General features: G+C 67.8%; 69 protein-coding genes, 3 tRNA genes and 1 CRISPR repeat array (1 of these 73 only partly in view). Of the genes, 17 read left to right on the forward strand and 55 right to left on the reverse strand.

Annotation, left to right across the window (positions count from 1 at the left end; translation table 11 throughout):
• The first annotated feature begins 78 nt into the window (after positions 1-78).
• Entirely contained in the window at positions 79-1659 is a 1581-nt protein-coding gene (gene gpmI, locus FY251_RS19575; protein WP_148416677.1) for a 2,3-bisphosphoglycerate-independent phosphoglycerate mutase, read from the forward strand.
• Between the two features lie 39 nt (positions 1660-1698).
• Here gpmI and FY251_RS19580 read toward each other — a convergent pair whose 3' ends face one another.
• A complete protein-coding gene (locus FY251_RS19580) occupies positions 1699-2331 on the reverse strand; it encodes a TVP38/TMEM64 family protein (protein ID WP_148416678.1) in 633 nt (210 codons plus the stop codon).
• 90 nt (positions 2332-2421) lie between these two features.
• Here FY251_RS19580 and FY251_RS19585 point away from each other — a divergent pair, with 90 nt between their 5' ends.
• Complete coding sequence (locus FY251_RS19585; RefSeq protein ID WP_148416679.1) at positions 2422-2793, forward strand: DUF5830 family protein; 372 nt, start codon at positions 2422-2424, stop codon at positions 2791-2793.
• Positions 2794-2833: 40 nt separating this feature from the next.
• Here the strand turns inward: FY251_RS19585 and FY251_RS19590 are convergent, their stop codons facing one another.
• Positions 2834-3973, reverse strand: a complete 1140-nt coding sequence (locus FY251_RS19590; protein WP_148416680.1) for a hypothetical protein — start codon at positions 3971-3973, stop codon at positions 2834-2836.
• A gap of 128 nt (positions 3974-4101) precedes the next feature.
• On the opposite strand from FY251_RS19590, the gene FY251_RS19595 reads away from it, so the two are divergent.
• Positions 4102-4250 (forward strand) — tRNA-Met (locus tag FY251_RS19595).
• 66 nt (positions 4251-4316) lie between these two features.
• Positions 4317-4934: direct repeats of the CRISPR family, unit length 30 nt; unit sequence GCTTCAATCCCACAAGGGTTCGTCTGAAAC.
• Between the two features lie 213 nt (positions 4935-5147).
• On the opposite strand, the gene FY251_RS19600 is transcribed toward FY251_RS19595, so the two are convergent.
• Positions 5148-6209, reverse strand: a complete 1062-nt coding sequence (locus FY251_RS19600; RefSeq protein ID WP_089781369.1) for a CNNM domain-containing protein — start codon at positions 6207-6209, stop codon at positions 5148-5150.
• Between the two features lie 165 nt (positions 6210-6374).
• Between FY251_RS19600 and FY251_RS19605 the strand changes: the two genes are divergently transcribed.
• Positions 6375-6848 carry an Lrp/AsnC family transcriptional regulator gene (locus tag FY251_RS19605; protein WP_089781368.1) on the forward strand — a complete coding sequence of 158 codons (474 nt, stop codon included), beginning with the start codon at positions 6375-6377 and terminating at the stop codon, positions 6846-6848.
• Between the two features lie 501 nt (positions 6849-7349).
• Here the strand turns inward: FY251_RS19605 and FY251_RS19610 are convergent.
• The 3 genes from FY251_RS19610 to FY251_RS19620 form a co-directional block, all read right to left on the reverse strand.
• Positions 7350-8141 carry a spondin domain-containing protein gene (locus FY251_RS19610; RefSeq protein ID WP_148416681.1) on the reverse strand — a complete coding sequence of 264 codons (792 nt, stop codon included), beginning with the start codon at positions 8139-8141 and terminating at the stop codon, positions 7350-7352.
• Positions 8142-8306: 165 nt separating this feature from the next.
• Positions 8307-8603 carry a hypothetical protein gene (locus FY251_RS19615; RefSeq protein WP_148416682.1) on the reverse strand — a complete coding sequence of 99 codons (297 nt, stop codon included), beginning with the start codon at positions 8601-8603 and terminating at the stop codon, positions 8307-8309.
• A gap of 2 nt (positions 8604-8605) precedes the next feature.
• Complete coding sequence (locus FY251_RS19620; protein ID WP_148416683.1) at positions 8606-8881, reverse strand: winged helix-turn-helix domain-containing protein; 276 nt, start codon at positions 8879-8881, stop codon at positions 8606-8608.
• Positions 8882-9120: 239 nt separating this feature from the next.
• Between FY251_RS19620 and FY251_RS22705 the strand changes: the two genes are divergently transcribed.
• The 4 genes from FY251_RS22705 (at position 9121) to FY251_RS19635 (ending at position 12366) form a co-directional block, all read left to right on the forward strand.
• A complete protein-coding gene (locus FY251_RS22705) occupies positions 9121-9273 on the forward strand; it encodes an HVO_2523 family zinc finger protein (RefSeq protein ID WP_004042510.1) in 153 nt (50 codons plus the stop codon).
• Positions 9274-9441: 168 nt separating this feature from the next.
• Positions 9442-10461 (forward strand): phytoene/squalene synthase family protein, encoded by a 1020-nt coding sequence (locus FY251_RS19625; RefSeq protein WP_148416725.1) that lies wholly within the window; start codon positions 9442-9444, stop codon positions 10459-10461.
• 57 nt (positions 10462-10518) lie between these two features.
• A complete protein-coding gene (locus tag FY251_RS19630; protein WP_148416684.1) occupies positions 10519-11253 on the forward strand; it encodes a helix-turn-helix domain-containing protein in 735 nt (244 codons plus the stop codon).
• A gap of 165 nt (positions 11254-11418) precedes the next feature.
• Positions 11419-12366 carry a DMT family transporter gene (locus tag FY251_RS19635; RefSeq protein ID WP_148416685.1) on the forward strand — a complete coding sequence of 316 codons (948 nt, stop codon included), beginning with the start codon at positions 11419-11421 and terminating at the stop codon, positions 12364-12366.
• A 31-nt stretch (positions 12367-12397) separates the two neighbouring features.
• Here FY251_RS19635 and cruF read toward each other — a convergent pair whose 3' ends face one another.
• From cruF to FY251_RS19650, 3 genes are read right to left on the reverse strand one after another with little or no spacing between them, the layout of a single operon-like run.
• Entirely contained in the window at positions 12398-13279 is an 882-nt protein-coding gene (gene cruF / locus FY251_RS19640; RefSeq protein ID WP_148416686.1) for a bisanhydrobacterioruberin hydratase, read from the reverse strand.
• A gap of 24 nt (positions 13280-13303) precedes the next feature.
• Positions 13304-14236 (reverse strand): prenyltransferase, encoded by a 933-nt coding sequence (locus tag FY251_RS19645; RefSeq protein ID WP_394349450.1) that lies wholly within the window; start codon positions 14234-14236, stop codon positions 13304-13306.
• The gene (locus tag FY251_RS19650) at positions 14233-15735 is read right to left on the reverse strand and encodes an NAD(P)/FAD-dependent oxidoreductase (RefSeq protein WP_148416688.1); all 1503 of its coding nucleotides are present in this window, start codon (positions 15733-15735) and stop codon (positions 14233-14235) included. The genes FY251_RS19645 and FY251_RS19650 overlap by 4 nt, the downstream gene beginning before the upstream one ends.
• Before the next feature lie 95 nt (positions 15736-15830).
• Between FY251_RS19650 and FY251_RS19655 the strand changes: the two genes are divergently transcribed.
• Together FY251_RS19655 and FY251_RS19660 are read left to right on the forward strand one after the other, a co-directional pair.
• Positions 15831-16523: an SDR family NAD(P)-dependent oxidoreductase gene (locus tag FY251_RS19655; protein WP_148416689.1), complete on the forward strand. Its 693-nt coding sequence runs from the start codon at positions 15831-15833 to the stop codon at positions 16521-16523.
• Between the two features lie 75 nt (positions 16524-16598).
• Positions 16599-17420: a ZIP family metal transporter gene (locus tag FY251_RS19660; RefSeq protein ID WP_148416690.1), complete on the forward strand. Its 822-nt coding sequence runs from the start codon at positions 16599-16601 to the stop codon at positions 17418-17420.
• Positions 17421-17448: 28 nt separating this feature from the next.
• Here FY251_RS19660 and FY251_RS19665 read toward each other — a convergent pair whose 3' ends face one another.
• The 3 genes from FY251_RS19665 to FY251_RS19675 form a co-directional block, all read right to left on the reverse strand.
• Positions 17449-18759, reverse strand: coding sequence for a phosphoribosylamine--glycine ligase (locus FY251_RS19665; protein WP_148416691.1), 1311 nt, complete (start codon positions 18757-18759; stop codon positions 17449-17451).
• A gap of 61 nt (positions 18760-18820) precedes the next feature.
• Positions 18821-19159: a hypothetical protein gene (locus FY251_RS19670; RefSeq protein ID WP_148416692.1), complete on the reverse strand. Its 339-nt coding sequence runs from the start codon at positions 19157-19159 to the stop codon at positions 18821-18823.
• On the reverse strand, positions 19147-20157 hold the full coding sequence (locus tag FY251_RS19675; protein ID WP_148416693.1) for a PGF-CTERM sorting domain-containing protein: 1011 nt from the start codon (positions 20155-20157) through the stop codon (positions 19147-19149). Before FY251_RS19675 ends, FY251_RS19670 begins: the two co-directional genes overlap by 13 nt.
• A 163-nt stretch (positions 20158-20320) precedes the next feature.
• Between FY251_RS19675 and FY251_RS19680 the strand changes: the two genes are divergently transcribed.
• Together FY251_RS19680 and FY251_RS19685 are read left to right on the forward strand one after the other, a co-directional pair.
• The gene (locus tag FY251_RS19680) at positions 20321-20479 is read left to right on the forward strand and encodes a DUF1059 domain-containing protein (protein ID WP_089781343.1); all 159 of its coding nucleotides are present in this window, start codon (positions 20321-20323) and stop codon (positions 20477-20479) included.
• A 50-nt stretch (positions 20480-20529) separates the two neighbouring features.
• Positions 20530-20931, forward strand: coding sequence for a universal stress protein (locus tag FY251_RS19685; RefSeq protein ID WP_148416694.1), 402 nt, complete (start codon positions 20530-20532; stop codon positions 20929-20931).
• 30 nt (positions 20932-20961) lie between these two features.
• Here FY251_RS19685 and FY251_RS19690 read toward each other — a convergent pair whose 3' ends face one another.
• The 31 genes from FY251_RS19690 to FY251_RS19840 form a co-directional block, all read right to left on the reverse strand.
• The gene (locus FY251_RS19690; RefSeq protein WP_148416726.1) at positions 20962-21654 is read right to left on the reverse strand and encodes a hypothetical protein; all 693 of its coding nucleotides are present in this window, start codon (positions 21652-21654) and stop codon (positions 20962-20964) included.
• 101 nt (positions 21655-21755) lie between these two features.
• Positions 21756-22997, reverse strand: coding sequence for a TIGR00300 family protein (locus tag FY251_RS19695; RefSeq protein WP_148416695.1), 1242 nt, complete (start codon positions 22995-22997; stop codon positions 21756-21758).
• 93 nt (positions 22998-23090) lie between these two features.
• Positions 23091-23582 (reverse strand): hypothetical protein, encoded by a 492-nt coding sequence (locus FY251_RS19700; RefSeq protein ID WP_148416696.1) that lies wholly within the window; start codon positions 23580-23582, stop codon positions 23091-23093.
• A gap of 69 nt (positions 23583-23651) precedes the next feature.
• Positions 23652-24593 carry an alpha/beta hydrolase gene (locus FY251_RS19705; protein WP_148416697.1) on the reverse strand — a complete coding sequence of 314 codons (942 nt, stop codon included), beginning with the start codon at positions 24591-24593 and terminating at the stop codon, positions 23652-23654.
• Complete coding sequence (locus tag FY251_RS19710; protein WP_148416698.1) at positions 24590-24946, reverse strand: hypothetical protein; 357 nt, start codon at positions 24944-24946, stop codon at positions 24590-24592. Before FY251_RS19710 ends, FY251_RS19705 begins: the two co-directional genes overlap by 4 nt.
• Before the next feature lie 100 nt (positions 24947-25046).
• Complete coding sequence (locus tag FY251_RS19715; protein WP_148416699.1) at positions 25047-25781, reverse strand: hypothetical protein; 735 nt, start codon at positions 25779-25781, stop codon at positions 25047-25049.
• Positions 25782-25949: 168 nt separating this feature from the next.
• Positions 25950-27419: a preprotein translocase subunit SecY gene (gene secY, locus FY251_RS19720; RefSeq protein ID WP_148416700.1), complete on the reverse strand. Its 1470-nt coding sequence runs from the start codon at positions 27417-27419 to the stop codon at positions 25950-25952.
• Between the two features lie 3 nt (positions 27420-27422).
• Positions 27423-27920, reverse strand: coding sequence for an uL15m family ribosomal protein (locus FY251_RS19725; protein ID WP_148416701.1), 498 nt, complete (start codon positions 27918-27920; stop codon positions 27423-27425).
• Complete coding sequence (locus FY251_RS19730; protein ID WP_148416702.1) at positions 27917-28381, reverse strand: 50S ribosomal protein L30; 465 nt, start codon at positions 28379-28381, stop codon at positions 27917-27919. The genes FY251_RS19725 and FY251_RS19730 overlap by 4 nt, the downstream gene beginning before the upstream one ends.
• Positions 28381-29025, reverse strand: coding sequence for a 30S ribosomal protein S5 (locus tag FY251_RS19735; protein WP_049920563.1), 645 nt, complete (start codon positions 29023-29025; stop codon positions 28381-28383). Before FY251_RS19735 ends, FY251_RS19730 begins: the two co-directional genes overlap by 1 nt.
• Entirely contained in the window at positions 29022-29576 is a 555-nt protein-coding gene (locus tag FY251_RS19740; RefSeq protein ID WP_004969595.1) for a 50S ribosomal protein L18, read from the reverse strand. The genes FY251_RS19735 and FY251_RS19740 overlap by 4 nt, the downstream gene beginning before the upstream one ends.
• Positions 29576-30031 carry a 50S ribosomal protein L19e gene (locus FY251_RS19745; RefSeq protein WP_008095301.1) on the reverse strand — a complete coding sequence of 152 codons (456 nt, stop codon included), beginning with the start codon at positions 30029-30031 and terminating at the stop codon, positions 29576-29578. The genes FY251_RS19740 and FY251_RS19745 overlap by 1 nt, the downstream gene beginning before the upstream one ends.
• Entirely contained in the window at positions 30031-30738 is a 708-nt protein-coding gene (locus FY251_RS19750; protein WP_148416703.1) for a 50S ribosomal protein L32e, read from the reverse strand. The genes FY251_RS19745 and FY251_RS19750 overlap by 1 nt, the downstream gene beginning before the upstream one ends.
• Positions 30738-31274: a 50S ribosomal protein L6 gene (locus tag FY251_RS19755; protein ID WP_148416704.1), complete on the reverse strand. Its 537-nt coding sequence runs from the start codon at positions 31272-31274 to the stop codon at positions 30738-30740. The genes FY251_RS19750 and FY251_RS19755 overlap by 1 nt, the downstream gene beginning before the upstream one ends.
• Before the next feature lie 4 nt (positions 31275-31278).
• Positions 31279-31671 (reverse strand): 30S ribosomal protein S8, encoded by a 393-nt coding sequence (locus FY251_RS19760; protein ID WP_004042581.1) that lies wholly within the window; start codon positions 31669-31671, stop codon positions 31279-31281.
• Positions 31672-31674: 3 nt separating this feature from the next.
• On the reverse strand, positions 31675-31851 hold the full coding sequence (locus FY251_RS19765) for a 30S ribosomal protein S14 (RefSeq protein ID WP_004042587.1): 177 nt from the start codon (positions 31849-31851) through the stop codon (positions 31675-31677).
• On the reverse strand, positions 31848-32366 hold the full coding sequence (locus FY251_RS19770) for a 50S ribosomal protein L5 (protein ID WP_004969589.1): 519 nt from the start codon (positions 32364-32366) through the stop codon (positions 31848-31850). The genes FY251_RS19765 and FY251_RS19770 overlap by 4 nt, the downstream gene beginning before the upstream one ends.
• Positions 32363-33106, reverse strand: a complete 744-nt coding sequence (locus FY251_RS19775) for a 30S ribosomal protein S4e (protein WP_089781318.1) — start codon at positions 33104-33106, stop codon at positions 32363-32365. Before FY251_RS19775 ends, FY251_RS19770 begins: the two co-directional genes overlap by 4 nt.
• Complete coding sequence (gene rplX, locus FY251_RS19780; RefSeq protein ID WP_042663563.1) at positions 33103-33459, reverse strand: 50S ribosomal protein L24; 357 nt, start codon at positions 33457-33459, stop codon at positions 33103-33105. Before rplX ends, FY251_RS19775 begins: the two co-directional genes overlap by 4 nt.
• Before the next feature lies 1 nt (position 33460).
• A complete protein-coding gene (locus FY251_RS19785) occupies positions 33461-33859 on the reverse strand; it encodes a 50S ribosomal protein L14 (RefSeq protein ID WP_004042597.1) in 399 nt (132 codons plus the stop codon).
• Positions 33859-34203 (reverse strand): 30S ribosomal protein S17, encoded by a 345-nt coding sequence (locus FY251_RS19790; RefSeq protein ID WP_042663561.1) that lies wholly within the window; start codon positions 34201-34203, stop codon positions 33859-33861. The genes FY251_RS19785 and FY251_RS19790 overlap by 1 nt, the downstream gene beginning before the upstream one ends.
• On the reverse strand, positions 34194-34625 hold the full coding sequence (locus FY251_RS19795; RefSeq protein WP_148416705.1) for a ribonuclease P protein component 1: 432 nt from the start codon (positions 34623-34625) through the stop codon (positions 34194-34196). The genes FY251_RS19790 and FY251_RS19795 overlap by 10 nt, the downstream gene beginning before the upstream one ends.
• On the reverse strand, positions 34625-34837 hold the full coding sequence (rpmC, locus tag FY251_RS19800) for a 50S ribosomal protein L29 (protein ID WP_004062417.1): 213 nt from the start codon (positions 34835-34837) through the stop codon (positions 34625-34627). The genes FY251_RS19795 and rpmC overlap by 1 nt, the downstream gene beginning before the upstream one ends.
• Positions 34838-35746, reverse strand: a complete 909-nt coding sequence (locus FY251_RS19805) for a 30S ribosomal protein S3 (protein WP_148416706.1) — start codon at positions 35744-35746, stop codon at positions 34838-34840. It abuts the gene before it with no gap.
• Positions 35746-36207 carry a 50S ribosomal protein L22 gene (locus FY251_RS19810; RefSeq protein ID WP_148416707.1) on the reverse strand — a complete coding sequence of 154 codons (462 nt, stop codon included), beginning with the start codon at positions 36205-36207 and terminating at the stop codon, positions 35746-35748. Before FY251_RS19810 ends, FY251_RS19805 begins: the two co-directional genes overlap by 1 nt.
• 3 nt (positions 36208-36210) lie before the next feature.
• On the reverse strand, positions 36211-36633 hold the full coding sequence (locus FY251_RS19815; protein WP_004042610.1) for a 30S ribosomal protein S19: 423 nt from the start codon (positions 36631-36633) through the stop codon (positions 36211-36213).
• Between the two features lie 2 nt (positions 36634-36635).
• Complete coding sequence (locus tag FY251_RS19820) at positions 36636-37361, reverse strand: 50S ribosomal protein L2 (RefSeq protein ID WP_042663556.1); 726 nt, start codon at positions 37359-37361, stop codon at positions 36636-36638.
• Positions 37362-37363: 2 nt separating this feature from the next.
• Positions 37364-37615, reverse strand: a complete 252-nt coding sequence (locus tag FY251_RS19825; protein WP_004974911.1) for a 50S ribosomal protein L23 — start codon at positions 37613-37615, stop codon at positions 37364-37366.
• Positions 37612-38358 carry a 50S ribosomal protein L4 gene (rpl4p, locus tag FY251_RS19830; protein ID WP_148416708.1) on the reverse strand — a complete coding sequence of 249 codons (747 nt, stop codon included), beginning with the start codon at positions 38356-38358 and terminating at the stop codon, positions 37612-37614. The genes FY251_RS19825 and rpl4p overlap by 4 nt, the downstream gene beginning before the upstream one ends.
• 3 nt (positions 38359-38361) lie before the next feature.
• Positions 38362-39378 carry a 50S ribosomal protein L3 gene (locus FY251_RS19835; protein ID WP_004062414.1) on the reverse strand — a complete coding sequence of 339 codons (1017 nt, stop codon included), beginning with the start codon at positions 39376-39378 and terminating at the stop codon, positions 38362-38364.
• Positions 39379-39382: 4 nt separating this feature from the next.
• Positions 39383-40225, reverse strand: coding sequence for a putative RNA uridine N3 methyltransferase (locus tag FY251_RS19840; RefSeq protein WP_148416709.1), 843 nt, complete (start codon positions 40223-40225; stop codon positions 39383-39385).
• Between the two features lie 289 nt (positions 40226-40514).
• On the opposite strand from FY251_RS19840, the gene FY251_RS19845 reads away from it, so the two are divergent.
• Positions 40515-40585: transfer RNA gene (locus FY251_RS19845), tRNA-Gly, on the forward strand.
• Between the two features lie 12 nt (positions 40586-40597).
• Positions 40598-40668 (forward strand) — tRNA-Gly (locus tag FY251_RS19850).
• 550 nt (positions 40669-41218) lie between these two features.
• Here the strand turns inward: FY251_RS19850 and FY251_RS19855 are convergent.
• The 5 genes from FY251_RS19855 to FY251_RS22710 all read right to left on the reverse strand — a co-directional run bounded on the left by FY251_RS19855 (position 41219) and on the right by FY251_RS22710 (position 43658).
• On the reverse strand, positions 41219-41509 hold the full coding sequence (locus FY251_RS19855) for a hypothetical protein (RefSeq protein WP_148416710.1): 291 nt from the start codon (positions 41507-41509) through the stop codon (positions 41219-41221).
• Positions 41510-41679: 170 nt separating this feature from the next.
• On the reverse strand, positions 41680-41934 hold the full coding sequence (locus FY251_RS19860; protein ID WP_148416711.1) for a hypothetical protein: 255 nt from the start codon (positions 41932-41934) through the stop codon (positions 41680-41682).
• Between the two features lie 71 nt (positions 41935-42005).
• A complete protein-coding gene (locus FY251_RS19865; RefSeq protein ID WP_148416712.1) occupies positions 42006-42290 on the reverse strand; it encodes a hypothetical protein in 285 nt (94 codons plus the stop codon).
• Positions 42291-42328: 38 nt separating this feature from the next.
• Positions 42329-43387: a YhjD/YihY/BrkB family envelope integrity protein gene (locus FY251_RS19870; protein ID WP_148416713.1), complete on the reverse strand. Its 1059-nt coding sequence runs from the start codon at positions 43385-43387 to the stop codon at positions 42329-42331.
• 103 nt (positions 43388-43490) lie between these two features.
• Complete coding sequence (locus tag FY251_RS22710; RefSeq protein WP_157837735.1) at positions 43491-43658, reverse strand: hypothetical protein; 168 nt, start codon at positions 43656-43658, stop codon at positions 43491-43493.
• 111 nt (positions 43659-43769) lie between these two features.
• Between FY251_RS22710 and FY251_RS19875 the strand changes: the two genes are divergently transcribed.
• From FY251_RS19875 to FY251_RS19885, 3 genes are all read left to right on the forward strand, one after another.
• A complete protein-coding gene (locus FY251_RS19875) occupies positions 43770-44084 on the forward strand; it encodes an MTH1187 family thiamine-binding protein (protein ID WP_042663548.1) in 315 nt (104 codons plus the stop codon).
• A gap of 120 nt (positions 44085-44204) precedes the next feature.
• Positions 44205-45137: a methenyltetrahydromethanopterin cyclohydrolase gene (gene mch / locus FY251_RS19880; protein WP_148416714.1), complete on the forward strand. Its 933-nt coding sequence runs from the start codon at positions 44205-44207 to the stop codon at positions 45135-45137.
• Complete coding sequence (locus FY251_RS19885) at positions 45134-45619, forward strand: hypothetical protein (protein ID WP_148416715.1); 486 nt, start codon at positions 45134-45136, stop codon at positions 45617-45619. The genes mch and FY251_RS19885 overlap by 4 nt, the downstream gene beginning before the upstream one ends.
• A 46-nt stretch (positions 45620-45665) precedes the next feature.
• On the opposite strand, the gene FY251_RS19890 is transcribed toward FY251_RS19885, so the two are convergent.
• From FY251_RS19890 to FY251_RS19920, 7 genes are all read right to left on the reverse strand, one after another.
• Positions 45666-47270 (reverse strand): GTPBP1 family GTP-binding protein, encoded by a 1605-nt coding sequence (locus tag FY251_RS19890; protein ID WP_148416716.1) that lies wholly within the window; start codon positions 47268-47270, stop codon positions 45666-45668.
• 142 nt (positions 47271-47412) lie between these two features.
• Positions 47413-47994 carry a DnaJ domain-containing protein gene (locus tag FY251_RS19895; protein WP_148416717.1) on the reverse strand — a complete coding sequence of 194 codons (582 nt, stop codon included), beginning with the start codon at positions 47992-47994 and terminating at the stop codon, positions 47413-47415.
• A gap of 79 nt (positions 47995-48073) precedes the next feature.
• Positions 48074-48871, reverse strand: coding sequence for an orotidine-5'-phosphate decarboxylase (gene pyrF / locus FY251_RS19900; protein ID WP_148416718.1), 798 nt, complete (start codon positions 48869-48871; stop codon positions 48074-48076).
• A gap of 72 nt (positions 48872-48943) precedes the next feature.
• Positions 48944-49876 (reverse strand): hypothetical protein, encoded by a 933-nt coding sequence (locus FY251_RS19905; RefSeq protein ID WP_148416719.1) that lies wholly within the window; start codon positions 49874-49876, stop codon positions 48944-48946.
• Between the two features lie 39 nt (positions 49877-49915).
• A complete protein-coding gene (locus tag FY251_RS19910; protein ID WP_148416720.1) occupies positions 49916-51109 on the reverse strand; it encodes an MFS transporter in 1194 nt (397 codons plus the stop codon).
• Between the two features lie 84 nt (positions 51110-51193).
• Positions 51194-52000 carry a carboxylating nicotinate-nucleotide diphosphorylase gene (gene nadC / locus FY251_RS19915; RefSeq protein ID WP_148416721.1) on the reverse strand — a complete coding sequence of 269 codons (807 nt, stop codon included), beginning with the start codon at positions 51998-52000 and terminating at the stop codon, positions 51194-51196.
• A protein-coding gene (locus FY251_RS19920; RefSeq protein WP_148416722.1) for an L-aspartate oxidase crosses the window boundary here: on the reverse strand, positions 51987-52065 show its end. The gene runs 1538 nt beyond the window's last position; 79 of the gene's 1617 nt are visible here — the last part of the coding sequence; the start codon falls outside the window, past its right edge; the stop codon is at positions 51987-51989. The genes nadC and FY251_RS19920 overlap by 14 nt, the downstream gene beginning before the upstream one ends.

Here is a 52065-nt window from a genome sequence, read left to right on the forward strand (position 1 = left end):
CTCATCTCCGTACGCGAGTGGTTGTCATCCCATGTCGGGAGCAAAGGACAGTTAGCCCGGCGCGCCGAACGGCGACGTATGGACGCAGCACTCATCATCCTCGACGGGTGGGGACTCGGCGACCACGACCGCCGCGACGCAATCAAGGCGGCGGACACGCCGAACTTCGACCGCTACCGCGACGCGGGAGCCTTCGGGACGCTCATCGTCGACGGCCGGCGCGTCGGTCTCCCGGACGGCCAGATGGGCAACAGCGAGGTCGGCCACCTCAACATCGGGGCCGGTCGCGTCGTCAAGCAGGCGTACACCCGCATCGGCGACAGCATCGACGACGGCTCGTTCTTCGAGAACGACGCCATCACGGCCGCCTACGACCACGCCGACGAACACGACGGGCGCGTCCACCTCATGGGCCTCGTCTCCGACGGCGGCGTCCACTCCGACCAACAGCACCTCCACGCGCTCATCGAACTCGCCGCCGACCGCGGCGTCGAGGCCGTCACCCACGCCTTTACCGACGGCCGCGACACCAGTCCCACCGGCGGCGAGGCGTACCTCTCGGACCTCGAAGCCGTCGCCGACGAACAGGGCACCGGGGGCGTCGCCACCGTCTCCGGGCGCTACTACGCGATGGACCGCGACCAGAACTGGGAGCGCACCAAGCGCGCCTACGACGCCATCGTGGAGCGCGAGGCCGAGTGGACCGCCGACACCGCCGTCGACGCCGTCACCGCGTCGTACGACCGCGGCGATACCGACGAGTTCGTCGAGCCGACCGTCGTCGACGACGCGCCCGCGCTCGAAGACGGCGACTCGGTCGTCTTCTTCAACTTCCGCGCCGACCGCGCGCGACAGCTCGTGCGGATGCTCTGCGACATCGAGCCCGTCTGGGAGTTCGAGACGACGCCGCCGGAGGTGCTCATGACGACGATGACGCAGTACGACAAGACGTTCGACGTCTCTGTCGCCTACCCGCCGGAACAGCCCGAAGACACGCTCGGCGAGGTGCTCGCCGAGGAGCACATGACGCAGCTTCGCATGGCCGAATCGGAGAAGTACCCCCACGTCACCTACTTCCTCAACGGCGGCCGCGAGGTCGAGTTCGACGGCGAGATTCGGGAAATCGTCGAGAGCCCCGACGTGCCGACCTACGACCTCCAGCCCGAGATGTCCGCGAGAGAGCTCACCGACACGGCCATCGGTATCATCGAGTCCGACGACCCGAACGTGATGGTGCTCAACTACGCCAACCCCGACATGGTCGGCCACACCGGCGACTACGAGGCCGCCATCGAAGCGGTCGAGGCCGTCGACGAACAGCTCGGGCGGCTCGTCGAGAGCGTCCGCGCCCACGGCGGTCACGTCTGCATCACGGCCGACCACGGCAACGCCGACGACATGGGCACCGAAGACGACCCCCACACGGCCCACACGTTCAACCCCGTCCCGTTCGTCTACCTCGCGGCCGACCGCGACGACGAGGCGGCCGCGGAGAACGACGCCGAGGGCGAGCACACCGACCTCGACTCCGACCACCCGCTTTCGGGCGGCCGGACCGTCCGCGAGGGCGGCTCGCTGTGCGACATCGCGCCGACTATCCTCGAACTCGTCGGCGTCGACCAGCCGACCGCGATGACCGGCGAGTCGCTGTTAGAATAGGTCACCACCCACACGCTCGGTTCGATTTCCTTTGTTTTCCTACGCGCCCGAGCCGCTTCGATAGCGACGGTACGCGGTCGGCACGAGCATCGACACGCCCGCGACGGCGACAAGGACGACGAACTCCGGGCGGACGGCCGCGGCGAGGGACTCGGTCGTGAGCGTCTCGACGGACGCGCCGGCGACGACGCCCGCGACGGCCCACGGAAGTTCGCCGACGGCGGTTCCGAGCGCGAACGCGCCGAGTCGGACGTTGGCGACGCCCGCCGCCACCGACACCACGTCGGAGGGAATCGGAAGCAGGCGGCTCGCGGCGACGCCCCGCACCGAGCCCGTCTGTTCGACCGTTCGCTCGCCGACGTCGGCGAGTCTGGTCGCTCCCCGGTAGCGCCGCGCGAAGAGGAACGGCGGGACGCTCGTGAGGACGATGAGCGCCAGCGCCAACGGCACGCCGACCGGGCCGAGGCCGTAGCCGACGACGAGCGCGAGGAGCGTCGTCGGCCACGCGAGAAGGGGTCTCACGAGCGCGAGCGCGCTCGCGACGACGACGAGTCGCACGGGGTCGGCGGCGACCCACGCCGCGCGCGCGATGACGGCGTCTGGCGACGCAAGCAGGAAACCGGCGACGACGGCCGCGAGCGCGAGGCCGGCGGCGAGACGCGGACGGGGCACGGAAGCTCTGGAGTCGGTCGTCGCGCCGCGACCAAACGCTTTGTGCTTCGGAGGGCTTTAGCCCGACCCCGTTCGATTGGCTCCCGAACCGTGACCGAGCCCACACGCGACGAGCGCGTCGAACTCGCGGTCGACCTCCTCGCGCACCTCGAAGCCGACGAACTCTCCCTCGCCGAGGTCGTCGACCGCATCGAGACGGTCACCACGGACCCGACGCTCACGCGCGACATCCTCGACGCGGCGGAGCTTCGGGGCATCATCGAGCGCGACGGCGGCCGCATCCGCCACAACCGCGGCGGCACGTTCGTCCGGTTCGAGAGTCAGGTCGTCCAGCGCGAGGGCGACTTCGACTGCCGCCGCTGTGGCGCGTCCATCTCGACGGGCCACTTCGTGCGGTTCGAGTCGGGGGAACTCGGGCCGTTCGGCTCGTCGTGCGTCAGAAAAGTGCTCGGTCGGGAGTGACGCTCGCGGGGCCGCGACCGGCCGGTGGCCGGGGGTCGCGTTACCGCCCGCGGCGGAGTTCTTCGATGAGCTGTTCGACCAGCTCCTGCTGGTGGCGAATCTGCTCGCTTTGGGCCTCGACGACCTCGCGGAGCGACTCGATTTCGGCGGCGAGTTCGGCGTAATCGGCGTCCGAACCGGCGCCTCCGGCCGCCTCGGACTCGGCGGCCGACTCGAATCCCGACCCCTCGAACCCGAGGTCGCCGGCGTCGGCGACGTTGTCGGCCGACTGCTCAGTGGCCGGCGATTCGGTGGCCGACCGAGTCGTCGCGGCCTCGGCCGCCTTCGCTTCCGCCACCGCGCCGGTCGCGGACGTGGCTTCGACCGACTGGTTCCGGGCGGCCCGCTGGGCCGGTTCGGCTGGCGCGTCGCCCTCGGAGCGGGTGGCGTTCGCCGGCTCGTCGGAGAGTTCGCCGGGGTTCGCGCTCAGCGGGTCGGGGCCCGCGCCGAAGTCGGTGTTGTCGCGCTCCGTGTCGGCGGACTCGGCGTTCGCCTGCGCTTTTTCCATCTGGACGCGGAACTCTTCGAGGCTGCCGACGCCGTGGTAGTCACACAGCGCCCGCGCGAGTTTCTCGCGGACGAGCCGCGCCTGCTCGTTGGGAATCTTGAACCGCTCTTGGCGGCCGTCGACGGTGAGCACGACCGTCGTGGCGACGCTCCCCGACTCGAATTCGAGGTCGGTCACGTCGGCGAAGCGGTACGACTCGTAGTCCTCGTCCCAGACCGCGCTCCCGATGTGCCGGACGACGCGGGCGTCGGTGATGACGAACGTGAGTTCGCTGAACCGGAACGCCTGCACGAGGCGTTCGCCGTCCTCGTCGGTCACGCCGGCGGCCGCGAGGACGCCCTCGACGATTGGCTGGAGCGCGTCGTCGAGTCGCTTCGAGGACAGCGAGAACGTCTCGCTCCCGTCGAGGCCGTAGTCCAGCGATATCTTCGCTTTTCGTCGCCCCTCCTTGACGGACAGTCGCTCGGCGGCGTGCGAGAATTCGTCGACGGACTCGTCCGAAAGGAGGCCCTCGGCCCGATAGACGAGCGTCCGCGTCGGAGTTACAAACAGTTCGTCCTCGCCCCCGAGGTGGACGCGGGTCACCACGTCTTCCTCTCCGAGGACGGACTGGACGATCTCCGGTTGGCTCATGCGTGTGTGCATCCGGTGTTGGGACATAAATCCGCGGGTGATGACTCGAATCGAGTGGCGTGGTGACTCGCCCCGCGGCCATCGAAGATGAGAAGCTTAAATACAACCAGCACACAACGGGAAGTTGAGCCCGGGTGGCTTAGCTGGACATAGCGCCGCACTCATAGGGTTTCACAATCGGTGCGGAACGCCTTGGAAGCCTCCGCCCCCCGCGAGGTCATGCCGGCCTCGCACCTGGGACATGCGGAGATCGTGGGTTCGGAGCCCACCCCGGGCATTCTTCGATTTCAGTACGTGGCCGACTGATACGGGAGTCACGACGTCGTCTCCTGATTGCACACTCGTTTTAAGCCCACACGGGTTCGTCTGAAACCTCGCCACTGAAGACGCATATCTCGTCATCAAGATGCTTCAATCCCACAAGGGTTCGTCTGAAACTGGCGTTCTGGTACTTCGATAAGCAAGCAGCACGCGCTTCAATCCCACAAGGGTTCGTCTGAAACCCGCCACGCTCACGTTCGGCGCGCTCACGAACGGCGCTTCAATCCCACAAGGGTTCGTCTGAAACGTGCGGGGAGAGCACCGAGACACCGCCGATAACAACAGCTTCAATCCCACAAGGGTTCGTCTGAAACTTGTCGCGGTCGACTCGTGTGAGGTTAACACTGGCTTCAATCCCACAAGGGTTCGTCTGAAACCACTCGGCACCGCCGGCCTCCGCTTTCTCCCGAAGGCTTCAATCCCACAAGGGTTCGTCTGAAACGATTGACGGACAGACCATCGACATCGGCGATAGGACGCTTCAATCCCACAAGGGTTCGTCTGAAACGACGTTGCCATGATAGCGGGCGCGGCGGAGTTGAGGCTTCAATCCCACAAGGGTTCGTCTGAAACGGCAAGACGACGAACGTCCTCACGCCGACCGAGGCGCGCTTCAATCCCACAAGGGTTCGTCTGAAACCAGCCCGAATTCACGGGGGTAGGCGGCTGTACATGGCGAACTCACATCAACGTTTCCGTCGACCCCCAATTCCCCCGAGCCCCCCGGGGGGTCGACGGAACGACGGTTCAGCACCGGCGGTTGAGAGCCACTTCCGGAGAGATGCGTCATGCGTCCGTCTCGTCAGTGAGCCTCGACCGAACGCTGAAAAAACCGAAGGCGGAGTCGATGGCGCTAGTCCAGCGGGTCGTCGAGTTCGCCCATGACCGCTTCGAGGGCGTCGGTTGCGGTGAGGAGGCCGACGACCTCGCCGTCTCGCAGGACGAGCGCGAGTTCCTGGTCTTCGGCTTGGAACTGGTCGAACGCGTCGCTGACGTTCGTGTCGGCGGCGAGCGTCATCGTCGGCGCGGCGATTTCCTCGAACGAGCGCTCGCCGGCGCGGAGCGCCTCGAAGTTGTCGATGATGGAGGGCGCGTAGACGACGCCGCGGAAGTCGGTGAGCGAGTCGCCGACGAGCGGGAAGCGGGTGTGGGGGGTGTTTCGAATCCGGTCGAAGTTCTCGCCGGGCGTCGCCGTCGTCGAGAGCGAGACGATGTCGTTGCTGGGAATCATAATCTCGCTGATGGAGAGCTCGTCCACGTCGAGCGCGTTGAGCACCTCGTCGCGGCGCTCCTCGGGGAGTTCGCCCTCTTCGAGCAGGGAGTGCAGGCGCTCGCGGAGTTGCCCGCGGGACTCGATGACGTCGGTCTCGGTTTCGAGCCACGCGCCCGACATCTCGATGCCGAAGAGCTTGAGCGTCCACTTGGCGACCCAGTCGCCGAACTTGATGATGGGCGAGATGGCGACGTAGAACCAGTGGAGCGGCGTCGCGCCGTAGCGACAGACCATCCGGGAGCGCTCGACGCCGAGGTACGTCGGCGTCTGCTCACCGTGGGTGAGGTGCAGGAGGTTGATAATCAGGTAGGCGATGAGCGCGCCGGCTCCGATGGTCGCGAGCGTCGTCCCGGCGAAAAGCGGTTCGAGTAGCGGTTCGAACAGCGCCGCCAGCGCGGGCTCGGCGACGATACCGACGGCGATGCTCGACGCCGTGATTCCGACCTGACAGGTCGTGAGATACAGTTCGAGTTCTTGGGTCATCTCCCACGCGCGTTCGAGTCGGGAGTCGCCGTCGACGAACTCGGATTCGGTGAACTGCCGCGCACGGGTCAGCGCGAACTCGATAGCGACGAAGAAACCGTTCGTGAGGATGAGTAACGCCCCCGCGACGAGGCGTATACCGATCTCTGTTGGGTTCATCTGTGTCGGTGTCCCGTTCGTTCGGGGCCGACCCGTTAGAAAGCATCGGCCGTCCGGAAATACATAAGTTACTTTATCGGGAGTTGCATTTTATCTGGATTTGATTGCTGTTCTGATGAGAGCGGGCGAGAAAGTTAATGCCGCAGCGGACACAGGAGCAACTGAATGACGAGTCGAGAACTCGACGCGCTGGACAGGCAGATACTGTACACCCTGCAGGCGGAGGCGCGCCGCACGTCGTCGACCGACATCGCCGACGAACTCGACGCCTCGGCGAGCACCGTCCGGAACCGCATCCAGCGGCTCGAAGCCGACGGGGTGCTCCGCGGCTATCACGCCGACGTGGACTACGAGCGGGCGGGCTACCAGCTGTACACGCTCATCGTCTGTACGGCACCGATTCCGGAGCGCGAGGAGCTGGCCGAGGCCGCCGCCGCGGTCCCCGGCGTCGTCGAGGTACAGGAGGTGATGACCGGCGAGCGGAACGTCATGGTCCGGGCCATCGGCGTCGACGGCGACGACCTCAGCCGAATCGGCGAGGAGTTGGACGAACTGGGGCTTCGCGTCTCCGACGAGGACCTGATTCGGAACACCCACCGCCGGCCGTACGCGAAGTTCGGCGACGGGGGCGGCGAGTAACCCGGCCGGGAGCCGACGCGCGAAACGCCGCCACTCGGGCCCGGTACCGGTCCCCCAATCGCTCGGTAGACGAAACGAATCCACGGGCCGTGACACGCCGTCTCAGTGGCGAATGCGCTCTCATCGATACCCGGTAACGCGGTTCCCGAACCACCGGTACAGCTTTGACAGGTGATAACGAACTGGTAATCGCCGTTGTCAGAGACCCTCCCGTTCGCGTCGGTCTCTCGCCGACCGGACGCCCCCCACCCCCCACCACCACCATCACCACCAGAGCGGTTCAACGCGCTCCGACAACGGGTAGTCGCAGCTGAAACAGCATCGCGCGGCCGAGTCTCCCGCACTCGCCGCGTGGTACGCTACGTGGTTTCATCGGACGGCCGCCCCCGGTCGTTCGCTTCCGACGGCGTCCACGACTGGGTTTTCCGTGCTCCGCTGTACTCGTGAGCCGTGAGCGACGCGCCCGCGGCGGCCGACGAGGTTGTGCAGGCCGCGACCGGCTCAGTCGAGTCGCTCGACCTGAATCAGCGCGACGGGGTCGTCCCAGCCGTAGACGGCCGGGTCGAGGTCGCCGTCGCCGACGATGCCGGCGTGCGGCGCGACGACGCCGCCCTCGGCGAGGTCCGGGTCGCTCATCCCGGTTCCCTCGGTCCCGGAGTCGATGCCGTAGAGGGCCTGTGCAGGGGGGACCATGTCGCCGTACGCCTCGGTGTTGACCTCAGTTCCGGCGTCGTAGCTGGCCGCGAAGTACGACCGCGACTCGTTTACCCGCTCCGGCAGCGGCACGGTGTCGAGGCCGGCGAAGCCGTCGTTCGTACCGATGAGCATGCTGACGAAGGAGAGATACGCGCCGCTGGCGTCGGTCTCCAGTTCGAGCGTGACGGCCGCGGGGAACATCTCGCTCGCCGGGAGCTCCTCGGGGACGAGCGGCGCGTCGGCGACCGCGACGCCGCGCACGTCGTCGCTCTCCTCGGCCAGTTCACCGAGCGGGCCGAGGTTTCCGTTCTCGGCGAGTTCCCTGATGGCGTCGCTCGCCGGGTCGCCGACGGCGAACAGTTCCACGCCGGCGCGGTGGGCGACCACCGCCGGCGGGGTGAACGGCTGTCCGGTCGTGAGGTTCGCCACCGTCACGCGGTAGGTCCGCGCGGACTGTCCGTTCCCGTCGGTCCCGTTTCCGGCCGATTGGCCCGGCAGGCTCGCGCTACCCAGACAGCCGGCGAGGGCGGCCAGCACGCCCGCGCCGGTCAGTCCGAGTGCGGTTCGTCGCGTCGTCGGAGTCGTCGTGTCTCTCATTGGTCTCACGTGTGGTCGGTGCCACGACGAGGAAGACGCGAGACCGGCTAAAGGCGGTTTTTCGAGATTCGGGGAGACTCCGTGACGAATCGGGGTCGAGTCAGTACCAAATTCGGACGGGGTGCGAGCGGGACGGGTCTGGCGCGTGCGATACCGCCGGGGCGCTCACCGGACCGTCACGTAGGTCAGGAACGCCAGCGCGACGAGTTGGAGGCCGCGGAGGACCAACACGGCCTGCTGGACGTGGGGGTCCCCGGAGTAGAGGCTCTGCATCGTGAAAAAGAAGTAGAGCGCGACGGCGTTCTCGACGAGCATGACGACGGCGAACGCGAGCAGGCCGAGGACGAGCGAGGTGCGGAACGTCCGGTAGTTGCGAATCCACACGGCGGTCAGCGCCGCGAGGAGGACGATGTTCACGCCCGAGAGGGCGCTCGCCGCCACGATTTGGGTGTCCATTGCCATGATCAATCGAGCTGTGTCGCGATCTCTTCGAAGGTGTCGCGGTACCGTTCGAACTGGTCGGTGAGGAAGTACAGTCGCCCGTACTTGTCGCCGCCGGCCTCGACGACGCCGTGGGATTCGAGAGCGTCGAGGTGGTGTCTGACGGTCTTGTAGCCCACGTCGAGTTCGTCGGCGAGGCGGTTCGCGTTCCGCGGGCGCTCCGAGAGGACGCGGATGATGCGGACGCGGTTCTCGCCGCCGCGGGTCGCCGTGAGCAGATACCAGAGCGCCTTTTCCATCGACTGTTCGTTCGGTTGATTGGTCGAGCGCGGTATTATTCTCGCGGGTGCCGTTCGACGCGACGGGTTCGATTCGGCGACGCCCGACCATGAGCGTTGTTCCAGTTCCGTACCAAATTCGGGTGGAGTCTCCGGGCGCGTCGAGGCCGCCTCGCCACTGGGCCGAGCGAGGCCGGGCCGACTGAGGACCCCGCCGACGGCAGTAAGGGATATGTCGGTCGCGTCCTACGAAAACTCGTATGGACGACGACGCCGGACGGAACGCGTGCGCCATCGAATCCCCGAAGGGCAGACCCTGCCCCTTCTGCGGCACGTCGATGGACCACCGCCACTGCAAGTACGTCTGCCCGGAACACGGGGTCGTCTACGACTGCAGCGACACGTTCTGGTAACGAATCCTGACAGGAGACGCTCGAAACGGGGCCGCCGCGAAGTCGGCGGGTTCGCGGGTTGATTTCACGACGGCACGAAGCGTTATGTCGGCGGCGACCGAACTAATGACTGTCCTCCCCGGTCAGCTCAGTTGGTCCCGAGACGGATGCGGCCACGCACACGAAACGATGCTCAACGAATCACAGGTCGAGGCGGGAAAAGACATCCAACAGCGGACGGGAAAGACGTTCTACTTCGCGACGCGCCTCCTTCCGGAACGCGTCAGACACGCCACGTACGTCCTGTACGCGTTCTTCCGCGTCGCCGACGAGGTCGTCGACGCCGAGCGGACCGCGCCGCCGGCAACACAGCGCGAGCGCCTCGAACGCCTCCGCGCCGAGGCGCTCGGCGAGACGGAGACCGACGACCCCGTCCTGTCGGCGTTCGCCGAGCTCAGGGAGCGCTACGGCATCGACCCCGACGACGTGAACGTCTTCATCGACGCGATGGAGTCGGACATCGAGAAGGACCGCTACGAGACCTACGAGGAGTTAGAGACGTACATGGACGGGTCGGCCTCGGCGGTCGGCCGGATGATGACCGCAGTCATGCGGCCCGACGACCCCGAGGCGGCGCTCCCGCACGCGACGGCGCTCGGGCAGGCGTTTCAGATGTCGAACTTCCTCCGCGACGTGGGCGAAGACGTGGTCGAGCGCGACCGGGTCTACCTCCCGCGGACGACGCTGGACCGCCACGGCGTCGACACCGAACAGATTCTCGCACTCGAATTCGACGAGCGCGTCGCCGACGTGATGCGCGACGAACTCCGCCGAACGGAGTCGCTGTACCGCGACGGCGTCGCCGGCATCGAGTACCTCCCGGCGGACTGCCAGTTCCCGGTGTTGCTCTCGGCGGTGCTGTACGCCGACCACCATCGGTCGATTCGCAAGCTCGGCTACGACACGCTCACGACGACGCCGGAACTCGGCTTCGGGCGAAAGCTCGCGCTCCTCGCGAAGACCGCGGCGTACTGGGCCGTCTGGCGCGACCCCGTGGCCGTGTTCAAGGCCGTCAGCGTCGTCCCCTACCCCGACGACGAGGAACTCGACGCGGAGTTCGGCCCCGGTTCGACGCCGGCCGGTCGCTCGCGGCGCAGCGGGCGCGTCTCCGGGTGGCTCCGGTCGCTGAGCCGCTGGGGATCGGACTGAGGGCGCAGTTTCTCCGCGAGTGAAACGGTTTACTGGGTGGCCGACGGAGTCCCCGCCATGTACCGCGTCACCCTCGATACCCGGTTAGACTGTCCGCTGGGACGGGTGACCGCCGCGCACGACGTGACGCTTACCACGCCGTACTGGAATCTCTCGCCCGAGACGGGGCGGTGTGACCTCTGGGTCGAGGCCTCGTCGCCGGGGCGGTCGCAGTTGGAATCGAGCATCCGCGCGCTCAGAGACGCCGACGGCGTCAGCTATTTCGAACTCAAGCGAAAGCGCGGCTCGCACGCGACCGCCCACGTCGTGCTCGAAGAGACCGTCGCCATCGAAACGGTCCTCGCCAACGGCGGCGCGGTCATCGCCCCCCTCCGCGACAGAGACGGCTGGGAGCGGTGGCATCTCGGCTTCGCCGACCCCGACGCCGCGGCCGCCACCCTCGACTCGCTCGACCGCCGGTACGAACTCGCCGTCGTCGAGCAGACGCCGCTCGGAGACTCGCTTTCGGCCGACGTCTTCCGGAACTTCGACGAGGCCGCGACGCTCCTCGACGGCTGTACCCGACTCACCGACGCCGAGTCGGACGTGCTCCGAACGGCGGTCGAACACGGCTACTACGAGACGCCGAGAGGGGAGTCGCTCGCCTCCCTCGGCGAGCGGTGCGGCGTCTCCGACGTGGCCATCTCGAAGACGCTCCGCCGCGCGGAGCGGAAACTCCTCGGGGCGGCCGTCTCCGCGCTCGCGGGGCTCGGAGACGACCCGACGACCGCGAGAGCCGGCGACGGACGTTAGCATACTAACCGTCGAGTTCTCCGGAGTCGCGGGCGTCGGTTTCGGTGATGAGCGCGCACGCCGACACACCGCCGTCGCCCGTCCGCCGGACGGTTCCGGCTCCCGACGAACCGCCGAGAACCATCGACCCGGGTTCGACCCCGTCTCGGGCATTGACTCGACGCGATGGTCGGTGAGCGGCTCCCCGTCGGCCGGTATCGAAACGCCGCCCTGTACGTCCTGTTGGCGGCGCTCTGGGGCGGGGCGTACCCCGCGGTGACGCTCGGCCTGGGGTCGTTCCCGCCGATTCTGTACGCCGCGCTCCGGCTCGACATCGGCGCGGCGCTCCTGGTGCCGTACGTGGCGTGGCGCGCCGACTACTGGCGGCCGCGGACGAGTCGCGACTGGACGGCCGTCGCGGCGGCGGGCCTCCTCGCGCTCGCGGGCTACGGCGTCCTCCAGAACGTCGGCCAACAGACCGTCCCGAGCGCGGTGGCGTCCATACTCGCGGGGCTGATTCCGATACTGACCGTCGGCTTCGCGAAGCTGTGGCTCCCCGACGAGCGGTTCGGCCCGGTCGAACTCCTCGGCGTCGCCGTCGGCTTCCTCGGGTTGGTCGTCATCACCGACCCGGACCCGTCGAACCTCCTCGGCGGGAACGCCGCGGGGCAGGCGGTGCTGGTGCTCGCCTCGGCCGCCTTCGCGCTCGGCGGCGTGCTCACCCAGCGAATCGAATCCGAGATGCCGTTCGCCGCCCGCACCGCGTGGGCGATGGTCGTCGCGGCCGTCGCGACCCACCTCGCCAGCGCCGCGAGTCCGACCGAGTCGCTGGCGCAGGTCGACGTGTCGCTCGCGGGCGTCGCCGGTCTCGTCTACCTCGGCGTCTTCGCGACCGCGGTCAGCTACCTGCTGTACTTCTCGCTTCTGCCGCGTCTCGGCTCGGTCGAACTCAACCTCGTCACCTACGCCACCGCCGGCTTCGGGACGGTGTACAGCTGGTTCCTGTTTACCGACCCCGTGACCGCGGCCACGCTCGTCGGCTTCGGACTGGTCCTCCTCGGCTTCGGCCTGCTCAAGTGGGAGCGACTCGGCGCGGCCTACCGAGGCCGGCGTCGCGGCGTCGAGTCGGACTGAAAACAGCCGCCGGAGACACCGACGCTCAGGATCAGGACCGCCACGGCAACCGCCGCGGAAGCCGCAGGAGCCGCGAGTCGAACCGGTCCGTCTTGAGCAGTCCGACGCCGAACAGCGCCGCGACCGCGACGGGAACCCAGTTGCCGAACCACGCGTTGATACCGCCCCAGAGGATGACGAAGCTCACGAGGTCGTCGAGCATGAACTCCGTGCGGTCGAGGCGGGCGAGGAGCGCCTCGCGGTCGAACGACCAGTCGAGCGCGGCGACGGCGACGGTCGCGCTGACGACCCAGCCGGCGTAGTTCGAAAGCGGGACGCCGTAGAACAGGTGCGCGTCGTCGGCGAGGCGGTCGTACTCCCAGAAGCCGAGCGCGACCGCGCCGGGGTCGAGCACCACGTCCATGGCGAGCACGGCCGCGATGACGACGCCGAGGCGGACGGCCCCGTTGCGGGCGCGGTCGCCCAGCAGGAGCAGACACAGCAGGTAGGCGTTCATCACGAGCGGGATGAAAAACACCGGCAGGCCGACCGGAACCCCGGCGACCGTCGGCCCGAGGTCGACGCCGTAGTGGAACCAGCCGTACGGCCAGCCCGTGGTGACGCCGGTGTACTCGATGGCGTAGGCGTAGGCGGTGAGCGCGCCGACGCCGAGTGCGGCCCTGCGCGTCACGAGCGGCAGGACTCCCACGACGAGCGGCGAGCGCATCACGAGCGTCCCGAGGAGGATGAGAAACGCGTTGAACGCCAGCGGGTCGGGGAGCCAGCCCATCGCGCTGGCGACGAGGAGCACCGCGCCGTTCAGCGGGAAGAACACCGAGATGGTAAAGCGGTTGTCGCGCACGAGTCGGTCGAGCGCGTCCTCGGCGTCGCGGCGGCTAGAGGGGAGCCGGGCTCGCAGGTCGCTCGCGCTCACGGACGCACCTCCGGGGACTCGCGTTCACCCATTGACGAGCCTCCAGAGCGCCCCGAGGGTGATGAGCATACCGACGACGGTGTTGATGGCGGGGTACCACCAGTACGCCCGGTCCACGTCGACGCCGGCGGCGACGATGCCGAGGACGACGACGGGATAGGCCGCCAACAGCGCGCCGAGGCGGGGGTCGACCGCGGCGAAGGCGACGGCGGCGAGCGCCCACGTCGCGGCGCAGTACCAGTAGGTCCGGCGCTCGCCGAGGGCCGTCGCAGTCGTCCGAATCCCGGCCTCGCGGTCGGGTTCGATGTCGGGAATCGCGGAGAACGTGTGCATCCCCATCGTCCAGAGCCACGCGCCCGCGACGGCGAGCATCGGCGGGTTCGACCCCGAGACGGCCGCGTAGGCGGCGACGCCCGGCAAGATGTACAGCCCGTTCGACACAGAGTCGAGAAGCGGCGTCGTCTTGAACCGCAGCGGCGGCGCGCTGTACTCGACCGCGAGGAAGAAGTGCGCGGCGAGCCACGGCCACGCGACCCGCGGAACGAGCACGAACAGGCCGACGCCGAGCAGGCCGCTCGCGGCGACGACGGCGGTGTTCACCGGGTCGCCGCGCCAGCGGGCCTCGCGCTCGTCTTTCTTCGGGTTCGCCTCGTCCACGTCGGCGTCGAACACGTCGTTGACGCCGTAGAGAAAGACGTTCGCGGGGACGAGGAAGTACGCGAACAGCGCGACCGATTCGAGGGCGAACAGGTCGGCGGGGGCGCTCGCGGCGGCCGCGACGCCGACGACGACGGGGCCGGCGAGATAGAGCCAAAACCGGGGCCGCGAGAGGACCGCGAGGTAGACGAGGCGGTCCCGCAGACTCCCGTCTTCCCGCCCGTCGTCGCCGGACTCTCCGGACTCTCCGGACTCACCGCCCCCGCCGGCTTCGGTCTGTGCGGCCATGCCGGCGCTCACCTCGCGTCGGCGGCCATCTCCTCGGCGGTGAGTTGGCCGCTGATGAGACACATCGGGACGCCGATGCCCGGCGTGGTGAACGAGCCGGTGAAGTAGAGGCCGTCGACCGCGTCGGAGCCGTGCGGCGGGCGGAGCAGCGCCGTCTGGAACAGCGTGTGCGCGAGCCCGAGCGCGGTGCCCTGCGTGCTGTTGTAGCGTTCTTTGAAGTCGTTCACGCAGAACGACTCCTCGACGACAATTCTGTCGCGCAGGTCGACGCCGGTGTTGTCGGCGATGTCGTCGAGGACGAGGTCACGGTACGACTCGCGCTGCTCGGGCGTGTCCTCCAGTCCGGCCGCGATGGGGACGAGCGCGAACAGGTTGCTGTGGCCCTCGGGTACGACCGAGTCGTCGGTCTCCGAGGGGACACAGAGGTAGTACGCGGGGTCGTCGGGCCACGCCGGGTCGTCGAATATCGTCTCGAAGTGGTCGTCCCAGTCGGTGGGGAGGACGAGCGTGTGGTGGGCGAGTTCGTCCACGTCGCCCTCGACGCCGAGGTACAGGAGGAACGCCGAGGGAGCGTACGTCCGGGAGTCCCAGTAGTCGGCGTCGTACTGGCGCTTTTTCTCCGGGAGGAGTTCCTGTTCGGTGTGGGCGTAGTCGGCGTCGGAGACGACCTGGTCGCAGAGGAACTCGCGGCCGTCCTCGGTGCGGACGGCGAACCCGCCGCGGCGACCGGCGATTTCGGCCACGGGGGAGTCGGTGTGGAACTCGACGCCCAGCTCTTCGGCGAGGTCGACGATGGCGTCGACGACGCCCGCGAGGCCGCCGTCGGGGTAGTAGACGCCCATGTTGAAATCGACGTGGCTCATGAGGTTGTAGAGCGCCGGCGTGTTGTTCGGCGCGCCGCCGAGGAACACCAGCGTGTACTGCATTATCTGCTGGAGCTTCGGGTGGTCGAAGTAGTTCTCGACGTGGTCCTGCATCGAGCCGACGAGCGACAGCCCCCACGAGTAGCGGAACACGTCGAGGTCGATGTAGTCGGTGAGGTCCGGGCGGTCGGTGTAGACGAAGTGTTCCATCCCGATTCGGTAGTTCCGCTCGGCCTTCCGGAGGTAGTCGTCGAGCCTGTCGCCCGCGCCGGGTTCGTAGGACTCGAAGGTGGCCTTGTTGGCCGCGACGTCGGGGAGCATGTCCACCCGGTCGCCGTCCTTGAAGAAGATGCGGTAGTGCGGGTCGAGTCGGGTCAGCCCGTAGTAGTCCTCGGGTCGCTTGCCGAAGTAGGCGAAGAACCGCTCGAACACGTCGGGCATGAGATACCACGACGGCCCCATGTCGAACCGGAAGCCGTCGCGTTCGAGTATGCTGGCTCGGCCGCCGAGCTGTTCGTTCTTCTCCAACAGCGTCACGTCGGCACCGGCGTCGGCGAGATAGCACGCCGTCGAGAGGCCGCCGAAGCCGCCGCCGACGACGACGACGGACTCCCCGGCGAGAGAGTCGAGAGCCGAGACAGAACTCATGTCCGTTCGTACGGACGTAGAGGACATAAATCGACTGACCGAACCGACCGCCGTCGGGGGGTAGCTTTAGGCTCGGTCCCTCCTTACGGCCCCGCATGAACGACACCACCGCGGTGGTCACGGGCGCGAGTTCCGGCATCGGCGCGGCGGTCGCGCGCGCCTTCGGCCGCGCCGGTGCGACGGTCGTCGCCTGCGCCCGCGACGGCGATGCCCTCCAGTCCGTCGTCGACGACATCGAGGCCGCCGGCGGGACCGCCAGCGCCGTCCGCGCCGACGTGCGCGACGAACTCGACATGGAGCGCCTGATGGAGACGGCGGCCCGCGCCGGCGGGGAAATCGACGTGCTCGTCGCCAACGCCGCCGTCGCCCACGGGACGCCCGGCGAGATGCCCGCGCCCGAGGAGTCCTACGCGGCGTTCGACGACACCCTCCGGACCAACGTCCGCGGCGTCTTCGCGGCGGTCAAAGAGGCGCTCCCGCACATGGCCGACGACGGGCGAATCCTCGTCCCCTCCGGGTCCATCGCCCGCGAGGTCAAGCCGGGGATGGGCGCGTACGCCGTCTCCAAGGCGGCCGCCGAGGCGCTCGTCCGGCAGTTCGCCGCCGACTGCGACCGGACCGTGACGGTCGTCGACCCCGGCCTCGTCGCTACCGACCTCACCGGCGGGCAGGGCCGCGACCCCGACGACGTGGCCGACCTGTTCGTCTGGGCGGCGTCCGACGCCGACTCCGCCGAGTTCGACGGCGATGTCGCGGACCTCAAGGCGTGGAAGCGGGCGACGCGCTGAGGTCTCTCACCGTTTCGACCCCCGCGTTCCGCCGGAACCGCGCTCCTTATTAATCCGAACCATTTCGTTCATAATATGAACCGTTCGACGGCCATCGGCGCGGGGAGCGTCGTGGCGCTCGTCGCGCTCTCCGGGTACGCCGCGAGCGCCGAGGCGTGGAATCTCCTTGCCGTCTCGTGGGCCGCTTTCGGCGCGATGGCGCTCGCCGCGCCCCTCGGCGCGCGGAGTCGGACCGAACACGCCGAGGGACTCGTCTGGGGCTACGGCCTCGCCAGCGGCGCGATGGTGACGAGCGCCGCGGTGTTCCTGGTCCCGCAGGCGCTCGGCCACCACACTCAGTTCGGTGGCTTCGGCATCGCCTTCGGCATCCTCGCGGGCTTCGCCGCCCACACCGTCGGCCACCGTTTCGCCCACATGGAGTTCCCCGTGGACCGCACCGTGACCGAACTCTCGGCGCACGCCGTCTCCGCGGGCGCGATTATCGGCATCGTCTACGGCAACATCGACGTGGGCGTCGGTCTCGGCCTCGCCATCGTCTCGCACAAGGGCCCGGCCGGTTACGCCGCCGCCCGCCGGCTCTCGGGACAGGATAAGTCGGTCGCGCCGTTGCTCCTCCCCGCGGCGGGCCTCGGCATCGCCGCCATCGTCTCCAGCGCCGTGTCGCTCCCCGCGACCGACGCCTTCCGCGGCCTCGTCTTCGGCTTCGCCTCCGGCGTCTTCCTCCACGTCGCCATGGACTTCCTCCCGCGCTGTGAAATCGGAAGCGAGATTCACGAACTGCTGTCGGTCGAAGACGGCCACGCCCACGCGATTCTCGACCGCCTTCGGGTCCACGCCGCGCTGAGCACCGCCGTCGGCGGCCTCGCCGTCTTCGTCGCGTGGCTGGCGCTCAACTAATCGGCGAATCGACGAACCGGCGAATCGACTACTCGCCGGCCGGGCCGAGGTAGCCCCACGCGAGCAGTCGGTCGCCGTCGCCGCTTATCCACCGCTCCCCGATGTCGTCTCGGAAGTACAGGTTCGGGATGACGATGTCGTCGACGCGGTCGTACGCCTGTCTTCTCGCCTCCTGCATCGTCTCGCCCTTGCCGGTGACGACGAGCGGGATGCCGCTCTCGCCGGCGGCGCGCCACTGCCCGTCGACGAGTTTGGCGTCCTCGATGTGGACGCCCTCGCGGCTGTCGGTCTCGAAGACGACCGCCGCGTTCCGCGAGTTCTCGTCGTAGGTCTGCTCGTCGGTGAAGGGGAACGGCGGCAGGACGATGCGGACCGCGATTTGGAAGCCGTTGTGGACCGAGAGGTCGGGGTCGTTGCCGTGGGCGAGGTCGTAGAAGAACTGCGCGGTCGACGACTCGAAGGATTCCTCTTGGAGCGTGATCGTCGGGTAGCCGAACCGCGGCGTGAACTCCAGCGGGGAGATGCCGTGTTCGTTGACGATGCAGTTGATGTCGATGCTCCCGACGTAGCCCTCCGCGGCGAGCCACGGTTCGAGCCGGCCCAGCGTCTCCTCGAACAGCCGGTTCCGCCCGGCCCAGAACATCGAGGTTCCCATCTCGCCGGTCGAAGGGCCGATGTTGCCCGGAAACAGCTTCTTGTGCTCGAAGTTGAAGTTCACCGGGTCGACGAACGTCTCCCCGTTGAAGAAGCCGCAGACCGCGATCTCGACGCCTTCGACCTTCCGCTGGAGCTGAAAGCCCTTCATCCGGTGGCCCCACGCCTGCTTGTACGCGCGGAGCACGTCGACCACGTCGCTGCCGTCGTCCTCGCTGCCGACGTAGAGGAGGCGCTTGACGTTCTGCACCTCGCCGAGCGGCTTGATGACGTAGGGGGCGCGGTTCCGCCGGACGTACTCGATGCCCTCGTCGAAGTCGCGGAAGACGCGCTGTTCGACCGTGTTGACGCCGTGTTCTTCGAGCACCTCCATCGCGTAGCCGCGGTCCTCTTCGAGGCGGTCGGTGTTCGGCGTCCCGCCGACGACGGCGTGTCCCTCCTCGCGGAGTTCCCGCGCCAGCGCGCCGGTGCCGATATCGGAGCCGACCCAGATGTCGTCGAAGACGACGACGTCGGCCCAGTCGACCTCCGCGCGCCAGTCGTCGGTCTTCGGGACGAAGCCGTCGCCGATTTCCCTGTCCCGCTCGGCCTCGATGTAGTACCGCACGTCGTGGCCCTCCCTGTGGACCTGCCACGCGAGGTCGGTGATGAGCGCGGCGTCCGCCGACACGAAGAGGAAGTTCATAGCCGACGACTCGGGCGGCGGCCTGAAAACTGTGTGGTGGTGAGTTACCCCTCGGCGCGGCTCAGTCGCTCGTCAGCCGTCGAAGCTGGATGGAGACGCCGAGCGCCGCCCCGAGGAGCAACACGAGGTTGAACGCCGCTTGGAACGGCGCGCGGTACTCGGGGTTCACCCACGTCGTGATGGTCTGACTCGCGTTGAGGTAGAACTGCAGCGCCGCGATGAGCGCGAGCAACAGCAGTCCCGCGAGGACGGCGTAGTCGAGGTAGCGGCGCATCCGCTCCGCGAACTCGCGGTTCTCGCTTTCCTCGCCGTCGGGCGAGTCCGTGGGCTCTCGGAGCCTGTCCACGCCGGTCGCGTCGTCGTCATCGGTCGTCCGCGTCTCGTCGCTCATTGCGACCACCTCCGGGCGACGAAGACGGCCGCGAGCAGTCCCACGACCGCCAGTATCGGGCCGAAGCCGGGTGCCTCCGAGGAGGTCTCGACGGGTTCGTAGTCGGTCTCTCGCGGCGCGTCGCCGCCGTCGCCGTTCTCGAAGTCTTCGACGCGGAGTTCCACGTCCTCTCTGGTCTGGTTCACGCTAATCGTCCTCGTTGGGTTCAGGTTCGCCGCGCCGCGGGCGGTGTCGATGACGACTCCGTCGCGGAGCAACACGGCGTCGATGTAGTAGTTGTAGTCGTTCGGCACGCTCGCCGACGCGTCCACCGTCTCGGTCCGACCGGCTTCGATGGTCCCCGCGTCGACCGTCGTCCGAGAGGCGACGATGTTGGACTCGGCCTGCCGGAGGACGAACAGCACCGAGAGCTCCTCGGCCGGGTCGTCGCCGGCGTTCGTCAGCGTCGCCGTCAGGTCGAGCGTCGTCCGGTCCTCGCCGGTCTCCGCGATGGCGAACGACACCGGCGGGAGCGCCTCGCTGTCGGTGAACGAGGTGGTCGACCGGAGGTACGGCGGCTTGATGGCCGAGACGCCGCGGACGCTCTTTCGCGCCTCGTCGACCCGCTCGTCGTCGCTGTAGAGGACGACCTCGACGTCGTAGCCGCCCTCGCGGGGCACCGTGAGGTTGGTCGTCGTCGCCGTCTCACCGTCCTTCGAGAGCGTCCCCACGTCGATTTCCTGCGTCGTCGTCAACAGCCCCGACTCGGCGTCGACGGCGCGGACGAGGACGCTCACGTTCTCCGTCGGGTTGCCTCGGTGGTCGATTCGCGTCTCGATTTCGAGGGTGACCGTCTCCCCCGTCGCCTGCCCGGCGGCGATGGAGACGCCGGCGACGTCCACCGGGCCGGGACGGACGGGCCCGTCGTCGGTCGGGTCCGCGACGACCCCCGGAACGACGGCGGCGGCGACGAGCGCCACGACGACGACGCCGACCGCCCCGGCGGTGAGGAGGGCGTTTCTTTCCATACCCGAGTGACATTTACGATCCGGTATATGTTTTGTCCCCGACGGGTCCGGAGCGCGGCCGACGTGCCGGCGACGACACGGCTTCAGGAATCCGCCCGCCGGCGGGAGTGTCTCGGCGGGGGTGAACACACGCTTTGGCTCCGGAGCGCGTATCCGTACTGCTATGTCGAAGGCGATGCAGCAGGCGACGTGTTCGTGCGGGTTCAGCGTGACCTCGGAGAACAGAAACGAGGTGGTGAAAGTGATTCAGGGACACGCCCACGACGAACACGGGAAAGCGATGACGAGAGACGACGTGCTGGCGATGATGCGGCCGGCCTGACGAGCGCGGTCGGGCGTGGATTTTTATAGGACGGCGTAGCGATATGGGGCATGGCAACATACGTTATCGGGACGAACTCGGTCCACACGAGCGCCGAAGTCTGCGACTATCTCTCGCGGCGAATCGACGCCGGCGACGTGCTCCACGTCGTCAACTCCCACCGCGGCGGCGACGAGACCGACAGCGAGGACGTCCGCGACGGCGAGGACGCCCTGAACGTCGTGACGTCTCGGCTCGGCGACCTCGTGGACGTGGAGACCCACCAGTACATCCGCGGCAACGACGCCGCCGACGACATCCTCCAGTGCGCCGACGAACAGGACGCCGACGAAATCGTCATCGGCATCCGAAAGCGCAATCCGACCTCGAAAATCGTCTTCGGGAGCACGGCACAGGACGTGCTTTTGAACTCGAACATCCCGATGGCGGTCGTCCCGCTGGAAACGGTCTAATCGTCGCGTCCGAAGTCGCCCGCGGCCGCGCTAGTCTCCGGCTCGGTACTCGACGAGTTCCATCTCGAACGCCGGAGTTTCGTCGCCCTCCTCCTCGTAGAACGCCACGTAGCCCGGCAGCGGACTCTCCGGCGTGACGCAGCTCTCCCAGAAGACGCTGCCGTTCGTCCGGACGACGAAGTTCGCACATTCGAGGCCGGCGTAGGTCGATAGCGCTTCGACCTCGAAGCTCACGGTCCCGTTCGCGCCCGAGGACTCCCAGCTGTCGCCGACGCTGAGAGTCTCGCCGTCGACGCCGCTGTAGTACGGCGAGTCGAACCCGAGGGTGGCGACCGACCCCGACGGGCTCCCGGCGAGTTCGCCGTACACCTCGTCCGGCGGCGCGGTCACGGTCTGTTCGCTCGTCCCGTTTGGCGTGACCAGTTTCGTCCGAACCGTCACCTCGTCGTCGGTCGCGGAGACGACCTCCCACTCGTAGGTCGCGGTGCCGTCGATGTTCGGGCTCTCGATGTCGTAGCGGTAGTACTGCCCGGTCCGGTACTGCTGGTCCCACGTTCCGTTGAACGTGACTGCGGAGCGTTCTGCGGCGGCGTCGCCGTTCTGGTCGGTCGACTCGGCGGCGGCCGTCGTCGCGTCCGTCGCCGGTGCGGTCGCGGTCGTGGCGTCGCCGCCGACGCCGCCCCCGCACCCGGCGAGGAGAATCATGACTGCGGCGAGGAGCACTCGCGCTGCGTTGGGTTGCATACAGGACACGAGAGACCACCCGGGGTCATAATAGACACGTCAGACGGCGCACCGCGGCGGAACGGGCGGGGGCGACCCGGTCAGTTGCCGTCGTCGGCTTCGAGCACCTTCTCGGCGAGCGTCGGCACGAACGTTCCGATGTCCGTGACCATGCCGATGGCCTGCGAGGAGCCGCGGTCGAGCAGTTGCGTGACGGTCGCGGGGTTGATGTCCACGCAGACGGTCTTGGCCGTCGAGGGCAGGCAGTTGCCGACGGCGACCGAGTGCAGGAGCGTCGAGAGCATGAGCACCATGTCGGCGCGGTGGGCCTGCTCGCGGATGGCGTTCTGCGCCTCGATGGTGTCGGTGATGGTGTCCGGCAGCGGGCCGTCGTCCCGAATCGACCCCGCGAGGACGTACGGCACGTCGTGTTTCACGCACTCGTACATCACGCCCGATTCGATGAGACCCTCCTCGACGGCCTCGGCGATGCCGCCGGCGCGGATGACCTCGCTTATCGTGTAGATGTGGTGTTTGTGGCCCTTCCGGGGGTGTTCCATCGTCTCCATGTCCATCCCGAGGGAGGTGCCGTACAGCCCGCGTTCGATGTCGTGGGTGGCGAAGCCGTTGCCGGCCGAAATCATGTCCACGTAGCCCTCGCGGACGAGGTCGGCGAGGGCGTCGCCGCCGCCCGAGTGGATGAGCGCCGGCCCGGCGACGACGAGGACGTTCCCGCCGTCGGCCTTGGTCTCGCGGAGCGCGTCGGCGACCTCGCCGATGAGCGACTCCGAGGGGCGCTCCGAGGAGACGCCGCCCTGCATGAACCCGAAGGGGCCGGAGGAATCGCGGGGGCGTTCCGGCGGCTTGACGCGAATCCCTGCCTCGTCGGTGACGACGAGGTCGCCCTCCTCGATGCCGTTGAGGACCTTCGTGTAGGCGCGCGGGCCGTCGTCGGTCTCCTCGACGACTATCGCGCAGTCCATCTCGATGTCCTCGACCGGGAGCCACTCGCCGCGATACCGAACGTCGGTCGGGTGGTTCGTCGTCGAGTAAAAGCCCACGGGGACGACCCGGTCGGCCGGCGAGGCCTCGACGCGGGCGTCGACGGGGTCCGTGAGGTTCGCGCCGATCTGGTGGAGTTCGTGCAGTATCTCCTGGAGCGTCTCGCGGTCGTCCGCGGTCACCGACATCCGGCAGTAGGATGGCTCGTCTTTCTGCCGCCCGACGTCGAACTGCTCGACGTCGAAGTCGCCGCCGAGGTCCATCACGATACCCATGGCCTGTTGCATCATCCCCGAGTCGATGATGTGGCCGTCGAGTTCGACCGTGCGCGTGAACGTCATCGACGGAGAGACGAGAACGGTGGCAAAGTGGGTTACGGACGCACGGACGCGACGACGCGGAGAAAAAGACGGGTTCGGTCGTTCGGGTCGGGCTCAGAGGAAGAAGCTCTTGAACGTGTTGGCGACGGTCCAGACGACCTGGTCGACGGGGTGTCCGCGCTCGCCGTTGACGCGGATGCGGTCGTCGGAGAGGGCGCTTCGCACCTCGGCCATCGGCTCCGGCGACTCGGCGATGGTTTCGAGCGTCCCTCGGTCCGTCGTGATTCGGGTCGACGCCTCGCTGTCGGGGCCGGTCGACAGGTCCTCGATTCGCATGTCGTCTCGCACCGACGCCGAGAACACCCGGGTCTCGCCCCCGTCTTCGACGTAGACGTTCACCGTTCGCCCCGCGACGAGACTCCGGGCGAACGAGACGTCTAACTCTTCGACGTTGTCGTTGTACAGCGCGACCCCCTCTTCGAGAAGCCGTTGTGTGTCAGCGTCGCTCGGCGTCTCCGACTCCTGTGCGAACGCCGGCGCGGACGCGGCCCCCGCGACGAGCGCGACGACGAGTAACAACGAGACGAGACGGGTGGATGTGGACATTTCTGTGTAGTATAGGCCGGGTGAGGACATAATGGTTCGCGCGAGGATTCAACGGGTTGACGACTTCCGTCAGCGAACCGTTCGGAGGAACGACAGGAGGTGGCCGAACGTCTGTTCGAACGCCCGGTCGTAGTGGTCGAAGTGGCCCGCGGGGAGTTCGACCAGCGTCGCGTCCGAAAGCTCGTCCGCGAGGTCGGCGACCGCGTCGGCGGGTGCGAGGTCGTCGCGCGTCCCGGCGACGAGGAGGGCCGGGCAGGTGAGCGCCTCGGGGTCCGGAAGCGCCCGGTACCGGAGCAACGAGAGGAACAGCCGCGCGGGCGTCTCGTCGCGCCACGCGCTCCCCGGCGGCACGAGGTCGCGGTAGGCGGCGCGCACGCCGGGGTCTTCGAAGACGGCCATCGACGACCCGTCGCCGACGACGGGGACGCGATGCGGGCTGACGAACCGCGACTGGAGTCTGTCGCGGACGCCGGCCGCGAGTGCGGCGAGCGTGCCCTTGACGCCGCGACCGCGCGTGACCGCCTTCCCGTCGAGCATCGGGTTCTGGGCGACGACGGCGGCGACGCGACCGTCCTCGGCCGCCGCGCGGAGCGCGTAGCCGCCGGAGAGTCCCGCGCCCCAGAGCACGAGCGAGCGCGAGTCCACCTCGTCGCGCTCGCGGAGCCCCGAGAGCGCGGCGTGCCAGTCGGCGACCTGCGAGTCGGGGTCGACCAGATTCCGGGGCTCACCGTCGGAGTCGCCGGCGTTCCGATAGTCGAAGAGGAACGCCGCGTAGCCCGCCTCGGCCAGCCGCTCCGCGTAGGGACGGAGGCCGAAGCGACGCTCCGCGGCGAGTTCGCCGGCCATGACGACCACCGGCGGCGACTCGACGCCGTCGGGGCGGTAGAGCCAGCCCGCGCAGTTCGCCCCCCCGCTGTCGAACGTCAGCGAAACCCGGGAGTACTCGAAGTGCGAGGGCCGCCGCGGGCCGCGCGCGGCCGGCGGCTCACCGCGGTGTCGCCACGCGTTCACGCGTCGCCCCCCTCGTAGAGGCTGTCGAGGACGCGCTCGGACAGCTCCTCGTCGTCCAGCGCGTAGTCGTTGTACGCGCGAATCCAGTCGGCTTCGAGCGTCCACGTCGCCTGCACGTCGCCCTCGCTTCGAAGGACCGTCGCCTCCACGGTCCTCGGTGCGAACTCGTCGTCTTGGGCGAGGTCGAGGAAGGCCGTGACCGCGCGGCCGACTTCGCCGTGGTCGGGTTCGACGTCGGGGAACGCCGTGAGATAGGTCAGCGAGACGGAGTCGTCGAGCGAGACTGACTCGACGCTGATGCCGTTACCGCGGAGCGCCTCCTCGACGGCGGCCGCCGGTTCGAGGTCGTTCATACCACGGGCTACGACTGCCGGCGGCTAAACGTTTGCCGCGAGACAGGACGCTCGCCGGGTGATCGACGACGCCGGCCCGAGTCTGCGAGGGGGAGACGACTCAGTCCGCGCTCGCGTCGGTCCGGCGGAGCGCGTCGTGGAGCGAAAACAGCGGCTCGATGTCGCCGGCGGCGTAGTCGACGAGGAGCCGAGTGAGTTCGGCGTGCGTCCGCGTGTGGTCGAGCCCCGCGACGACGCCCTCGACGTAGGCCTCCCCCAGCGCCTCGCCGACGTGCGCCCCCTTGACGTGGCCGTCCTCGACGCCGAGGCGGTCGAGGTAGCCCGCCGGGAGGTCGTAGTCGTCGTACCAGACGGTCGGCTGGTCGACGCCGGCCTCCTCGCACGCCTTCCACAGCGCCGGGATGTCGCGGTTCGCCCGGACCGCACCCGGGTACGCCTCGGCGGCGAGCGTCCCGAGGTCGAGGTGGTCGGCGAACAGCGCGTCGATTCGCCGCGGCGCGTCCGCCCAGACGCCGGCGTCGGCGACGCGGTCGGCCCACGCGCGGAGGTGGTGTTCGTCGAAGTACTCGCCGTTGTAGGTGACGACGCCCCCGCCGCGGGCCTCGCACCACTCGACGACCCGCCGGAGGAGGTCGGCCGTGTGGGCGAGCGACCAGTCGCCGTCGCGGAGGAGCACTTCGACTTCGACCTCGGGGTCGGCGTCACTGACGTCGCCGCCGACGCGGTGGCCCAGCCCGACCGCGACCAACTCGAAGTCGTCGGTGTCTCGGAAGTCGCTCGGCGGACCGTTCGGGCTGGCCGTCTCGATATCGACCGCGAGTCGCCCCTCGTGCATACCCCGACTGTCCCCCGCCGGGAGTCAAAAGTGGCCGGATTGCCGACGGCGCGGGCGGCGTCCGTCGAGGCGGGCGCGCCGCTATCCGGTCGAGCGCGGCAGAAATGAAGTGTTGTAGAAGTGACGTTCGCCGCGGCGCGCGGCGGCCGTCGAGCGCGTCGGCGCTCGCTATTCGGAGCCGAACATGTTGCGCATCATCGGGTGCATCTCCATGAGCTGTTCCTCCGCGATCTCCTCGTACAGCTTGTACGTGATGGAGACCGTGAGGAGCAGCCCCGTCCCGGAGACTGCACCGATGGTGCCGAGCATGTTCGCCATGACGGCGAGCAGGCCGACGAGCGCGCCACCGATGACGGTCACCTGCGGGATGTACCGCTCCATGACCTTCTCGATGACCTGCGGGTTGCGTCGGAACCCGGGAATCTGCATCCCGGAGTTCTGAATCTGTTGCGCGGTCGATTCCGGACCCATGCCCGTCGTCTCGACCCAGAAGATCGCGAACACCGCGCCACCGACGATCATGAAGACCAAGTCGATGAGCACGCGGATGGCGATGTCGAGCGGGTCGGCCGACGTGAGGCCGAGGAACCACATCCAGTCGGAGCGCGACTGGATGGGCGCGAGGTAGTAGAACAGGCCACCGGTGACCTGTCCGCTCGTGTACTGACCGAGCCAGGCGGGCATACCGGCCCACCCGCTGTTGAGAAACCGGCCGAGGAACTGGATGTTCGCCTGCAGGGCGCGAACGAGGATCATCGGCAGGACGCTCGCGTAGATGAGCTTCACGGGGAAGCGACCGCGGGCACCCTTCACGCGGGCGTGCGAGAGGGGAATCTCGACGCGGACGCTCTCGGCGTAGACGACGATACCGAAGATGAGAAGCGTCGTGATGAGCGCGAGCAGTTGTCCCTGACCGAGGAAGACCGTCGACAGCAGGTCGGTCGGCGAGGCCGGCAGTTCGACGGCACCGGTGACGATACCGATCCACGTCGGGAACAGCCCCGACGTGCCGCCGAGACCCTGCCAGCTGAACAGCCCACCGACGAGCTGCTGGCTGACGCCGGCGATAATGAACAGGCCGACGCCGGAGCCGACGCCCCACTTACTGACGATTTCGTCCATGAACAGGATGAGGACGCCGCCGACGGCGATCTGCGCGAAGATGAGACTCCGAACGCCGAACGTCCCGATGCCGAGCGATGTCGCGACGGCCTGGTCGGCCGGCAGGAAGTTCCCTGCGAACACCATCGGCAGCCCCGTCAGGCAGATCATGACTCCGACGAGGAGCTTCTGGAGGCCCTGATAGAGGACCTGATCGCGCGGGTTGTTGTCCGTGTCGAGCCCGAGCAGGTCGGCACCGCCGAGCAGTTGCAGGACGATGCTCGCCGTGACGATGGGGCCGATGCCCAGTTGGAGCACCGAGCCCTGCTGGCCGGCCAGGATGGACCGGAACTGACCGAACAGGTCGTTCGCGGTCGCGGCGTCGAGGCCGAACAGCGTCACGTTCGTCAGGAAGAAGTACAAGACGAGGATGCCGCCGGTCCACCCGAGCTTCCGGCGGAACGGGACGTGTCCCTCCGGTCGGGCGACTGCGGGCATCCGCGAAAGCACTGGTTCGGCGGCGTCCTTCCATCCCATGATTTATTCCTCGTCGTCTTCGTCGGCGTCGGCCGATTCCTCGGCCTCGGCCGCTTCTTCGGCGCGTTCGGAGAGTTCGGCGTCGCCGCCTGCCTCTTCGATGAGTTCGACGGCACCGGCCGTGAAGGCGTCGGCGACGACGTGCAGTTCGTTGCGGACCTGCCCGCCGCCGAGCACCTTCACGACGTCCGCTTCCCAGCCGTCCTCGGCCGCGTCGCGGGCGTCGATGACGTAGGCGTCGCCGTCCTTCTCGGCGACTCCGTCGGCCGCGAGGAGCGCCGCGTCCTCGTCGAGCTTCTGGATCTTGACTTCGGCGACGTCGTCCTGCAGGACGTCGGGTCGCTTGAAGCCGTGCTTGCCGAGCGGCTCGTAGTTGTGGAACTCGTGTTTGTCGCGTCCGGCGCGGCCGCGACCGCCGCGGTGACCGGCGCCACGCCGGTTCTTGTGGGTACCGCCGCTGTGCGTGCGCGAGCCGCGCTGTCGTCGCTTCTTGGACGTCATCGCATGTCCTCCAGGAGCTCGTCGATCTGTTCGGTGCTGTGCTTTCCGAGCTGACCGCCTTCCTTGGTGACGTGCTTCTGTCCGCGGTGGCCGCCGCGCGGCGGGTGCAGACGGAGCACGGGGGAGACGCCCTGCGCTCGCAGCGTCGTCTCCTCGTCGACGATGGCCTGCGCGAGCGCGGCCACGTCGTCGTAGTCGGTGTTCTCGGAGACCCACTCGTCGGTGATGTCGGCGTCGCCCGCTTCGGGCTCGGCGCGCGTGCTGATGAGGGTCTCGACGACGTCGACGCTCGGTTCCCCGTGCGCGACGAAGTCGTTGACCTTCGAGATCATCCCGCGGTAGGCGTCCGTTTCCGGCACGAACGTCGCGTGGTTCACGCGGTGGATGTTGAGCATCGAGAGCGTGTCGCGGACGTCCTGTGCGATGTTGACCTCACCGCGAAGCTGAACGATAGCCTGCATTATTCGCGCACCTCCTGGCGGACTTCGCGAGCGCGCCGCGGCGTGCGGGACTGCGACGCGTTCTTGAGCGCGTTGTAGGTCGCCTTCGCGAGGTTGACCGTGGTCCGGGTGTTCCCGTCGCTCTTGGTCCAGGCGTCCTGGATGCCGGCGAGTTCGAGGATGTTCCGGACGGTCTCTGCGGCCGCGAGGCCGAGACCCTGCGGGGCGGGGATGATGCGGACCGTCACGGAGCCGGCCTTCCCCTCCGCCTTGCGCGAGAGGGAGTTGAGGCCGCCTGCGCGGTCTTCCCACGACCCCGAGCCGCGGTCCACCTTGATGATGTTCAGTTTCGCCACCTCGATGGCTTTCTGGATGGCACCGCCGACCTGGTCGTCGCGGGCCTCAGCGTAGCCGAGGTAGCCGTCACGGTTCCCGACTGCGACGACACACCGGAACTTCACCCGGCGGCCGGAGTCGGTCATGCGCTGGACCATGTTGATGTCGAGCACCTCGTCGTCCAGTCCGGGAAGGAGCTGGTCGACGAGCTGGGGTTCCTTGAGCGGAAGTCCCGTCTCGAGCGCCTGGTCCATCGACGTGACGTCGCCGTTCTGCACCATGCGGCCGAGCCGCGTTCGCGGCTCCCAGCCGTTGTTATTTCTGCTCATTCGTCCTCCTGAAGGTTCCCGAGCACTTCGTCGAAGTGGTCGGGGAGGTTCGTGGCATCGAAGTCTCCACTGTAGAGCGGCTCGTCGAGCTGCTCCGCGTACTCGGCGATGTGGACACCGCGGTTGCGGTCCCAATCGGCGAGTACTGCGTCGTTGTGGGGGATTTCGAGGCCAGCGTCGATAGCACCCTCCTGCACCGCGAAGACCTTGTTTCCGGGCGTGGCCGTGTTGAGGCCGATGTCGAGGACCGCTTCCTCGACGCCGGCGGCCAGCGCCCGCTTACCTGCCAGATACCCCGTGAGGTACGCGCTCGGGAGGTTGCCCGTGGGGGCTTCCCAGCCGTACTCGTCGAGGTCGGCAGAGGTCGCTGCAGCGTGGGTCTCGTCGCCCTGCGGGCCCGGAGTGACCAGCTGCGCCCTGACGTGCTTGTTGCTCACGCGAGCAACGAGGCGGGGCTTGCCCGATTTCAGCAGGCGCAACCTTTGATGGTAATCGGTCCGGACTTCGCGGCGACGCCGCATCGGAACCTTGTATCGTGGTCCGGTCGCCATTATTGAATCTCCACCTGGTAGTTGTTCTGAATGTACGCTTCGAGCCGGTCCACGCTATCGAATTCGCCACCGGACGCCTTGTTGTAGAGCGAGCGGTACTGGGAACGGTCGAGCGTTCCGTCCTCGCGAAGCTCCTTCAGGCGACGGCGCTGGGCGCGGATTCGGCTGACCCATGCGTCTTTCTTGTTCTGTCGAGCGCCGGAACGGCCCTTGCGGGAGCCGGCACCCTTGCGGTGACCGTAGGAACGCTTGGCGGCGCGCTCGCGTGCGCGACCCTTCGAGTTGCCCTTGGCGTCCTTGGCGCGAATCGTTCCCTCGTCGACGAGTTCACGGATGTCTTCGCGCGTGATGGCCTCCGCGATTTCGGCCTGTTCCTCGGGGTCGAACCAAACTCGACCCTTGCCGACGTCGAGGACGTCGGCCGCCATTCGCTTCTGCGCTTTGAGGTCCGTCATCAGTTGTCCACCTCGACTTCGACGTAGGTGGGGTTGAGGACGCGAATCTCGCGGTCCTCACACGCTTCCTCGATGCGCTCGCGCTTGCGCGCGCCGACCGAGGAGGCGATGCGAACTGCCTGCGTATCGCCGTCGATGCCTTCGAGGTCGTCCGTGTTGAACACGCGGACCTCCTCGAAGCCCGACGGGTGAAGGCCGCGGGCGGCCTTCGGCGTGCGGTAGCCCGCCTCGACCTTGGGGCCCTTGCCCTTGATGCCGATACGCTGCTTGGAGAGACCACCGCGGGGGCGACGCCACGACGTGGGCGTGCGCTTCTTCTTGTGGTAGTCCTGCCGGTTGAACTGCGGCTTGCCCTCGCGGCGCTTCTGCGCCAGGGCCTCCGCGGTTTCGTCGTCGAGCTGGGGCTTCTTGTCCGCGTGACCGCGGGGCTGAAGCTCGGTCTCGACTGCTTCGGCTTCCTCTTCCTCAGGCTCGGCTTCGGAGTCGTCTTCGACTTCGGCCTCGGCCTCGTCGGAGACTTCGAGGCCACCGACGTCGGCTTTGATACGCGCGGCGAGCGCGTTCCCGATGCCGTCGACCCCGGCCAGTTCGGACTGGCTCGCGGCCTGTACGTCGTCGACGCTCTCGAAGCCGGCTTCGCGGAGCGCGTCGGCCTTCGACGGGCCGACGCCGCTGATGTCTTCGAGTTCGGTGATTTCTTCCGACATTAGGCATCACCAGTCTGCGGTTTCTGGGTGATGTACACGCCGTCGGTGAACACGCGAGTGTCCTTGTCCTTGACGCGGGTGAGTTGTTCGATGTCGGCGGCGGTCTGCCCGACGTCCTCCTTGTTGGAGCCCGTCAGGGTGAGTTCTTCGCCGTCGACCTGTACGTCCGTGTCGCCGCGAATCTGCGCTCGTCGCGGGGACTTCTCGCCGAGGAAGTTCTTGATGACCACGTCGCTCCCTTCGACGCTAACCTGCATCGGGAAGTGAGCGTAGTGGACTTCCATCTTGTACTCCCACCCCTCGGTCGCGCCGTGAAGCATGTTGTTCACGTGGCTCTCGAAGGTACCGATGGTCGCGTTGGTCTTCGCGTTCTCGACGTCGCTCTCGATGACGATCGCTTCGTCTTCGGCGGAGACCGAGACGTTCGGGTACCAGAGGCGCTTGGTGACGCTTCCGTTGGGGCCCTCGATGGTGAGCTCGAGGTTTTTGACCTCGGCGGATACCTCGTCCGGGATTTCGATTTCTATTCGGCTCATTGTGCTAGTAGACGTAGGCGATGATCTGGCCACCGATGCCCTTCTCGCGGGCCTCGTAGTGGCTCATGACGCCGTGGCTCGTCGTGACGATGAGCGCGCCGTAGTCACGGGCGGGGAGGAATCGCTTCTCCCATTTCTCGAAGTCGTCGGCTCCGGCGGAATACCGGGGCTTGACGACGCCACAATCGTTGATTGCGCCTTTCAGTTCAACCTCGAACAGACCGGCCTTGCCGTCGTCGACGAACTCGAAGCCGTCGATGTACCCGCGGTCGTAGAAGACCTCGAGGACGGAGCCGATGATGTTGGAGGCGGGCTGGATCTCGTGGGACAGGTGTCCGACGCTCTCGGCGTTGTCCACACCGGAGAGCGCGCTACTGAGTGGGTCGTTGTCAGCCATTGCTTATCGGTACTTCTTGAATCCCATCTCGCGGGCGATCTCTCGGAAGCACTGGCGGCACAGGTTGATGTCGTACTTGCTGACAAGTCCCTGTTTTCGACCGCAGCGCCGGCACTCGTTCTCCTGGCCGGTGCGGCGGGACGCGTGCTCGCCCGTCTGTTCTGTTTCGCTATCGCTCATTCTTCAACCTCCACGTCGAACGTGGACTCGATGAACGCGACGGCGTCCTCGACGGTCATCCGGTGGGACGACGGAATCTGGCGGGAACGCTTGTCGCGCTTTTTCACTCGGTAGCCGGGGCGGACGAGGTTGACCGTCACGTCCAGCCCGTAGATACCGATCTGCGGGTCGTACTCCTGGCTCGGGAACTCCGTGTGCTCTTCGACGCCGAAGCCGAAGTTGCCAGTCTCGTCGAACGACGAGACCGAGAGGTCCGCGATGGGGAGTGCGGTTTCGAGGAATTCGACGGCGGTGTCACCGCGGAGGGTGACCTTCGCGCCGACGGGTTCGCCGCGGCGAACGCCGAAGTCCTGCGAGGCGCGGCCGGAGATCGTGCGAACGCTCTCCTGACCGGTGATCTCTTCGAGGATGTCCTCGGCCTTGGCGAGTTCGCGACCACCTTCGCCGACGCCCATGTGGACGACGACCTTCTCGATGCGCGGGTCGCGCATCGCGTGGAAGTCAGCCTCGCTCATTCGTCATCACCGCCGTCAGTAGCCTGACGTGCTTCGGACTCGTCGTCCGAACCCGTGAAGTTCTCGTCGATGACGACGACGTACTGTTCGACCGTCTCGAACTCGCCGTCTTCGGTCTCGACGACAACGGAGTTGTTCCCGCTGCCGGGCGTGACGATTATCTCTGTGACCTCGCCGATTTCGCCGGCGTGCTGCCCGTTGACAGCCGTGACGAGCGCGCCTTCCTCGTAGGGGAAGTGCGCGACGACGTCCTTCGTCTCGTTGTCGACGACGATGGAGTCCTTGCCGCTGTACTCCGAGGCGTCCTCGACGACGAGGGTCGCCCCGTCGTGGAGCGTCAGCTGGAAGTCGCCACCGGTGACCTGCGTCTTGCCCACGATCTTGCCGAGCCGGCTGGATGCCGAATCGGCGTCGATGGGCGTCAGCGCCAGGCGGCCTCCCTCGTCGGGGAAGACGCGGTAGTACTCCTCTCGCTGGACGAACGCCAGGATGTCGAACATCCCGATGGGACGGCGGACGTCGGAGGCCACGTCGCCGTTGACCAGAATGCTCTGGTGGTTGAGGGCGTACTGGGCCTCCTTCTTCGAGTCAACGTAGCCGAGCACGTCGCGCAGGACGATGATGAGGGGAACCCCCGCCTCGCCGTGCGGACCCGCTCCGGCCTTGACCGTGAACGTGCCTGTCTTGCGCTCGACCGGCCAGGACTTCGGTACGGACAGTCGCTTCTGGTGTCGAGTCATTCGTTATCCTCCTTGAGTCGGGCCTCGCGCACGTCGTCTTCGAGGTCCAGTTCCGTCACGCGGACGTTACTGGCCTGAAGGGGGCGTGGGGCCTCCTCGCCGTCGGCTTTCTCAACGGTGACGCCGTCGACGTAGATGACGGCGTCCCTGAGGTCGACCTCGGTGACTTCGCTTTCTTCGCCGGCGAAGTCGCCGCGGAGCACCTCGACCGTGTCGCCCGCGTTGACGCGGACGTTACGGCTGCCGTACTCCTCGCGGAGTTCGGCCGACAGCGGTGCGCGGACCTGCTTTTGCCGCTCGTGGAGCGGCGCGTCGCGAATCTGGGTTCGCTGTTTGCGCGGTTGTCGAGTCATACTATACGATCATCGTAGCCGTCGATGCGATACTCCCGAAGCGCTCGGCGACTTCGCGTGCGACGGGACCCTTGATTTCGGTCCCGCGAGGCTCTTCCATCTCGTCGATGATGACGGCGGCGTTGTCCTCGAACTTCACACGCGTGCCATCGGGCCGGCGGATGGATTTCCGCTGGCGGACGATGACCGCTTCGAGCACCTGGCGGCGCATCTCGGGGGTACCCTTGGTGACCGAGACGGTCACCTTGTCCCCGATGCCTGCCTTGGGGTGGCGGTTCTTCGTGCCGGAGTAACCCGCGACGCTGATAATCTTCAGTTCACGAGCGCCGGTGTTGTCGGCGCACGTGACCAGCGAGCCACGGGCGACACCCTTGGTGATGTCCGCTTTGAGCGCTTCCATCACTCGTCACCTCCGATAATCTCGACGACGACGTGGGATTTCGTCTTCGAGAGAGGTCGGGTCTCCGCGATCGTTACTTCGTCACCGACAGCGACGTCGTCGAGCACGCCCGGCACGTGTGCCGGGATGCGGGAACGTCGCTTCATGTAGCGGTCGTACTTCGGAACGAATACGTCGTACTCCCGCTCGACGATGACGGTCTTTGCCATGTCCGTCGAGACGACTGTCCCCTCCAGGGTCTGACCCCGGACGGAGAGCGAGCCGTAGAACGGACATTTTTCGTAGTCGTAAGCCTCGGAATCGTCAGGTTCCGGAGGCATTGGAACGTCAAGTCCTATCGCCATTTCGAGTCACCTGTAGTTTCGGTGCGCAGGGCGGGTCGTGAGAGCAGTTGTGCGCCATCCACCGTAACGTAGGCCACGCCCTCGCAATTCCCCGAAGGGGAAGCCGCCGATGATGAGTCGGCGAGCCGATCAGACTGACTGGCATCAAATCCGCCAGTAGTATCCGACCGAAGTTTGGACGCGGTCCCCGACGCCTTCGCAGCGCCGGCGGCTTCATCTGTACGCGGAATCTCGAATTCGAAGGTCGCCCCTCGCTTTGGCACCTGCCGCACCCGAGAGCCGTCGTCGACCATGAACGTGTGCATCGTCTCGACGACGATGCGACCGGCTATCCCGACGAGGTCGGGGTTCGCCGCGTCGACGACCTCCACGTGGAGGCCGTTGAGTTCGTGTCGCGTGAGGGTCTCGGGTGTCAGTGGCATTATTCTTCGTCGAGGTCGCCTTCTTCGCCCTGAATCGTCTTGATTCGGGCGATGGTCTTCTTCAGTTCAGAGACGCGGCCGGGGTTCTCCGGCGCGCCACCCGCGGCCTGCACAGCCTTCGCGTTGAGCAGCTCCGTCTCAAGCTCTTCGAGCTCGGCGGTGCGCTCTGCGGGCGTCATGTCGCGAATCTCTTCGGTGTAGAGGATCGCCATTTATTCTTCCTCCGTTTCGTCGTCGTCTTCGTCTTCCATCTCCGCGACGAGGTCGGCCGCCTCTTCGGCGACGTCTTCGTCGAGTTCCTCGTCGTCGTCGACGACTTCCTCGACTGCTTCGTCGTCCTCGTCGTCGACGACTTCCTCTTCGACCGCTTCGACGGCCGCTTCCTCGACGACGTCTTCGTCGACTGCGTCCGTCTCGGCGTCGGCGTCGGCCTCTTCGGAGACGTCCGGAACCTCTTCCGGCTCCTCTTCGAGGAGGTCCTCGACGCTCTCGGTCTCTTCGATCTGTTCGACCGCGTCGGGGTTGGCGTCTTCCTCGACTTCGAAGTCGTCGGGGAGGCGCGCACCCGGCGGGATGATCTTGACCGTCACACCGATGGTGCCGAGCTTCATGACTGCGACGCCCTGGCCCTCGTCGACGATCTCCTGTGCGGGCTCGCCGTTGTGCTTGATGTAGCCGCGGTTGAACTTCTCCACGCGGGAGCGAGCGCCCGTGACCTTCCCGGAGAGGACGATTTCGGCGCCGAGTGCGCCGGCGTCCATGATTCGGTCGATGGTCGTGTGGCCCGCCTTACGGAAGTACCAGCCGCGTTCGAGCGCGTTGGCGAGGCGGTCGGCGACGATCCGGGCGTTGAGGTCCGGCTCGTCGACTTCCTGCACGTCGATCTGGGGGTCGTCGAGGTTGAACCGCTCTTCGAGTTCGCGGGTGACCTTGCGGATGTTCTTCCCGCCTTTCCCGATGACCATCCCGGGCTTTTCGGCCTTGAGCACGATCTGGGTGCCCATCGGCGTCTTGGCGACGTCCATGCCGCCGTAGCCCGCTCGACCGAGCTCTTCTGCGAAGAACTCGTCGATCTGGGACCGCTGCAGTCCGTTCTCGATGAATTGGTGTTCGTCAGCCATTATTCCTCGACCTCTTCGATGATGAGTTCGACGTCACAGATTGGGGTGTTCCACGGGTCCGCCCGACCGAAGGCACGGGGCTTGCGACCCTGACGCTCGCCGACCTTGTGGGCGGCGACGTGCTTGATCTCCATGGCCGGTCCGTCGAAGCCCTGTTCGGTCGCGTTGTTGCGAACGTTTTCGAGGAGTTCGAGGAACGCCTTGGACGCCTTCTCGGGGTACCGACCCGCGTCCCAGCCGTCGATGTCGCTTCGGTGACCGACGCCGGAGTTGTGCTGCTTGAACGGAACCGACCGCTCGCCGTCGATGACGGCTTCGAGGTACTCCTCTGCGTCGGCGACGGGTATCCCCTTGATGGCGCGGGAGATGGCCTTGCTGTGCTTGATGCTGATGGGCCGGTCCCGGAGCATACCCTTGGCCGTGGTGTCCGGGTCGGCCTCGACGCTGTAGTTGATTCCCATGGTTTACTTGAGGGGCACGAACTTCGAAGACCGGGTCGCGCCGATACCGGCCTGACCGTGCTCGACTGAGCTACGGGTCAGCTGGAACTCGCCCAGGTAGTGACCGATCATCTCGGGCTGAATCTGGGTGCGCTCGAACTCCTGACCGGTGTAGACGGCGAAGGTGAGACCGACGAATTCGGGGAGAATCGGCATGTCGCGCAGGTGCGTTCGAATGGGCGCGTTTGCCGTCTCCTCTTCCGTCTTGTCCTGAGCCTTCGCGAGCAGCTTCTCGTGCTCGGCCGACAGGCCTCGGGTGATGGTTCGCCGCTGACGAGCGGGGAGCAGTTCCGCGACCTCGTCGAGCTCCATCTCCTGCAGCTCGTCGAGCGTGTAGCCGCGGTAGGTGAACTCACCTTCGCGGCCGGTGCGGTATTGCGTACTCATGGTTACTTACCTCCCTTGCCACCGCGACCGGTGCGTTTGGAGGCGATGTCACCGACCTTCCGGCCCGGCGGAGCGTTCCGCGAGACGGACTTCGGCTGACCGGGGTGCTGCCGGCCGCCGCCACCGAACGGGTGGTCGACGGCGTTCATAGCAACACCACGCACGCGCGGCCACTTGATACCGCGCGCTTTCATCTTGTGGTACTTCTTGCCTGCCTTGACGAACGGCTTCTCCGTGCGGCCGCCACCGGCGACGACGCCGATGGTGGCCCGGCAGTTGGGGTTGAGGCGCTTGACCTCGCCCGACGGGAGCTTCACGATAGCGACCTTGCGGTCGTGCGAGAGCAGCTGCGCGCTCACGCCGGAGGCGCGGGCGAACTTCCCGCCGTCGCCGGGCTGGTGCTCGACGTTACAGACGGGGACACCCTCGGGAATCTCGGCGAGCGGCAGCGTGTTGCCGGGCTTGATCTCGGCGGAGACGCCGATCTGAAGCTCTTCGCCGACAGAGATGCCCTCGGGCGCGAGAATCATGCGCTGTTCGTCCTCGAACTCGACGAGGGCGATGGGCGCGCTGCGTGCGGGGTCGTGCTCGATGCCGACGACCGTGCCCGTGATGGTGTCTTTGTCCTCGGACTTCTTGTGCGACAGTTCGGCCTTGTAGCGGTGCGACGGCGCCCGGAAGGTGGACGTACCGCGCCCGCGACGCTGGCCCTGAATTCGGCGTCCCATGGTTAGAACACCCCGATACGCGACGCGACTTCCTGCGCGTCGTCGTCTTCAGAGAGACGAACTGTTGCTTTCTTCTTTCCTTTCATCGTGACCTGCGTGTTGACCTTCTCGACGGTCACGTCGTAGCGCGACTGGACTTCGTCCTTCACGTCGGACTTCGTCGAGTCGATGTGGACGATGAACTGGAGCTTGTTGTCGAAGTCCATCTGGTTCATCGCCTTCTCCGTGACCAGCGGGTGTTCGATGATGCTCATCGGTCTGCGACCTCCTCAAGTGCGCTCTCGGTGAAGAGGGTGAGGCGACCGGCGTGGGTGCCGGGCGCGAGGTCCTCGGCGGAGACGTTCGCCGCGGTGGCGACGTCGACGCCGGCGAGGTTGCGAGCCGCCTTCGAGGGCTCGTCGGCCGTCACGAAGAGGATGGACTTCGGACGGGTGTACTTGCGACCGCGGAGCTTGCCCTGGCCGCTTTTGACCTTCTTGTTCTCCTCGGAGCGCTCGATGTCGTCGTAGACGCCGAGGGACTGCAGGAGGTCGACGACCTCCTGCGTCTTGACGAGGTCCTCGAAGTCGTCGGAGACGACGAGGGGGAGCTCGACGTCGTCGTCGAAGCGGTGACCGCGCTCGGCGACGAGCTCGGTGTCCGTCGTGGCGGCGAGCGCCGAGCGGACGGCGAGCTTACGCTCCTTCGTGTTGATCTCCTTCCCCTGGTCCTTCTCGGCCTTCGGCGGGTGAGCGCGACGGCCGGAGACGGCGTGCGGGACGCGTCGGGCGACGCCGTTCTGGCGTGGGTCGTGGGACATCCCACGGCCGCTGCCCATGGACTCTGCCGGGGTTCGAAGCCCGGCGTAGGGGTCGGCACCGTACGGCTGTTTTCGGTTTGCCTGCGCGGCGATGACGGCACGCTTGATGAGGTCCGGACGGTAAGCCGTCTCGAAGACCTCGGGCAGGTCGATGCTGCCCGCGTCGTCGCCGTTCAGGTCTCGGATAGTTGCCTGCATGGTTTAACCCTGGTTCGATGCGGTAGAGACGTAGCGCACCTCGGGGTCGAGGCGCGGCTGGTCGTTCGGCCGGATGGCCGGGCGGAACCGCAGGAGGCGCTTGTTGGGGCCCGGGAGCGAGCCCTTGATGAGCGCGTAGGAGCCGTCGACCTCGCCGTAGTTGACGAAGCCACCTTCGACGGAGGCGTCGTCGCCCTCACCGAGGTCGATGAGGCGCTTGTTGAGCTCGGTGCGCTGGTGGTAACCAGTCTGACCGAGCTGCGGAACCGTAGAGCGGACACGGGACGGGTTCCAGGGGCCGAGGTTGCCAATACGGCGTCTCCAGCCCTGGCGGGCGTGCTTGCCCTTACGCTTCTGGACGCCCCATCGCTTGACGGGACCCTGCGTACCCTTACCCTTCGTGACACCCGCGGCGTCGAGGTACTCGCCGGCGCGGAACACGTCGGACATCTCGTGTTCGCCGCCCTCGGCAACGAGGTCGAGGGCGAAGTCGGCGCGCTCCACCATGGAGCCGCCGCCGACGCGAGTCTCCATCACGTCGGGCTTCTTCTTGGGCACGTTCGCGAGCTCGGAGGGCACCGTGTGCGTGATGACGCGGAGGTCATCGACTTCGCCGGCCTCGACGGCCTCGCGAAGCGCGTCGGCGTCCGAGTCGAACGTGTCTTCTGCCGGCAGGTCGAGGACGCGGTCGAGTTCGTCGTGGAACTCGCCCGCCCAGACCTCGGTCTGCGGCTTCATACCGTACGGCGTCTGCTCGTAGGCGCGAAGGGCGACGGCGCGCATCGGCGGCGTCTCGACGACGGTCACCGGGACGGACTCCTCCATTCCTTCGCGGGGGGAGTCTGCCTCGTCGTTGACCATCATCACGTGGGTCATACCGGCCTTGTAACCGGCGAAGCCCTGCAGCGCTGGGGAGCCGTCGTCGGACGGCCACGACTTGATGCGTGGAACCTCCTTGACTGCTCGCTTGCGCGGGCTGAAGCCCATCGAGCCTTTTCGTGGTCTGCTTGGTTGTGGCATGGATTCACTCCGTGAGTGTCAGGGAGGCGAGGGAGGCGAACATCGCTTCTTCTGTTCGCACGACCTCGCTGCCCTGTCGCGGAATCGTATTGAGCCAGAGGTCGAACCCCGGACCAACGGAAGGTTCGACGTCTGCAACATCCTCGGGAGGCATCCCGAGCATGTCCGGAAGCCCACGGCCCGGCGACCCGAAGACGACGGTCATGCCGCCGGCATCGGTGATGCGGGCCGTCAGGTCGCCCAATCTGGGGACCGACAGCGGTTCGCCATAGCGAGACGTGGCGATTCGCACGCCCGCATCCGGCCTGCCGAGTGCTTCCGTGAGGTCCATGCGGGATACGTCGAAGCCCGGAAGGGGCTCGTCGACGATCCGTGCACGGACCGGTTCTCGCGAAGAGATCCTGACAGCGACGCGCTCTCCCTCTGTGAGGTCCATCCCGGGAGGGACGAACAGGGAGATCGGGTGTTGCATTCCGCAATTGACCCGAACGCGGTCGTCAGGTCCGACCTCGGTCACGATTCCTTCTCGCAACGCGGGCGACTCGTCGGAGTCGTCCGCGGTCGTAGACGCGACGAGAACGGGGGGCAGGATACCAGCGTAGCGGAGTTCGTCGCGCTTGCCCCAGACCTCCTTGCGGAGGTAGGGGGGCGTCGCGGCGTACCGAAGTACGGTTTCGACGAACTCGCCGCCCCACTTGTTCTCGCCGTCTTCGTCGGGGAAGACGACGAGTTCGTTCGCCCGGAAGACCGCCGCCGCGCGGGCGACGTAGCCGAGTTTGCGAGTTGCCTCGCGTTTGTCTTCGGCTTCCCGGACGAGTGAGGACGGCACGAGTACGCTGAGTTTCATGCCGGGTTCATCCTCGTCTCGTCTAGACTGTGGCGTTTGTACCGGGGGCCCACCTAAAAGAGTAGCGAATCCATTCTGGGGTGATAGAGCGTCCCACGACCCAGTTTGCGGGGGATTGGCGAACGTCGCGTGGTACATAATTACACGGTCACCGACAGGTCGCCGAAGGCGAATCTCACGTGGTAGCAGGTGGCGCGCCGTCGCCCGATTTCTCCCCCGTTTCGCAAGTCTTATTTATCAACCCGACACTATCGAGTAACGCAGCAGCACGCCACGATACACGCGGAATGCGCTGGTAGTGTAGTGGTATCACGTGACCTTGCCATGGTCACAACCTGGGTTCAAATCCCAGCCAGCGCACATCCACCACATGCGTCGGTAGTGTAGTGGTATCACGTGACCTTGCCATGGTCACAACCTGGGTTCAAATCCCAGCCGACGCACTTCTACAACGAATCTACCTTCCGAGCGACCGCTGTGCGTGTCGCTCGGACTGTGAGTTGTGAATGCGGGACGCTGGGATTTGAACTAGCGAGCGAACGCGAGTGAGCGAGTGGAGTTCAAATCCCAGCCGAGGCAGTTCTGCCGACCACAGACCTCCGAGAGACCTCCGTGTCTCTCGGTCTTGTGAGGCTGTGTGCGTGACGGTGGGATTTCGAACCCTACCAGTCGCGCACAGCGAACGAAGTGAGCGAGCACGTCTGGTTCTGGTTCAAATCCCAGCCGAGGCAGTTCTGCCGACCACAGACCTCCGAGAGACCTCCGTGTCTCTCGGTCTTGCGCGGCTGTGTGCGGCCAACTGGGATTCTGAACCCGACGAGACGCAGTTCCGAGCATCGCGAGGAAATCGTCTCGGCTCGGTTCAAATCCCGTCTCACCGACTCGGTCACCGACCTCGCCGGTGCTCCTGCGTTCACCTCGCGGTGCTCGGTGAACTCCCGGCCGACGCATTCTCTGACCTCAACTCAGTCAGCGACGCGCCCCCGGAAACTCTCACGATTCGTCCCGCGCCCGCCACCACCAGCCCATCGCTCCCACGCCGACGACGAGGACGACCACGGCGAGCGCGTCGAGGGCGTAGTTGAGCGGCGTGCCCGTCGGCACGGTCCCGGACTGGGTCACCTGCAAGAGGGCGTACGAGAGCCACGCGAGACACATCCCGACGAGGAGAACCGCCCGCGTGCCGGGGAGCTTCCCGCGCCGATACTGCACGGCCGTGCCCGCGAGGAGCAACAGGTACGCGACGAGCAGGGGAACGCCCCCGAGGTCGGCGAGGGCGCTCATGATTCGGTCGGGAACGTCACGAGGGCGATGGGGTCGGCGGCGACGACACCGGTCACACGCGCAATTCGGGAGGGCAGACGAACCATACGCCACGTCCGCAGGGAGTCTACTAAGTAGTTGACACTAATGCCCGAGCGGACCGTCCCGGCCTCGCACGCGTGGGCGGAGAATCAATGTCCGAGCGTGTCGACCGTCTCGATTCGCTCGATATCGTCGAGTTCGCACAGGTCGGAGACGGCCGACTCGGCGAGCGAGACGACGACGCCGCCGAACCGGAGTTCGCGTTCGAGACTGCCGCCGAGCGACTCGACGCGGGTTTCGAGCGTCTCGCGGGCGTCGTCGTCCGCGGGTTCGACGCGGAGTGCCGCGACTTCGTCGTCGAGGGGGTCGTCGCGCATACGACGGACGGGGTGAGAGAGATACATATCCGGGGGTTGTCGGGCGGCGGGAAAACGGTCGCGGTCGGTCTGTGGCGGACCGCGCTCGGCCGAGGCGGTCAGTCCTCAGTGAAGTAGAACAGCGCCTCGCGGCCCGCGCCGCAGTCGGGACACGCCGACGGGAACGCGGTCAGCGCGCCGAGTTCGCCGCAGTCGTCGCAGCGCCAGACGAGTTGCGCCTCGCCGAAGTTCTTCCCGGGCAGTCGCCGGTGTTCGACGACGGTCGGCGGTCGAACCGCCCGAGAGGCCGTCTCGGCGGTCGTCTCGGCGGCTTCCCACCGCGCTCGTTCGTCGTCGAGCGGTCGCGCCGGCTCCGTCGGTCGGGCAGGGGTCTTTATTGCCATAGTGTCGCATACGTACGCCAGCCCCATAACGCCCGTCGTCACTCCTCGTGACTGTCAGGCCACGAGGACCATCGAAGCTCCAGTCTGACGGGGCCCTCCGGTAGGAACCGACTGGTCTCGGTGTCGGTGACGACCCGTTCGGGGCGGGGGAGCGTGACGGATTCGTCGCCGACGCGGAGCGTCAGGTCCTCGTCGGGAGCGGCCGCTAGGAGGCGGTCGAGTCGCTCGATGGCCGCGGTCACCTCGTCGCGCGTCACAGCGTCGGTCTGCGAGTCGAGGGGGACGCCGCCGAACAGCGGGCGGACGTTCACGTCGCGCGAGCGGTTCGAGAGCACCGCGTTGACGGCCGCGCCGAGGAGGATGACGAGCCCGCTGAAGTAGAGCCACGTCAGGAGGACGAGAATCCCGGCGACGACGCTCGATTCGGGTTCGCGGCTGCTGAACTCGACGTAGAGCCGGAACAGCGACTCGAAGGTCGTCAGTCCGACGGCGGCGACGAGCGTGCCGGGGACGACCTCCAGATAGGTCACGTCCTCGTCGGGGAAGATGTAGTACATCGGGTAGAACGTCAGAAAGAGGACGGCGACGAGGAGGCCGCGGTAGACCACCCAGCCGAGCGTCCCGTCGAGCGCGGGGAGGGCCGACTCGATGAGCGCGCCGGCGATGACGGCGAGGGCGACCGTGACGAGCACGATGATGCCGTCGGAGAGCTGGTCGGCGAACGTGTTCGCGGCCTCGGACTCGTAGATGTCCGAGAAGGCGGTGTCGAGGCCGCGGAAGATTCGGAGCGTCCCCCACACCAACACGAGCACGCCGATAACCGAGAAACTGGCGAGCTGACTCGACGCTTCGAGTTCGGCGATGATGACGTCCCCCGCGCCGGGGGTCAGGACCGTCTGGATGACGCCGATGACGCTCTGGCGTAGGTCGCTGTCGCCGGTGGCGGAGACGGCCGCGAGGACGAGCAGAAACAGCGGGAGCAACGAGACGAACGCCCCGTAAGCGATGCTTCCGGCCATGAACGTGAGTCGCTCGGTGCGGACCTCGTAGAGGATGGCCCGACCGAGCGTGAGCGCTCGCGCGACGCGTTGATTCATGGGCGCTGATACGTCGGCCGACGAGAAAAGCGCGATGCGCGGTCGGTCGGCGGTGACGACTGCGGTGGTCGGCGGTGACGACTGCGGTGGTCGGCGGTGACGACTACCGACGGGCGGCGAAGACGGCGACCGCGAGGCCGAGGACCGCACCCGTGACGGTCCACTCCGCCGCGTAGCCGACCGCCTCGCCGACGGCCGACCCGAGGGTGACCCCGCCGACGACGTTCGCCCCCAACACGAGCGCCAGCCGAGTTAGTTCACTCTGAAACATACATGAAACTGTGGCTGTTCGCGGAGATAGCCTCGTCGGTTCCGACGCCTCGAACGGTGCGGCGAATTCGCACACCCCGATTTTACTACCACGTGGTCCGTGGTGTCGGCTATGACAGTCATCGCCATGCTGAGCGTCGCGCCGGTCGTCGAAGGGAGCATGTCGGGCGAGGTCGCCAAGGCCGTCGCGGCCCTCGACGACTTCGCGGTGTCCTACGAGACGAACCCGATGGGGACGGTCATCGAGGCCGACGACATCGACGAACTGCTCGCGGCGGTCGGCGCGGCCCACAAGGCGGTCGACGGCGACCGCGTGAGCACGTTCCTGAAGATAGACGACAAGCGAACGAAAGACCAGACGGCCGCCGACAAGGTCGACGCCGTCGAAGCCCACCTCGGGCGGGAAGCGAGGAGCGACCGCGAGTAGCGTCGCGGGCCGCGGCGACCCGCCGCGCGGGTCCGCCGTGCGAGACGCGAGACACGTCCACGCGACCCGGAGGGTGTGCGACTGACAAACCCTTTAGCCGAAGGCGCGCAATCGCCCCGCATGGACAGCATCAATCGGATGGCCATCGAACTGGTCGACGAGGCGCTCGACTTCGCCGGGGAACTCGGCATCGAGGGCTACGAACTCGACTCGGGCGCGACGGTCATCGACTTCGGCGTCGACGCCGACGGCGGTGTCGAAGCGGGGATGCTCCTCGCGGAGATTCAGACCGCGGGGCTCGCCACGGTACAGACGCGGATGGGGGATGTCGCCGGCACGCCCCGCCCCCACGTCGAACTCTCCACCGACCGCCCGGCGCTCGCGCTCCTCTGCTCGCAGAAGGCCGGTTGGGAGCTCACCTTCGACGACTTCGACGGCCTCGGCTCCGGCCCGGCCCGCGCGCTGGTCGGCGAGGAAGAGGAGTTCCACCACCTCGGCTACTACGACGAGTTCGACCTGACGGTCCTCGCCGTCGAGAGCATCGACCTCCCGACCGACGAGGTCGCGGAACACGTCGCGGAGACGACCGGCCTCGAACCGAGCGCCGTCTTCCTGCCGACCTACGCGACCGGCTCGCTCGTCGGGAGCGTCACGGGCGCGGCCCGCGCCGCCGAACTCGCCGTCTTCAATCTCTTCGAGGCGGGCTACGACCCGACGAACGTCCTCTCTATCAACGGTTCCGCCCCGCTCGCGCCCGTCAGCTACGACGAGAGCGTCGCCATGGGCCGGACGAACGACGCCGTCGCCTACGGCGGGCGCGTCCACGTCACCGTCAGCGAGGACTTCGACGACTTCGACCGCGCGATTTCCACGGCCGGGTCGGAGTACGGCGTCCCGTTCGAACAGCTGTTCGAGGACGCCGACTGGGACTTCGGCGCGGTCGACCCCGACGTGTTCGGCCCCGCGCAGGTCACCGTCGACGTGGTCGACGGGCCGACGTACACGCTCGGCGAGACCGACGAGGACGTGCTCGCCGACTCGTTCGGACTGTGAGGCGCAAGCCGGTCCCGCCCGCGCCGGACTCCCTCGACCGACTGTGGGACACTCACCGCGCGGTCCCGCTGATTCCCGGCTCCGAAGACGACTGCTGCGGCCGGGTTGCGAACCGACTGGACGTGACGCCCGACGAGGGCCGCGACTGGCTCGTGTTCTGCCAGTCGCTCGGGCTCGCCCGCGAGGTGAGCCGCGGCTTCGAGCGCGTCCGCGACGACCCCGACGCGGGCGACCTGCGGAGCGCGTTCGAGGGGAACGTCTTCGGCGCGCGCGAGGTGCTCGACGCGCTCGGCGACGAACCGAAGTCGGCGGACGCGGTGTTCGAGGCGTTCGAGCCGACCGTGCCGAACTGGGAGCGCCACCGCGACCCCGAGGGATGGGAGTCGCGCTGGCGTGACAGGGTCGCGCGGCTGCTCGATTGGGCGGTGCTGTTCGGCGCGGCGGCGAGAGAATCGGACGGCTACGTCGCGGCCGCAGAATAGGCCTACCCGTCGGCGGGCGCGAGTCGGAGCCGGCGCGTGTGCGCTTCTACTCGACCTTCGTCACGGTCCCGACGCCCTTGGACCGGCCCTCGCGGAAGACGAACCGCTGGCCCTCCTCGACGAAGTACGAGCGGAACTTGAACTCGATGCGGGTCGTGCCGGTATCTCCGGGGAGGAGTCGCCCGCCGTCGGGATGGAAGACGGCCGCCTCGGAGACGGTTTCGAGGTGGACGACCGGCTCGTAGCCCTCCTGAATCCGCGTCGGGTGGTTGAGCACCATCACGTCGGCTTCGAACTCGCGGACGGCGGTGGGCTCCGCGTCGCCCGGCAGGAGCACCATCCCGCGTTCGATTTCGGACTCGCGGACGCCCTTGAGGGCGATGCCGACGATGCGGCCGGCGTTGGCCCGGTCGACCCGGTGGTAGTGCATCTCGATGGAGCGGACCTCGACCTCGCGGAACTCGCCGTCGGACATCGGCCCCAAGAGCAGTGTATCGCCGGCCTCGACCGCCCCGGAGTTGACCGTGCCGGAGGCGACCGCGCCGACGCCCGTGACCGAGTAGGTCCGGTCGATGTACATCTTGAAGTCGCCCTCGGCGGCGCTGCGCTTCGGCAGCGACTCGAACAGCCGGTCGAGGTCGTCGAGGCCGTCCATCGTGACCGCGCTCGTCGGGAACAGCGGGACGACCGACTCGCTTATCTCCTCGACCGCGGCCTCGACGCCGTGGCGCTCGACGCTCAGGGGCGTCCGGCCCACGTCGCGGAGGAGCCGCTCGACCTCGCGTTCCACCTCGGCGGCGCGCTCCTCGGAGACGGCGTCGATTTTCGTGATAGCGACGACCGTCGGCAGTTCCATGGCGAGCAGGATGCCGAGGTGTTCGCGGGTCGTTCTCGTCGGGCCGTCGTCGGCGGCGACGACGAGCAGGCCGTAGTCGAGGCGCTGGCCGACGAGGCCGCGAATCGTCGTCCGGAGCCACGGCTCGTGACCGACGGTGTCGACGAACGAGACCAGTCGGTCGGCCTCCTGGACGATTTGCGCCCGGTCGGACTTCCGGTGGGGGTTTCGCATGTGAACGGGTCCGTCGTCGGAAAAGCCGTAGACGGCGTACGAGAGGTCGGCCGACAGGCCGCGTTCGACCTCGTGGGGCTGCACGTCGAGGAACGACCGCGTGCTTCCGTTGCCGTTGTCGGCCTGTCCGGTCACGAGCGACCCGACGAGCGTCGATTTGCCGTGGTCGACGTGACCCGCGGTGCCGACGACGATGTGGTCGTCATCCACGTCGAGCATCGCGCCCTCGCGGATGGTCGCGACGCCGACGAGGCCGCGTTCGGCCCCGTCGCCGACGCCCCACGTCTCCACGTCTTCGATGTGCGCGCCGGCCTCCTCGGCCAGAAGCGACAGCACGTCCATCGTCTCGGAGAAGTCGTCCGGCGGGATGCCGGCGATGCCGCCGTCGTCGGTGACGCCGACCACGTAGGTCGCCACGCCGTCGCCGGAGAGCACTCGGTGTCTGAGTTGGGCAGCGAGCGACTCCATCCGGCCGTCGGACAGGTGAACGGCGCGGGTGAGGCGTTCTTTGAACTCGACGTTTCCGCCTTCTTCCTCACCGCGCTCAAGGGCCTCGTCCAAGAGAGCCCGATCCGCGCTCATGGACTCGGGTAGGAAACCGACCGTGAAAACGCTTTCCGCGGTAGCGATTGCCATGAGAACGTACCGCAATCGAGACGGCGTCGGGCGCGGACGCGACCGTCGAGGCCCGTGGAGGTCGAATGCGAACGAACCCGAGACGCGCTCAGTCGCTCAGTCGCTCGTAGGCCCGGTTGACGCGCTTGAACGCCTCCTCGTCGCCGGTCTTCGAGTCCGGGTGGGTCTCCTTGACTCGCTTCCGGTAGGCCGCTTTCACCTCGTCCGCGGAGGCGTCGTCGTCGAGGTCGAGCGTGTCGAGGGCCGTCTGCCGACTCATGCCGCGCCGCGGCGGGCGGACGCTCGGCCCGTCACCGCCGCGAGTTCGCTGTCGCCGGCGGCCGTCGCCGCCGAGTCCGCCGTCTGGACCGACCCCCCCGGCGCGCGGTCCCTCTCGGGGGTCGCCGCGGGGCCCCGCGCCGAACCCGCCGGTCTCCCGGCGGTCGTTTCGCCGTCGCTCCGACCGGAAGCCGAACCCGCCGCGCCCGGCGTCGGCGCGGACGCGCGTCCGGCGGAACCGCTCTTCGAGGCGGCCGCTGACGTGGGCGTACATGAAGTACGTCGTCGCGCCGAAGGGGAGGGCGACGAACAGCAACAGGAGCTGTCGGTAGGCGAACGCCAACACGACGAGGAGCATGGTGATGCCCGCGAACACCGCCGCGAGCCCCATGACGAGTCGGTCTCGGTCCACGGGCGCAGTTGGGGTCGCACGGTGGTAAACGTCTCGCCGGGCGGCGACCGGCCGACGACGACCCGCCCGCCGCGTCGGCTCAGCGGTACTGGTTCAGCCGCTTTTTGAGGCGCTTCGCGGCCTGTCCGGCGGCCTTGTCGAACTCCTCGCCGCGGTCCTCGCCGGCGAAGATGATGCCGCGCGAGGAGTTCACGAGGCCGACGCCGTCCGCGAGGCCGAACTCGACGGCGGCCTCGGCGTCGCCGCCCTGCGCCCCCACGCCGGGGACGAGAAACGGCAGGTCGGGCACCTGCTCCCGGAGGTGCTCCAGTTCCTCGGGACCGGTCGCGCCGACGACGAGGCCGACGTTCCCGTGTTCGTTCCAGAGGTCGCAGAGCGCCGCGACGCGCTCGTAGAGGGGCTCGCCCGAGTCGAGTTCGAGCGACTGGAGGTCCGAGCCGCCGGGGTTCGAGGTGCGGCAGAGGACGAACACGCCCTTGTCCTCGCGGGCGAGGAACGGCTGGATGGAGTCGCGGCCCATGTAGGGGTTGACCGTGATGGCGTCGGCGTCGTCGAGCAGGTCGGCGTACTTGCGGGTCGTGTTGCCGATGTCGGCGCGCTTGGCGTCCAAGAGGACCGGCACGCCCTTGCCGTGGGCGTAGGCGACGGTCTCGCGCAGGGAGCGCCAGCCGTCTTCGTCCTCGTAGAACGCCGCGTTCGGCTTGAACGCCGCGGCGTGCTCGTGGGTCGCGTCGATGATGCGGCGGTTGAACGCCCAGCGCGGGAGGTCCTCGTCGAGCAGGTGGTCGGGGATGCGGTCGATATCGGCGTCGAGGCCGACGGAGACGACGCTGTCTGTCGCCTCGATGCGGTCGCGGAGGTCGTCGAAGAAGCCCATTGCCCGCGAGTGCGACGACCGAAAGTAAGGGGTTTTCCCTTCGCCCCGCGCCGCGTCGCCCCCGGACCCGACTCAGAGGCCGGCCTCGAAGAGGAAGACCACCGCGTCGCCGCTCACGAGCAGCGAGAGGTACGCGAGCGCCGGGACGACGAGCGAGTCGGTTCGGTCGTAGGCGACGGCCGCGAGCGCGAAGACGGCGACGTGCGAGAGGACGAAGACGCCCCCGGCGAGCGAGTCGACCGCGAGGAGTTCCTCGCCGACGGCGACCGTCGAGACGACGGCGAGCGGCGCGTACCCGAGCGCCCGCCGCCCCGCGGTCGTCGCTCGCGTCGCCGCCGCGAAGGCGACGCCGAGGCACGCGAGGAACGCCGCGGCGCGAACGAGGTGTTCGAGCGCCGGGAACACCACGACCCCGCGGTTCGCGCTCAGGAACGCGAGCGAGGCGGTCGCGGTCGTCACCGCGAGCGCGCGCCGGCCGTCGAGGGCGCGCGCGAAACTCCGCTGGACGAGCACCTGCGAGACGACGACGAGGACGGGAACGCCGACGAGCGCGGCGAGCGCGGAGACCGGCGCGACGGCCGCGAGGGTCGCGTCCGCGCCGTAGCCGGTCTTCGTCAGCGACCCGTACGTGACGCCCGTGAGGAGGCCGACGACCTTGGTCGCGGCCACCAAAAGCGCCGGGGCCGCGGCGGCGACGGCGACGACGCCGATTCCGCGGTCGGCGACCGCCGGGAGCCTGACGCCGAGTGCGATATCGCGGAGCCTCGCGTACGCGCCCGCGTAGAGCGCGAGGGCGCAGACGAGCGCCCCGCCGGTGACGACCCCGGCGACGACGAACCCCCGCGACCGGAGGAGGTCGGGCGCGACGCCCGCCAGCGACTCGCGGACGGCGAACTGCAGGAGCGCGACGCCGAGCAGGAGGGCGGCGACGACGGCGGACTCGACCGCGCCGGAGCGACCGCTCGCGGCGGCGCGGGCTGTCCTGGAGGGCGACGGTACGCGCATGGCCACCCATCGCCGGCGAGCGACCGTAATACTACTGCGTCACACGGGTCGCTCGGCCGTCCACAGGAGGCCCGCGCCGACGACGAGCACCCCGCCGAAGAGCGCGAGCGCGCCGGCCGGCGAGAGGGCGTCGGCGACGACCCCGCCGGCCAGTTCGAACGGGACGACCGCGAGCGAGTAGAGCATCCCGGCGGCCGAGAGGACGGTCGCGCGCCCGACCGAGTCCACCCGGTCGTTGACGTACTGGTTCCCGAGGACGGACGAGACGTTCGTGACCCCGCGGACGACCGCGAACGCGGGGAAGGCGAGCGGTCCGAAAAGGGGGACCGACGCGTAGGCGACCGCGAGCGCGACCGGCGAGGCGAGGAACCACCGGCGGACGCCGACGCGGGATTCGACCCAGCCGGCGCGGAACGTCGCGGCGGCCGCGACCAACGAGAACAGCGCGTAGGCGGCGCTGACGGCGGTGTTCGTCGCCGTTTCGGGGACACCGAGGTCGAGCGCCACGTCGCGGAGAATCGGCTGGTCGAAGATGTACACCATGTTGGCGACGCCGAACAGGAGCGCGAAGTAGGCGACGAAGCCGCGGAGCGGCGGGCGCGAGAGTTTCTCGCGGATGACCCGGAGCGCCGCCCGCGGCGTGAAGTCGCCGCCGTTGGCTCCGGTCTCGGGGACCGACAAGAGAATCGGGACGCCCAGCGCCGTCACCGCGGCGGTTGCGAAGAAGGGGACCGCGTAGTTCGTCGCGTCGGCGAGGAGTCCCCCGGCGAGGGTCGTCACCGCGCCGATTGCGAGGCCGACGCCGGTGGCGCGCCCGCGGACGGCGGCGAACTCGTGGGTCTCGTCGGTCTCGGCCAAGAGGTCGTAGAGCCACGCGTCGTCGCTCCCGGACCGGAACGTCTGGCCGACGGCCCACGCGCCGTAGACGACCGCGAGTTGGAGGAACGTCTCTGACAGGCCCATCGCCGCCGTCGAGACGGCGATGACGGCCGTCCCGAGAGCCATCGCGCTCCGGCGACCCAGCCGGTCGCCGAGGTAGCCGGTCGGTATCTCGGCCGCGACGAGCGCGAGCCACCAGACGCTGTTGAGCGCGCCCACCTCGGCGAACGAGAGGTCCCGCGAGCGGACGAACAGAATCCAGATGGCCGTCGTAAAGGAGACGAACTCGGTCGTCTTGTAGGCGTAGTACTTCGCGACCGGGGAGCGCAGGCGGGCGGCGCGCCACGAAGTCATCGTTCCACCGTCTCGACACGGGCCAAAGAACGTGTGGATTCGACCGCCCGCGACGGCGTTCGAGTCGGAAAGAACGCCCGTCGCTCACCCGGTCCGGAAGGAGAAGTCGGCACTCGGGGCGCTGTGGGTGAGCCAGCCCATCGACACCACGTCGACGCCGGTGTCGGCGTAGGCGGGGAGCGTTTCCGGGGTGATACCCCCGCTGGCCTCCGAGATGACGTCCTCGGGGAGCCGCGAGACGCCCTCGCGGACCGCCTCGGGCGGGAGGTTGTCGAACAGGACGATGTCGGCCCCGGCGGCCGCGGCGCGCTCGCCCATCTCGGGCGTCTCGACTTCGACTTCGAGCTTCGTCGCGAACGACTTGCGCTCGGCGAAGCGGCGGACCGCCTCCTCCAACCCGAGTTCGGCGACGTGGTTGTCCTTGACCATCACCATCCCCGAGAGCGTGAGGCGGTGGGTGTCGCCGCCGCCGGCGACGACGGCGCGCTTTTCGACGCCGCGGAGGCCGGGCGTGGTCTTGCGAGTCGCGGCGACCCGAACCGAGTCGGAGACCTCGCGGGCGGCGTCGACGGCCTCGCGGGTCGTGGTCGCGACCCCGGAGGCGTGGCCGACGACGTTGGCGGCGACGCGCTCGCCGCGGAGGACGTTCCGGGCGTCGCCCTCGACGCGGAGGACTTCGTCGCCCGCTTCGACCGCGTCGCCGACGTCGACCGCGTTCTCGGCCTCGACGCCGAGGTAGTCGAAGACGGCGACGGCGGCGTCGAGACCGGCGGCGACCGCCGGTTCCTTGGCGACGAGTCGCCCGGTGGTGTCGCCGGGCACGTCGTTCGTCACGTCGCGGTGGCCCACGTCCTCGGCCAGCCAGCGCTCGACGGTCTCAGTCGTCAGCACTCGGGGTCACTCCCTGTCCGGCGTCGTCGCTTTCTTCGCCTCCCTCGATTTCCTCGTCACCCTTG

The organism is Haloferax sp. KTX1 (assembly GCF_902410085.1).
In the GTDB taxonomy this organism is placed as follows: Archaea; Halobacteriota; Halobacteria; order Halobacteriales; family Haloferacaceae; genus Haloferax; species Haloferax massiliensis.

What these genes read in the sequence shown, in the direction of transcription:
- FY251_RS19835 (WP_004062414.1), bottom strand. Translation starts at nt 39,378, where the DNA reads ATGCCACAACCAAGCAGACCACGAAAAGGCTCGATGGGCTTCAGCCCG.
- FY251_RS19860 (WP_148416711.1), bottom strand. Translation starts at nt 41,934, where the DNA reads ATGTATCTCTCTCACCCCGTCCGTCGTATGCGCGACGACCCCCTCGAC.
- FY251_RS19600 (WP_089781369.1), bottom strand. Translation starts at nt 6,209, where the DNA reads ATGAACCCAACAGAGATCGGTATACGCCTCGTCGCGGGGGCGTTACTC.
- FY251_RS19695 (WP_148416695.1), bottom strand. Translation starts at nt 22,997, where the DNA reads ATGACGTTCACGCGCACGGTCGAACTCGACGGCCACATCATCGACTCG.
- FY251_RS19785 (WP_004042597.1), bottom strand. Translation starts at nt 33,859, where the DNA reads ATGGAAGCGCTCAAAGCGGACATCACCAAGGGTGTCGCCCGTGGCTCG.
- FY251_RS19620 (WP_148416683.1), bottom strand. Translation starts at nt 8,881, where the DNA reads ATGGAAAAGGCGCTCTGGTATCTGCTCACGGCGACCCGCGGCGGCGAG.
- FY251_RS19680 (WP_089781343.1), top strand. Translation starts at nt 20,321, where the DNA reads ATGTCGAAGGCGATGCAGCAGGCGACGTGTTCGTGCGGGTTCAGCGTG.
- FY251_RS19790 (WP_042663561.1), bottom strand. Translation starts at nt 34,203, where the DNA reads ATGGCGATAGGACTTGACGTTCCAATGCCTCCGGAACCTGACGATTCC.
- rpmC (WP_004062417.1), bottom strand. Translation starts at nt 34,837, where the DNA reads ATGGCGATCCTCTACACCGAAGAGATTCGCGACATGACGCCCGCAGAG.
- FY251_RS22705 (WP_004042510.1), top strand. Translation starts at nt 9,121, where the DNA reads ATGGACGACGACGCCGGACGGAACGCGTGCGCCATCGAATCCCCGAAG.
- FY251_RS19605 (WP_089781368.1), top strand. Translation starts at nt 6,375, where the DNA reads ATGACGAGTCGAGAACTCGACGCGCTGGACAGGCAGATACTGTACACC.
- FY251_RS19795 (WP_148416705.1), bottom strand. Translation starts at nt 34,625, where the DNA reads ATGCCACTGACACCCGAGACCCTCACGCGACACGAACTCAACGGCCTC.
- rpl4p (WP_148416708.1), bottom strand. Translation starts at nt 38,358, where the DNA reads ATGCAGGCAACTATCCGAGACCTGAACGGCGACGACGCGGGCAGCATC.
- FY251_RS19890 (WP_148416716.1), bottom strand. Translation starts at nt 47,270, where the DNA reads ATGAGCGCGGATCGGGCTCTCTTGGACGAGGCCCTTGAGCGCGGTGAG.
- FY251_RS19660 (WP_148416690.1), top strand. Translation starts at nt 16,599, where the DNA reads ATGAACCGTTCGACGGCCATCGGCGCGGGGAGCGTCGTGGCGCTCGTC.
- FY251_RS19710 (WP_148416698.1), bottom strand. Translation starts at nt 24,946, where the DNA reads ATGAACGACCTCGAACCGGCGGCCGCCGTCGAGGAGGCGCTCCGCGGT.
- FY251_RS19770 (WP_004969589.1), bottom strand. Translation starts at nt 32,366, where the DNA reads ATGAGCGAGGCTGACTTCCACGCGATGCGCGACCCGCGCATCGAGAAG.
- FY251_RS19775 (WP_089781318.1), bottom strand. Translation starts at nt 33,106, where the DNA reads ATGACTCGACACCAGAAGCGACTGTCCGTACCGAAGTCCTGGCCGGTC.
- FY251_RS19650 (WP_148416688.1), bottom strand. Translation starts at nt 15,735, where the DNA reads ATGAGTTCTGTCTCGGCTCTCGACTCTCTCGCCGGGGAGTCCGTCGTC.
- rplX (WP_042663563.1), bottom strand. Translation starts at nt 33,459, where the DNA reads ATGACTCGACAACCGCGCAAACAGCGAACCCAGATTCGCGACGCGCCG.
- FY251_RS19675 (WP_148416693.1), bottom strand. Translation starts at nt 20,157, where the DNA reads ATGGAAAGAAACGCCCTCCTCACCGCCGGGGCGGTCGGCGTCGTCGTC.
- FY251_RS19730 (WP_148416702.1), bottom strand. Translation starts at nt 28,381, where the DNA reads ATGCAGGCTATCGTTCAGCTTCGCGGTGAGGTCAACATCGCACAGGAC.
- FY251_RS19810 (WP_148416707.1), bottom strand. Translation starts at nt 36,207, where the DNA reads ATGGGAATCAACTACAGCGTCGAGGCCGACCCGGACACCACGGCCAAG.
- FY251_RS19715 (WP_148416699.1), bottom strand. Translation starts at nt 25,781, where the DNA reads ATGCACGAGGGGCGACTCGCGGTCGATATCGAGACGGCCAGCCCGAAC.
- FY251_RS19665 (WP_148416691.1), bottom strand. Translation starts at nt 18,759, where the DNA reads ATGAACTTCCTCTTCGTGTCGGCGGACGCCGCGCTCATCACCGACCTC.
- FY251_RS22710 (WP_157837735.1), bottom strand. Translation starts at nt 43,658, where the DNA reads ATGTTTCAGAGTGAACTAACTCGGCTGGCGCTCGTGTTGGGGGCGAAC.
- FY251_RS19755 (WP_148416704.1), bottom strand. Translation starts at nt 31,274, where the DNA reads ATGAGCCGAATAGAAATCGAAATCCCGGACGAGGTATCCGCCGAGGTC.
- mch (WP_148416714.1), top strand. Translation starts at nt 44,205, where the DNA reads ATGGACAGCATCAATCGGATGGCCATCGAACTGGTCGACGAGGCGCTC.
- FY251_RS19635 (WP_148416685.1), top strand. Translation starts at nt 11,419, where the DNA reads ATGGTCGGTGAGCGGCTCCCCGTCGGCCGGTATCGAAACGCCGCCCTG.
- FY251_RS19735 (WP_049920563.1), bottom strand. Translation starts at nt 29,025, where the DNA reads ATGAGCAGAAATAACAACGGCTGGGAGCCGCGAACGCGGCTCGGCCGC.
- FY251_RS19825 (WP_004974911.1), bottom strand. Translation starts at nt 37,615, where the DNA reads ATGAGCATCATCGAACACCCGCTGGTCACGGAGAAGGCGATGAACCAG.
- FY251_RS19870 (WP_148416713.1), bottom strand. Translation starts at nt 43,387, where the DNA reads ATGAATCAACGCGTCGCGCGAGCGCTCACGCTCGGTCGGGCCATCCTC.
- FY251_RS19630 (WP_148416684.1), top strand. Translation starts at nt 10,519, where the DNA reads ATGTACCGCGTCACCCTCGATACCCGGTTAGACTGTCCGCTGGGACGG.
- FY251_RS19865 (WP_148416712.1), bottom strand. Translation starts at nt 42,290, where the DNA reads ATGGCAATAAAGACCCCTGCCCGACCGACGGAGCCGGCGCGACCGCTC.
- FY251_RS19625 (WP_148416725.1), top strand. Translation starts at nt 9,442, where the DNA reads ATGCTCAACGAATCACAGGTCGAGGCGGGAAAAGACATCCAACAGCGG.
- FY251_RS19655 (WP_148416689.1), top strand. Translation starts at nt 15,831, where the DNA reads ATGAACGACACCACCGCGGTGGTCACGGGCGCGAGTTCCGGCATCGGC.
- FY251_RS19700 (WP_148416696.1), bottom strand. Translation starts at nt 23,582, where the DNA reads ATGTCCACATCCACCCGTCTCGTCTCGTTGTTACTCGTCGTCGCGCTC.
- FY251_RS19840 (WP_148416709.1), bottom strand. Translation starts at nt 40,225, where the DNA reads ATGAAACTCAGCGTACTCGTGCCGTCCTCACTCGTCCGGGAAGCCGAA.
- FY251_RS19590 (WP_148416680.1), bottom strand. Translation starts at nt 3,973, where the DNA reads ATGAGCCAACCGGAGATCGTCCAGTCCGTCCTCGGAGAGGAAGACGTG.
- FY251_RS19855 (WP_148416710.1), bottom strand. Translation starts at nt 41,509, where the DNA reads ATGAGCGCCCTCGCCGACCTCGGGGGCGTTCCCCTGCTCGTCGCGTAC.
- FY251_RS19740 (WP_004969595.1), bottom strand. Translation starts at nt 29,576, where the DNA reads ATGGCGACCGGACCACGATACAAGGTTCCGATGCGGCGTCGCCGCGAA.
- pyrF (WP_148416718.1), bottom strand. Translation starts at nt 48,871, where the DNA reads ATGGGCTTCTTCGACGACCTCCGCGACCGCATCGAGGCGACAGACAGC.
- FY251_RS19910 (WP_148416720.1), bottom strand. Translation starts at nt 51,109, where the DNA reads ATGACTTCGTGGCGCGCCGCCCGCCTGCGCTCCCCGGTCGCGAAGTAC.
- FY251_RS19610 (WP_148416681.1), bottom strand. Translation starts at nt 8,141, where the DNA reads ATGAGAGACACGACGACTCCGACGACGCGACGAACCGCACTCGGACTG.
- FY251_RS19815 (WP_004042610.1), bottom strand. Translation starts at nt 36,633, where the DNA reads ATGAGTACGCAATACCGCACCGGCCGCGAAGGTGAGTTCACCTACCGC.
- FY251_RS19820 (WP_042663556.1), bottom strand. Translation starts at nt 37,361, where the DNA reads ATGGGACGCCGAATTCAGGGCCAGCGTCGCGGGCGCGGTACGTCCACC.
- FY251_RS19750 (WP_148416703.1), bottom strand. Translation starts at nt 30,738, where the DNA reads ATGTCGGAAGAAATCACCGAACTCGAAGACATCAGCGGCGTCGGCCCG.
- FY251_RS19615 (WP_148416682.1), bottom strand. Translation starts at nt 8,603, where the DNA reads ATGGCAATGGACACCCAAATCGTGGCGGCGAGCGCCCTCTCGGGCGTG.
- FY251_RS19905 (WP_148416719.1), bottom strand. Translation starts at nt 49,876, where the DNA reads ATGCGCGTACCGTCGCCCTCCAGGACAGCCCGCGCCGCCGCGAGCGGT.
- FY251_RS19745 (WP_008095301.1), bottom strand. Translation starts at nt 30,031, where the DNA reads ATGACGGACCTCAAAGCGCAGAAGCGAATGGCGGCCGACGTCCTCGAC.
- gpmI (WP_148416677.1), top strand. Translation starts at nt 79, where the DNA reads ATGGACGCAGCACTCATCATCCTCGACGGGTGGGGACTCGGCGACCAC.
- FY251_RS19760 (WP_004042581.1), bottom strand. Translation starts at nt 31,671, where the DNA reads ATGGCTGACAACGACCCACTCAGTAGCGCGCTCTCCGGTGTGGACAAC.
- FY251_RS19875 (WP_042663548.1), top strand. Translation starts at nt 43,770, where the DNA reads ATGACAGTCATCGCCATGCTGAGCGTCGCGCCGGTCGTCGAAGGGAGC.
- FY251_RS19805 (WP_148416706.1), bottom strand. Translation starts at nt 35,746, where the DNA reads ATGGCTGACGAACACCAATTCATCGAGAACGGACTGCAGCGGTCCCAG.
- FY251_RS19765 (WP_004042587.1), bottom strand. Translation starts at nt 31,851, where the DNA reads ATGAGCGATAGCGAAACAGAACAGACGGGCGAGCACGCGTCCCGCCGC.
- FY251_RS19725 (WP_148416701.1), bottom strand. Translation starts at nt 27,920, where the DNA reads ATGACGTCCAAGAAGCGACGACAGCGCGGCTCGCGCACGCACAGCGGC.
- secY (WP_148416700.1), bottom strand. Translation starts at nt 27,419, where the DNA reads ATGGGATGGAAGGACGCCGCCGAACCAGTGCTTTCGCGGATGCCCGCA.
- FY251_RS19685 (WP_148416694.1), top strand. Translation starts at nt 20,530, where the DNA reads ATGGCAACATACGTTATCGGGACGAACTCGGTCCACACGAGCGCCGAA.